The 56,582-nt window shown below is 68.8% G+C and carries 47 protein-coding genes (1 of these 47 running past the window's edge); 20 read left to right on the forward strand and 27 right to left on the reverse strand.

Going from position 1 to position 56,582, the window contains the following annotated elements; all coding sequences use genetic code 11:
• Positions 1 to 306 precede the first annotated feature (306 nt).
• Positions 307 to 657 (forward strand): hypothetical protein, encoded by a 351-nt coding sequence (locus ACTIF2_RS22935; RefSeq protein WP_439499443.1) that lies wholly within the window; start codon positions 307 to 309, stop codon positions 655 to 657.
• 233 nt (positions 658 to 890) lie between these two features.
• On the opposite strand, the gene ACTIF2_RS22940 is transcribed toward ACTIF2_RS22935, so the two are convergent.
• Complete coding sequence (locus ACTIF2_RS22940) at positions 891 to 1,154, reverse strand: hypothetical protein (RefSeq protein WP_439499444.1); 264 nt, start codon at positions 1,152 to 1,154, stop codon at positions 891 to 893.
• Positions 1,155 to 1,322: 168 nt separating this feature from the next.
• Here ACTIF2_RS22940 and ACTIF2_RS22945 point away from each other — a divergent pair, with 168 nt between their 5' ends.
• Both ACTIF2_RS22945 and ACTIF2_RS22950 read left to right on the forward strand, forming a co-directional pair.
• Positions 1,323 to 1,586, forward strand: a complete 264-nt coding sequence (locus ACTIF2_RS22945; RefSeq protein ID WP_439499445.1) for a hypothetical protein — start codon at positions 1,323 to 1,325, stop codon at positions 1,584 to 1,586.
• Positions 1,587 to 1,702: 116 nt separating this feature from the next.
• Complete coding sequence (locus ACTIF2_RS22950) at positions 1,703 to 2,818, forward strand: helix-turn-helix transcriptional regulator (protein WP_439499446.1); 1,116 nt, start codon at positions 1,703 to 1,705, stop codon at positions 2,816 to 2,818.
• Between the two features lie 30 nt (positions 2,819 to 2,848).
• Here ACTIF2_RS22950 and ACTIF2_RS22955 read toward each other — a convergent pair whose 3' ends face one another.
• Together ACTIF2_RS22955 and ACTIF2_RS22960 are read right to left on the reverse strand one after the other, a co-directional pair.
• Positions 2,849 to 3,358: a hypothetical protein gene (locus tag ACTIF2_RS22955; RefSeq protein WP_439499447.1), complete on the reverse strand. Its 510-nt coding sequence runs from the start codon at positions 3,356 to 3,358 to the stop codon at positions 2,849 to 2,851.
• Between the two features lie 123 nt (positions 3,359 to 3,481).
• Positions 3,482 to 4,108, reverse strand: a complete 627-nt coding sequence (locus tag ACTIF2_RS22960; protein ID WP_439499507.1) for a transferase hexapeptide repeat family protein — start codon at positions 4,106 to 4,108, stop codon at positions 3,482 to 3,484.
• 13 nt (positions 4,109 to 4,121) lie between these two features.
• Here ACTIF2_RS22960 and phnN point away from each other — a divergent pair, with 13 nt between their 5' ends.
• On the forward strand, positions 4,122 to 4,727 hold the full coding sequence (gene phnN, locus ACTIF2_RS22965) for a phosphonate metabolism protein/1,5-bisphosphokinase (PRPP-forming) PhnN (protein WP_439499448.1): 606 nt from the start codon (positions 4,122 to 4,124) through the stop codon (positions 4,725 to 4,727).
• Between the two features lie 160 nt (positions 4,728 to 4,887).
• Here phnN and ACTIF2_RS22970 read toward each other — a convergent pair whose 3' ends face one another.
• From ACTIF2_RS22970 to phnG, 8 genes are read right to left on the reverse strand one after another with little or no spacing between them, the layout of a single operon-like run.
• Positions 4,888 to 5,592 (reverse strand): DUF1045 domain-containing protein, encoded by a 705-nt coding sequence (locus ACTIF2_RS22970; protein WP_439499449.1) that lies wholly within the window; start codon positions 5,590 to 5,592, stop codon positions 4,888 to 4,890.
• Positions 5,589 to 6,728 (reverse strand): alpha-D-ribose 1-methylphosphonate 5-triphosphate diphosphatase, encoded by a 1,140-nt coding sequence (locus ACTIF2_RS22975; protein ID WP_439499450.1) that lies wholly within the window; start codon positions 6,726 to 6,728, stop codon positions 5,589 to 5,591. The genes ACTIF2_RS22970 and ACTIF2_RS22975 overlap by 4 nt, the downstream gene beginning before the upstream one ends.
• Positions 6,728 to 7,426 (reverse strand): phosphonate C-P lyase system protein PhnL, encoded by a 699-nt coding sequence (gene phnL / locus ACTIF2_RS22980; RefSeq protein WP_439499451.1) that lies wholly within the window; start codon positions 7,424 to 7,426, stop codon positions 6,728 to 6,730. Before phnL ends, ACTIF2_RS22975 begins: the two co-directional genes overlap by 1 nt.
• A gap of 59 nt (positions 7,427 to 7,485) precedes the next feature.
• Complete coding sequence (gene phnK / locus ACTIF2_RS22985) at positions 7,486 to 8,259, reverse strand: phosphonate C-P lyase system protein PhnK (RefSeq protein ID WP_439499508.1); 774 nt, start codon at positions 8,257 to 8,259, stop codon at positions 7,486 to 7,488.
• Between the two features lie 29 nt (positions 8,260 to 8,288).
• Positions 8,289 to 9,239, reverse strand: coding sequence for an alpha-D-ribose 1-methylphosphonate 5-phosphate C-P-lyase PhnJ (locus ACTIF2_RS22990; protein ID WP_439499452.1), 951 nt, complete (start codon positions 9,237 to 9,239; stop codon positions 8,289 to 8,291).
• Positions 9,236 to 10,423, reverse strand: a complete 1,188-nt coding sequence (locus ACTIF2_RS22995; RefSeq protein ID WP_439499453.1) for a carbon-phosphorus lyase complex subunit — start codon at positions 10,421 to 10,423, stop codon at positions 9,236 to 9,238. Before ACTIF2_RS22995 ends, ACTIF2_RS22990 begins: the two co-directional genes overlap by 4 nt.
• A gap of 22 nt (positions 10,424 to 10,445) precedes the next feature.
• Positions 10,446 to 11,048 carry a phosphonate C-P lyase system protein PhnH gene (phnH, locus tag ACTIF2_RS23000; protein WP_439499454.1) on the reverse strand — a complete coding sequence of 201 codons (603 nt, stop codon included), beginning with the start codon at positions 11,046 to 11,048 and terminating at the stop codon, positions 10,446 to 10,448.
• Positions 11,048 to 11,497, reverse strand: a complete 450-nt coding sequence (gene phnG / locus ACTIF2_RS23005) for a phosphonate C-P lyase system protein PhnG (RefSeq protein WP_439499455.1) — start codon at positions 11,495 to 11,497, stop codon at positions 11,048 to 11,050. The genes phnH and phnG overlap by 1 nt, the downstream gene beginning before the upstream one ends.
• Before the next feature lie 89 nt (positions 11,498 to 11,586).
• Between phnG and phnF the strand changes: the two genes are divergently transcribed.
• On the forward strand, positions 11,587 to 12,336 hold the full coding sequence (gene phnF, locus ACTIF2_RS23010; RefSeq protein ID WP_439499456.1) for a phosphonate metabolism transcriptional regulator PhnF: 750 nt from the start codon (positions 11,587 to 11,589) through the stop codon (positions 12,334 to 12,336).
• A 105-nt stretch (positions 12,337 to 12,441) separates the two neighbouring features.
• Here phnF and phnE (ACTIF2_RS23015) read toward each other — a convergent pair whose 3' ends face one another.
• From phnE (ACTIF2_RS23015) to phnC, 4 genes are all read right to left on the reverse strand, one after another.
• Entirely contained in the window at positions 12,442 to 13,296 is an 855-nt protein-coding gene (gene phnE / locus ACTIF2_RS23015) for a phosphonate ABC transporter, permease protein PhnE (RefSeq protein WP_439499457.1), read from the reverse strand.
• Entirely contained in the window at positions 13,293 to 14,174 is an 882-nt protein-coding gene (gene phnE / locus ACTIF2_RS23020; RefSeq protein ID WP_439499458.1) for a phosphonate ABC transporter, permease protein PhnE, read from the reverse strand. The genes phnE (ACTIF2_RS23015) and phnE (ACTIF2_RS23020) overlap by 4 nt, the downstream gene beginning before the upstream one ends.
• Before the next feature lie 145 nt (positions 14,175 to 14,319).
• Entirely contained in the window at positions 14,320 to 15,237 is a 918-nt protein-coding gene (gene phnD / locus ACTIF2_RS23025) for a phosphonate ABC transporter substrate-binding protein (protein WP_439499459.1), read from the reverse strand.
• A gap of 71 nt (positions 15,238 to 15,308) precedes the next feature.
• Positions 15,309 to 16,127, reverse strand: a complete 819-nt coding sequence (gene phnC, locus ACTIF2_RS23030) for a phosphonate ABC transporter ATP-binding protein (protein ID WP_439499460.1) — start codon at positions 16,125 to 16,127, stop codon at positions 15,309 to 15,311.
• A gap of 313 nt (positions 16,128 to 16,440) precedes the next feature.
• Between phnC and ACTIF2_RS23035 the strand changes: the two genes are divergently transcribed.
• The 3 genes from ACTIF2_RS23035 to ACTIF2_RS23045 are packed head-to-tail and all read left to right on the forward strand — an operon-like array spanning position 16,441 to position 22,071.
• Positions 16,441 to 17,268, forward strand: a complete 828-nt coding sequence (locus ACTIF2_RS23035) for an ImuA family protein (protein WP_439499461.1) — start codon at positions 16,441 to 16,443, stop codon at positions 17,266 to 17,268.
• A 16-nt stretch (positions 17,269 to 17,284) separates the two neighbouring features.
• Positions 17,285 to 18,760, forward strand: coding sequence for a Y-family DNA polymerase (locus ACTIF2_RS23040; protein WP_439499462.1), 1,476 nt, complete (start codon positions 17,285 to 17,287; stop codon positions 18,758 to 18,760).
• Complete coding sequence (locus tag ACTIF2_RS23045; protein WP_439499463.1) at positions 18,757 to 22,071, forward strand: error-prone DNA polymerase; 3,315 nt, start codon at positions 18,757 to 18,759, stop codon at positions 22,069 to 22,071. The genes ACTIF2_RS23040 and ACTIF2_RS23045 overlap by 4 nt, the downstream gene beginning before the upstream one ends.
• A gap of 157 nt (positions 22,072 to 22,228) precedes the next feature.
• On the opposite strand, the gene ACTIF2_RS23050 is transcribed toward ACTIF2_RS23045, so the two are convergent.
• On the reverse strand, positions 22,229 to 22,948 hold the full coding sequence (locus ACTIF2_RS23050) for a TetR/AcrR family transcriptional regulator (protein ID WP_439499464.1): 720 nt from the start codon (positions 22,946 to 22,948) through the stop codon (positions 22,229 to 22,231).
• A 34-nt stretch (positions 22,949 to 22,982) separates the two neighbouring features.
• Between ACTIF2_RS23050 and ACTIF2_RS23055 the strand changes: the two genes are divergently transcribed.
• The 3 genes from ACTIF2_RS23055 (at position 22,983) to ACTIF2_RS23065 (ending at position 28,292) form a co-directional block, all read left to right on the forward strand.
• Positions 22,983 to 24,077 (forward strand): efflux RND transporter periplasmic adaptor subunit, encoded by a 1,095-nt coding sequence (locus tag ACTIF2_RS23055; protein WP_439499465.1) that lies wholly within the window; start codon positions 22,983 to 22,985, stop codon positions 24,075 to 24,077.
• Positions 24,074 to 27,148 (forward strand): efflux RND transporter permease subunit, encoded by a 3,075-nt coding sequence (locus ACTIF2_RS23060; protein ID WP_439499466.1) that lies wholly within the window; start codon positions 24,074 to 24,076, stop codon positions 27,146 to 27,148. Before ACTIF2_RS23055 ends, ACTIF2_RS23060 begins: the two co-directional genes overlap by 4 nt.
• Before the next feature lie 151 nt (positions 27,149 to 27,299).
• Complete coding sequence (locus tag ACTIF2_RS23065; RefSeq protein ID WP_439499467.1) at positions 27,300 to 28,292, forward strand: tripartite tricarboxylate transporter substrate-binding protein; 993 nt, start codon at positions 27,300 to 27,302, stop codon at positions 28,290 to 28,292.
• Between the two features lie 12 nt (positions 28,293 to 28,304).
• Here the strand turns inward: ACTIF2_RS23065 and pbpC are convergent, their stop codons facing one another.
• The gene (gene pbpC / locus ACTIF2_RS23070; RefSeq protein WP_439499509.1) at positions 28,305 to 30,365 is read right to left on the reverse strand and encodes a penicillin-binding protein 1C; all 2,061 of its coding nucleotides are present in this window, start codon (positions 30,363 to 30,365) and stop codon (positions 28,305 to 28,307) included.
• A gap of 290 nt (positions 30,366 to 30,655) precedes the next feature.
• Positions 30,656 to 35,911: an alpha-2-macroglobulin family protein gene (locus ACTIF2_RS23075; protein WP_439499468.1), complete on the reverse strand. Its 5,256-nt coding sequence runs from the start codon at positions 35,909 to 35,911 to the stop codon at positions 30,656 to 30,658.
• Positions 35,912 to 36,144: 233 nt separating this feature from the next.
• Between ACTIF2_RS23075 and ACTIF2_RS23080 the strand changes: the two genes are divergently transcribed.
• The 5 genes from ACTIF2_RS23080 to ACTIF2_RS23100 all read left to right on the forward strand — a co-directional run bounded on the left by ACTIF2_RS23080 (position 36,145) and on the right by ACTIF2_RS23100 (position 41,909).
• Positions 36,145 to 37,176 carry an LLM class flavin-dependent oxidoreductase gene (locus ACTIF2_RS23080; protein ID WP_439499469.1) on the forward strand — a complete coding sequence of 344 codons (1,032 nt, stop codon included), beginning with the start codon at positions 36,145 to 36,147 and terminating at the stop codon, positions 37,174 to 37,176.
• A 64-nt stretch (positions 37,177 to 37,240) separates the two neighbouring features.
• Positions 37,241 to 38,656 carry a S1 family peptidase gene (locus ACTIF2_RS23085; RefSeq protein WP_439499470.1) on the forward strand — a complete coding sequence of 472 codons (1,416 nt, stop codon included), beginning with the start codon at positions 37,241 to 37,243 and terminating at the stop codon, positions 38,654 to 38,656.
• A gap of 127 nt (positions 38,657 to 38,783) precedes the next feature.
• Positions 38,784 to 39,779 (forward strand): tripartite tricarboxylate transporter substrate binding protein, encoded by a 996-nt coding sequence (locus ACTIF2_RS23090; RefSeq protein WP_439499471.1) that lies wholly within the window; start codon positions 38,784 to 38,786, stop codon positions 39,777 to 39,779.
• A gap of 128 nt (positions 39,780 to 39,907) precedes the next feature.
• A complete protein-coding gene (locus ACTIF2_RS23095; protein WP_439499472.1) occupies positions 39,908 to 40,399 on the forward strand; it encodes a tripartite tricarboxylate transporter TctB family protein in 492 nt (163 codons plus the stop codon).
• Positions 40,400 to 40,403: 4 nt separating this feature from the next.
• Positions 40,404 to 41,909: a tripartite tricarboxylate transporter permease gene (locus ACTIF2_RS23100; RefSeq protein WP_439499473.1), complete on the forward strand. Its 1,506-nt coding sequence runs from the start codon at positions 40,404 to 40,406 to the stop codon at positions 41,907 to 41,909.
• A 12-nt stretch (positions 41,910 to 41,921) separates the two neighbouring features.
• On the opposite strand, the gene ACTIF2_RS23105 is transcribed toward ACTIF2_RS23100, so the two are convergent.
• The 9 genes from ACTIF2_RS23105 to ACTIF2_RS23145 form a co-directional block, all read right to left on the reverse strand.
• Positions 41,922 to 43,124, reverse strand: a complete 1,203-nt coding sequence (locus ACTIF2_RS23105) for a CaiB/BaiF CoA transferase family protein (RefSeq protein WP_439499474.1) — start codon at positions 43,122 to 43,124, stop codon at positions 41,922 to 41,924.
• On the reverse strand, positions 43,121 to 43,951 hold the full coding sequence (locus ACTIF2_RS23110; protein WP_439499475.1) for an IclR family transcriptional regulator: 831 nt from the start codon (positions 43,949 to 43,951) through the stop codon (positions 43,121 to 43,123). Before ACTIF2_RS23110 ends, ACTIF2_RS23105 begins: the two co-directional genes overlap by 4 nt.
• A gap of 2 nt (positions 43,952 to 43,953) precedes the next feature.
• Entirely contained in the window at positions 43,954 to 44,697 is a 744-nt protein-coding gene (locus tag ACTIF2_RS23115; RefSeq protein WP_439499476.1) for an enoyl-CoA hydratase-related protein, read from the reverse strand.
• 46 nt (positions 44,698 to 44,743) lie between these two features.
• Positions 44,744 to 45,700, reverse strand: a complete 957-nt coding sequence (locus ACTIF2_RS23120) for an NAD(P)H-dependent flavin oxidoreductase (RefSeq protein WP_439499477.1) — start codon at positions 45,698 to 45,700, stop codon at positions 44,744 to 44,746.
• A 12-nt stretch (positions 45,701 to 45,712) separates the two neighbouring features.
• Positions 45,713 to 46,429 (reverse strand): ABC transporter ATP-binding protein, encoded by a 717-nt coding sequence (locus ACTIF2_RS23125; RefSeq protein ID WP_439499478.1) that lies wholly within the window; start codon positions 46,427 to 46,429, stop codon positions 45,713 to 45,715.
• Positions 46,422 to 47,135 carry an ABC transporter ATP-binding protein gene (locus tag ACTIF2_RS23130; RefSeq protein WP_439499479.1) on the reverse strand — a complete coding sequence of 238 codons (714 nt, stop codon included), beginning with the start codon at positions 47,133 to 47,135 and terminating at the stop codon, positions 46,422 to 46,424. The genes ACTIF2_RS23125 and ACTIF2_RS23130 overlap by 8 nt, the downstream gene beginning before the upstream one ends.
• Positions 47,122 to 48,102, reverse strand: coding sequence for a branched-chain amino acid ABC transporter permease (locus ACTIF2_RS23135; protein ID WP_439499480.1), 981 nt, complete (start codon positions 48,100 to 48,102; stop codon positions 47,122 to 47,124). Before ACTIF2_RS23135 ends, ACTIF2_RS23130 begins: the two co-directional genes overlap by 14 nt.
• An 8-nt stretch (positions 48,103 to 48,110) precedes the next feature.
• Positions 48,111 to 48,983, reverse strand: coding sequence for a branched-chain amino acid ABC transporter permease (locus ACTIF2_RS23140; protein WP_439499481.1), 873 nt, complete (start codon positions 48,981 to 48,983; stop codon positions 48,111 to 48,113).
• Between the two features lie 162 nt (positions 48,984 to 49,145).
• Positions 49,146 to 50,312 (reverse strand): ABC transporter substrate-binding protein, encoded by a 1,167-nt coding sequence (locus ACTIF2_RS23145; protein ID WP_439499482.1) that lies wholly within the window; start codon positions 50,310 to 50,312, stop codon positions 49,146 to 49,148.
• A gap of 235 nt (positions 50,313 to 50,547) precedes the next feature.
• Here ACTIF2_RS23145 and ACTIF2_RS23150 point away from each other — a divergent pair, with 235 nt between their 5' ends.
• The 4 genes in view from ACTIF2_RS23150 to pimC are tightly spaced (at most 9 nt apart) and all read left to right on the forward strand, a layout consistent with a single transcriptional unit that may run on beyond the window.
• Positions 50,548 to 52,644 (forward strand): 3-hydroxyacyl-CoA dehydrogenase NAD-binding domain-containing protein, encoded by a 2,097-nt coding sequence (locus ACTIF2_RS23150; RefSeq protein ID WP_439499483.1) that lies wholly within the window; start codon positions 50,548 to 50,550, stop codon positions 52,642 to 52,644.
• On the forward strand, positions 52,641 to 54,338 hold the full coding sequence (locus ACTIF2_RS23155; RefSeq protein WP_439499484.1) for an AMP-binding protein: 1,698 nt from the start codon (positions 52,641 to 52,643) through the stop codon (positions 54,336 to 54,338). Before ACTIF2_RS23150 ends, ACTIF2_RS23155 begins: the two co-directional genes overlap by 4 nt.
• Before the next feature lie 9 nt (positions 54,339 to 54,347).
• Positions 54,348 to 55,535, forward strand: a complete 1,188-nt coding sequence (locus ACTIF2_RS23160) for an acetyl-CoA C-acyltransferase (protein WP_439499485.1) — start codon at positions 54,348 to 54,350, stop codon at positions 55,533 to 55,535.
• Between the two features lie 5 nt (positions 55,536 to 55,540).
• Positions 55,541 to 56,582 carry the 5' portion of a pimeloyl-CoA dehydrogenase large subunit gene (gene pimC / locus ACTIF2_RS23165; protein ID WP_439499486.1) on the forward strand. It continues 158 nt past the right edge of the window, so 1,042 of the gene's 1,200 nt are visible here — the first part of the coding sequence; its start codon is at positions 55,541 to 55,543; the stop codon falls past the right edge of the window.

Consider the following 56,582-nt stretch of genomic DNA (forward strand, 5'->3'; position numbering starts at 1 on the left):
TGGCGGAGCGCCACGGGGCGTGCGGATGGTGGCTCAATCCATCCGCGCCGCGTCCTGGCTCAATGGACGCGGACCGATACCCACGCGCCTCGCGGCGCTCCGCTGCCCCTCACTTGTGACAACGCCCGCGTGCAGGCACGCGGGCGGGGACGACGCTTGGCGCGATCCCTTCTCCCCTCGGGGGAGAAGGTGGCAGCGCGAAGCGCTGACGGATGAGGGAAGGACGGCTCACCCAGTCACGCCACCCTCATCCCCTACCGGACCTTCTCCCCCGAGGGGAGAAGGAGGCAAACTGGAGGACCCCCCATGCCCCGTAATCCCGACCATAGAGGCGCGACCCGCGAGGAGTTCGAGCGCTATCAGCGCGAGCGGCCGATCATGCTGCGCCGGTTCGCGACGATCCTGCAGGTCTGGCGCTGGTGCGATCGCAAGGAGTGCCGGCGGGCCAAGGCCTGCACCGGGCCGGCGGATTTCGCCTGCACCACCCATTTCATACAGGACATCCTCAGCGAGGAGGAGCGGGCGACCTTCCACGAATGGATGAAGCTGCGCCTCTCCGGCCTCGGCGTCGAGGAGGCCTGGGCGGAGGCCACGCGGCGGATCACCCGGCACAAGGCGCAGATGGATGCGATCGACGAGATGCGGCCGGGCGGCTAGGGCGTGCTGATCTTACGCGAAACCAGTTCGTCATTCCGGGGCGGCCCGCAGGGGCGAGCCCGGAACCCAGAACCGCCGACTCTGGCAAACAATGCGCGCGCGTTGCGCTCCATGCGATGCTCGGCAGCGGTTCTGGGTTCCGGGCTCATTGCTGCGCAATGCCCCGGAATGACGCCGCGATCCTGTCCAAAGACAGCGGGCTCCAGCGCGGCGAGCGCGGTCGGCGGCTCCCCTCAATCCCCCATCACCGTCATTTCCGCGTCCATCGCCTTCATCCTCGGGTTGGCGGCGCAGAAGGATTTCAGCCTGGCCTCGGCCTGGGCGGCCTCCCGGTTCGGGGCGGTCCTCGGCTTGTGAGCGCCGGAGGCGGGGCTCCTGAGATAGGCGGCGTAGGTCATCTCCGGGTCGGTGATCGCCGCCGAGGCCGGGGAGGCGGCCTGAAGGCTGGCGAGCAGCAGGGCGAGGGCGGCGACGAGCGCGCGGGAGGGCAGGGGCATGGTGGTCGTCCTGAACGGGGCGCGAGGGGGCGGCCCGCTCCTGCACCGCGCCGCGGCCGCGCGCAACGGCGATGCCGGTGGATCGGCCTTGCAGACAGGGCATTGCCGGCGGGGATTTTGGCGCGAGCCGTGATAGGAGGGCTGAAATCGACCCAAACGGAGACCGTCATGGCGAAGAAGACCCCCGAGCAGCTCGCCCGCGAATTCGAGGGCCGCAAGGCCAAGGGGCTGGCCAAGGGCGGCGCGGCGCTCTGGCCCAATCTCCTGTCGAACGCGGTGCTGAAGCTGGTGGCGGGCGGCAGCGAGGTCACCGTCGCGGCGCTGATCGCCCGCATCGAGGCCGAGGCCGCGACGCAGGACATCGCGCTGAAGGCGGCCGCCGAGGAGGCCGTCGCCCGGCTGCGTCAGGCGGTGGCGAAAGGGGCGGAGTAGGGATACCTGCCGCTGCGGCATTCCAAGCGGCGGCGACATATGGTTAACATGTCCCTCCGATCCGCCCGGAGCGATGACCGAGCCCGCCATGCGACGCCCAGATCACGAGGCCGCGCTTGGACACTGATTTCCTGGCCCGCGCCGAGACGATGTTCCTCGATGCGGCGACGGAGCCCGATGCCTGGGTCGCGGCGCTCGACATGCTGGCGAAAGGCTCCGGCGCGCGCGGGGCGGCGCTGCTGACGGTCGAGGGGCGCGGGCCCTTCATCCTGCCGACACAGGAGATGGGCGAGCTCGCCGAGCGTTACGTCAAGGAGGGCTGGTACCAGCAGGATTTCCGCTATGCCGGCATCCCGCTGATGAAGCAGCGCGGCATCTTCGTCGACCAGGACATCGTGACGCCCGAGGCGATGGGGCGCATGCCTTACTACGCCGAGCTGCTGCAGCCGATGGGCTTTGGCTGGTTCGCCGGGCTGAAGGTCGGCTCCGAGGACGACCTCTGGTGCCTGACCCTGCAGCGCAGCATGACGACGGGGCCGTTCCTGGCCGAGGAGCAGGAGCGGCTGAACCGGATCGGCGCCATCGCCTCGCGCGCCGCGGCGCTGGCGCGGCGGCTCGACTATATGCGGCTCGACGGCGCGATGGAGGCGGCCGAGGCGCTGTCGGGCGCCTGCCTGTTCATCGACCGCTTCGGGCGGGTGGTGAAGCTCAATCGCGGCGCCGAGGCGATGGTCGGGCGCGCCTTCCAGCTCCGGCAGGGCCGCATCCGCTTCGCCCATGCCGCGAGCGAGCCGCTGCAGCGCCATATCGATGCGGCGATCTGGCCGGACCTGACGCCGGACGCCGCCGCGCACCGGCCCGTCATCGTGCCGCAGCCGGGCGCCCTGCCGCTGCTGTTCAGGGCGGTGCGCCTGCGCGGCGGCGCGCTCGGCGCCTTCGCCCCGGCCTATGCGATGCTGCTGGTCAGCGATCTCAACGACCGGGCCGTGCCGGCTGTCGAGCATCTGCAGGCGGCCTTCCAGCTCACGCTATCCGAGGCGCGGCTGGCCAATGCCCTGATGGAGCGCTTCAACTTGGTCGATGTCGCCGCCGCGCTGAACTGCACGCATGAGACGGTGCGCACGCAGATCAAGCTGGTCTTCGCCAAGACCGGCACGCGCAACCAGGCGCAGCTCGTCGATCTGCTCGGGCGGCTCAGGCTCTGGCAAGGGTCGCCGCTGCCCGAACCCTGAGGCCGGGAGCGACGCCGGGACTTGGCGCGATCAGGCGCCCTTCAGCTTGGCGTTGCACTGGCTGTAATAGCCGCCGCCCTTCTGGATCCATTTCAGCTCGCCATTGCCGCCATTGGCCTTGTTGACGTTGTACTGGTCGTTGCAGGTCTTGAAGCGCTGCTTGCCGGCGGTCTCCGAGGCGTATTTCGGGTCGATCCTGCTCGGGAAGACGACATTGCCGGCGCGGGCCGGCGCGGTCGCCGGGGCAGTGGCGGTGGTGCGGGCCGGGGCCGCGGGCGCCGCGGTCGCAGGCTTGGGCTGAGCGGCCGGGGCGGCTGCCGCGGCCGGGGCCGGGGTCGCGCCCTCGCCGCACTGGGCCTTGCGGAAGTCGTTCCAGGACTGGCCGCCGAGCGAGTTCGCGGTCTTGGCGGCGTTATATTTCGTGCTGCATTCCTGCATCGTCAGCGCCTGGGCCGGCGTCGTGACGGGGAGGAGGAAACCGCCGGCGAGCGCGAAGACGCTGGCGGCGAGAGCAAGCTTTGTCTTGGTCATGGTGGTCATCTCCTACGGGATGGAGCCCGCTGGTAGAGCCGCGCGCCGGACGGGTCATTCCGCCCGGTTCGCGCATCCGGGGCGAAGGTTATCGCCGTGGACATGAACCGTCGATGACGGAAATTGGTTCCGTCACGCCGCCTGTTCGTGGCGCTCCAGGAAAGCCTCGACCGGGAGGGTGCGGAAGTCGTCCAGGGCCGCGCGCAAGGCCGCATGCTCCCAGTCCCACCAGGCGAGCGCGATCAGCCGCTCGGAGATATCCTCCGGGAAGCGCCGGCGGATCGGCCTGGCCGGGTTGCCGGCGACGATGGTGTAGGCCGGCACGTCCTTGGTGACGACGGCGCCGCCCGCGATCACCGCGCCGGTGCCGATCGAGCGGCCGGGCAGGATGATCGCACCATGGCCGATCCAGACGTCATGGCCGATGGTGACCGGCGTCGAGCGGCGCCAGGCGAAGAACTCGGCATCGTCCTGCGCATCCTCGAAATAGGCGCTGGCGCGGTAGGTGAAATGCGACTGGCTGGCGCGCTGCATCGGGTGGTTGCCCGGGTTGATCCGGGTCATCGCCGCGATCGAGCAGAACTTGCCGATTGTCGTGTAAATGACATTCGAGTCGTTCACGACATAGGAATAGTCGCCCATGCTCGACTCGACGAAGGATGTGCGCGCGCCGATCTCGGTGTAGCGTCCGAGCGTGGCCTGTCGCACATGCGCGGTCGGGTCGATCAGGGGTTCAGGTCCGAGTTTCTTGCCCGCCAAAGTTTTGCCCGCCATGTCGTTATCCTCACAGATTGAAATCGAAGCGCCGGGCGAGACGCGAGGCGCGCTCGTGCTCGTGGTGGGGCCGTCCGGAGCCGGAAAAGACACGTTGATGGATGCGGCCCGCGCCGCGCTCGCCGGCGACGGGCGCTTCGCCTTCGCACGCCGCCTGATCACGCGTGCCGCGATGGCCGGCGCCGAGGACCATGACAGTTGCGACGAGGCCGCTTTCGACGCGGCGAAGGCGCGCGGCGAACTGGCGCTGAGCTGGCGCGCGCATGGGCTCTGTTACGGCATTCCGGCGGCGGCCTTGATCGGCATCGCCGGCGGCCAGGTGGTGATCGCCAATATCTCGCGCGGCACGATCCCGGAGGCCGAGCGGCTGGTCGGGCGTGCGGTGGTGGTCAACATCACCGCGCCGAACGCGGTGCTCGCCAGGCGGCTGGCGGCGCGCGGGCGCGAGAGCGAGGCGGATATCGCGGCCCGTCTCGCCCGCGAGGCGCCGCTGGCGACGGAGCGCGCCGCGCTGGTCTCGATCCAGAACGATCGCAGCGTGGCCGAGGCGGCGGGCGAATTCATCGCGCTGCTGACCGGCCTGAGCCCGCTCGAGCGGAGCTGAGCCGTCGTCCTTGCGCCGGGCCGCAGGTCGCGCGCTGACCGTCATTGCGAGCGCAGCGAAGCAATCCAGAGGGTCTCGCGCAGTCTCTCTGGATTGCTTCGTCGCTTCGCTCCTCGCAATGACGGTGAGGGCTGAAGACGAACGGGGCCGCATCTCTGCTTCAAGCCAGCGGGAAACTGTCGAGCAGGCGGAAGTGGCTGTCGCGGCTCTCCTGCCGGAACAGCGCGATGCGGTCGATCGCGACCGGCCCAGCCGGTCCGGCTGGTACTGCCTGCGCATAGGCATCGGCCAGCGCGTTGCGGGTGGATGGGCCGTGTTCGATCGGCAGCGAACCGGTCAGGGTCATGTGGAAGCGGAAGGCGTCGCCGACATAGGGATAGCCATAGGCTTCGAGATAGGCGCGCTGCGCCGGCGTCAGCGGGTGCTTGAGGCGACGCGCCATGTCGGCCTCGGAGAGCGGCGCGCGGAAGGGCTCGAAGGCCTGGACGAGGGCGAAGGCGAAGCGCTGCAGCGCCGGGCTTTCGGTCGACGGCGTCAGCGCCACGAAGGAGCCCAGCGCCGTGACCGAGAGCCCGGTGAGCTCGACACGCTCGAGCCCGGCGGCGTAGTTATGGGTGAAGGCGCGGAGCTGGCCCTCGCTGCGGCCGGTCGCCAGCTCGAAGGGGGCCTTCAGCGTGGCGTGGAACCCGTAGCGGCGCGGTTCCTCGGTGAGGTCAGGCCAGCGATCGGTATCGCAGCCGGGCGGAACCAGCGCAGGCACCTCCGCGCCGGTGACGGCGTCATAGCCCAGCACGGCGCTGCCGAAGCGCCAGAGCGCGCTGTCGGCGGCGGGAGTGTAATAGATGGCGTAGCGCGGCGTGCTCAAAATGCGCGCTCGCCCTTCGACCAGACGGCATTGACCACCGGCGTCGCGCCGAGCGTCCTGAAGCGGATCAGGTCGGCGCGCAGGCCCGGCTTGAGATGGCCGCGATCCTTCAGGCCGAGGATGTCGGCGACCTTCCAGGTCACCATGCCCATGGCCTCGGGCAGGGCGACGCCATGGGCGGCGTTGAGCTTGAGCACGGCCTGCAGCAGGCTCGCCGGGACATAGTCGGAGGAGAGCCCATCGAGCAGGCCCTTCTCGGCAAGCTCGGAGACCGAGACGCCGCCGGAATGCGAGCCGCCGCGCACCACGTTCGGCGCGCCGGCGATGGTGGCGAGGCCGCGCTGCTTGGCGGCTGCCGCCGCCTCGATCGTAGTCGGGAATTCCGAGATCACGGCGCCGGACGCGATGCCGGCCTCGACATGGTCGATCGTGGTGTCGTCATGGGTCGCGATCGGGATGCCGCGCGTCCGGAACATCTCGACCACGGCGCTCCAGTTGCGCGGCACATTGGCCTGGCCCTCCGACTGGCGGACGGCGACGTCCTCCTCGAACTCGGACTCGGTCTTGCCGTTGCCCATGGCGTAGGTCTTGAGATGCTGGATGTCGCGCCACTGGCGCTGGCCGGGCGTGTGATCCATCAGCGAGACGAGCTGGACGAGATCGTCGTCCTGGTAGGGCTCGATATCGCGCATCAGGTCCGGGCTGGTCAGCTCGCAGCGCATGTGGATGCGGTGGTCGATGCGGAAGACGCCTTCGCGGCGGCCCTCGCGCAGCGCCTTCATCACGTCGGCGAAGATGTCCTTGCGGTAGTCCTTGGCCGAGAAGGGCGTGCCGGCACAGACGGCGTCATAGACGGTGGTGACGCCGGCGGCGGCCATCTGGGCGTCATGGACCAGCGCTGCAGCGAGCCCGTTCGGCCAGAAGACCTTGGGCCGCGGCATGAAGTGCTTTTCCATGTTGTCGGTATGCATCTCGACGAGGCCCGGCGCGACATGGTCGCCGCCGACATCGATCGCGCCGGGAAGCTGCGAGCGGCCCTGGTCGAGCGCGGTGATGCCGGTCTCGTCGAAGGCGATGGTGCCGGTGACGACCTCGTTCTCCAGGATCAGCCGGGCATTGGTGAGGACGGTCTGCATCAGGCGGCCTTCCGGAAAGCGGTGATGTCGAGATAGCGGGTGGCGACGGCCTCGCGCACCGCCTCGTCATGGAAGATCCCGACGATGGCAGAGCCGTTTGCGCGCGCTTCGGCGATCAGGTCAACCACGACGTCGCGATTGGCGGCGTCGAGCGAGGCGGTCGGCTCGTCGATCAGCAGGATCGGCGCCGGATCGACGAAGGACCGGGCGATGTTGACGCGCTGCTGCTCGCCGCCGGAAAAGGTGGCGGGCGCGAGATGCCAGAGCCGCTCCGGCAGGTTGAGCCTGGCCAGGATCGCGCTGGCGCGCTCGCTCGCCTCATCGGCCGAGACGCCCCGCGCCAGCAGCGGGTCGCGCACGATGTCGAGCGCCGTGACGCGCGGGATCACGCGCAGGAACTGCGAGACGAAGCCCAGCGTGCGCCGGCGGATGTCGAGCACCGTGCGCGGCACGGCCGCGACGATGTCGATGGCGCGCCCGGCATGGGTGATGCGGATATGGCCGGAGGTCGGCCGGTAATTGCCGTAGAGGATGCGCAGCAGGCTCGACTTGCCGGCGCCGGAAGCGCCCGCCAGGACGAGCGCCTCGCCGGCTTCGACGCTGAAATTGACATTGTCGAAGACGGGCAGCCGGACACCGCCCTGATTGTGCAGGGTGAAGGTCTTGGCGACGTTCTCGACGTGAATCATCGTGGTCATGGTGTCAGTGCCTTGCCGGCTCGGGGTGACGCGAGTGTGACGGGGGAACTGTCGGTCTCTCACACACTGAGCACCGCCGAGGTGAGCAGTTGCGTATAGGCGTGGTGCGGGTCGTCCAGGACCTGGTCGGTCAGGCCCTGCTCGACGACGCGGCCGTCCTTCATCACCATCAGCCGGTCGGTGAGCAGGCGCGCGACGGCGAGATCATGCGTGACGATGATCGCGGCGAGGCCGAGATCGCGGACCAGCACGCGCAGCAGATCGAGCAGGCGCGCCTGGACCGAGACGTCGAGGCCGCCGGTCGGCTCGTCCATGAAGACGAGCTTCGGCTCCGAGACCAGCACGCGGGCGATCTGCAGGCGCTGCTGCATGCCGCCGGAGAACTGGCGCGGGCGGTCGTCGATGCGCTCCCTGGCGATCTCGACGCGGGTCAGCCAGTCGAGCGCGCGCTCGCGGATCTTGCCGTAATGCCGGTCGCCGCGGTCCATCAGGCGCTCGCCGACATTGCCGCCGGCCGAGACGTCCATGCGCAGGCCGTCGCGCGGGTTCTGGTGGACGATGCCCCAGGCCGTGCGCATCAGGCGGCGGCGCTCCTGCTCGGCGACCGAATAGATGTCGAGCGGCTGGCCCGAACCGCGGAACAGCACCTCGCCCTCGTCGGGCTGGTCGATGCCGGCGAGGCAGCGCAGCAGGGTCGACTTGCCCGAGCCGGATTCGCCGACGATGCCGAGCACCTCGCCCGGCCAGAGATCGAAGGAGACCTCGGTGCAGCCGATGCGCTCGCCATAGAAGCGGCTGACGCCGGCGACGGAGAGCAGCGGATCCGGATCGATCCCGAGGCTTTGCGGGGAGACATGCTGGGTCATGACTTCGAAACCTCGTCCTTGGCAGCCTGCTTGTCGTCGACGAGATGGAGGGCGGATGCATCGGCCAGCATGGCGCCGCGATGGCCCTCAGTGCGCCGGGTCTCGCAATGGTGGCTATCGGAGCAGACGAACATGCGCCCGCCCTGGTCGTCGGTGACGACTTCGTCGAGATAGGAATCCGTCGCGCCGCAGAGCCCGCAGGGCTCGCTCCAGCTCTGGATGCGGAAGGGATGGTCCTCGAAATCGAGGCTGCGCACGCTGGTATGGGGCGGCACCGCATAGATGCGCTTCTCGCGGCCGGCGCCGAAGAGCTGGAGGGCCGGCGACATGTGCATCTTCGGATTGTCGAATTTCGGGATGGGCGAGGGCGCCATGACGTAGCGGCCGTTGACATCGACCGGATAGTCATAGGTCGTCGTCACCTCGCCGAAGCGGGCGATGTTCTCGTAGAGCTTGACCTGCATCAGCCCGTATTCGGCCCAGGCGTGCATCTTGCGCGTCTCGGCCTCGCGCGGTTCGAGCTTCCGCAGCGGCTCGGGCTGCGGCACCTGGTAGACCATGACCTGCCCGGCCCTGAGCGGAGCCTCGGGGATGCGGTGGCGGGTCTGGATGATGGTGGCCTCGTGCGTCGCCTCAGTGGTCGTGGCGTCGGCGGTGCGCTCGAAGAAGCGGCGGATCGAAACGGCGTTGGTGGTGTCGTCGGCGCCCTGGTCGATGACCTTGAGCACATCCTCGGGGCCGATGATCGCGGCGGTGATCTGGATGCCGCCGGTGCCCCAGCCTCGGGCCAGCGGCATCTCGCGCGAGCCGAACGGCACCTGATAGCCCGGCACCGCGACCGCCTTGAGCAGGGCGCGGCGGATCATCCGCTTGGTCTGCTCGTCGAGATAAGCATAGTTGTAAGCCGGCTTTGCGTCGTCGCCGGGGAACGTCTGGTGCAGGGTCATTCCGCGGCCTCCGGCAGCTCTTCGTTCTGTTCGCGGGCCAGGCGCTGCTCCCGCTCCTTGCGGATGCGGCGGATCAGTTCGAGCTCGCCCTGGAAATCGACATAATGCGGCAGCTTGAGATGCTCGACGAAGCCGGCCGCCTCGACATTGTCGGAGTGGTAGAGCACGAACTCGTCCTGCTGCGCCGGATAGGTGACGGCCTCGCCGAATTCGCGGGCCTTCAGGGCGCGGTCGACCAGCGACATCGACATCGCCTTGCGCTCGCTATGGCCGAAGGAGAGGCCGTAGCCGCGGGTGAATTGCGGCGGCACATCCTTCGAGCCGGCGAACTGGTTGACCATCTGGCATTCGGTCAGGGTGATCTCGCCGAGATCGACCGCGAAGCCGAGCTCCTCGGGCACGAACTCGACCGAGACCTCGCCGACGCGGACCTCGCCGACGAAGGGATGGGTGTTGCCGTAGCCGCGCTGCACGGAATAGCCGAGGCCGAGCATGAAGCCCTCGTCGCCGCGCGCCATCGCCTGGAGCCGGACGTCGCGGTCGGCCGGAAAGGAGACCGGCTCGCGGGTGAGGTCGAAGGGGCGCGGATCGCCCTGCGGCGGGCTTTCCTCTTCCATCAGCCCTTCGGCGCCAAGGATGTCGGGCACGCGCGGCATGGTGGCGTCGAGCGGCTTCACGTCATGCCCGGGCTTGATCCGGGCATCTCCTGCCGCGTTCGCGATGGCGGCGCCTTCTTGTCCCGAGATGGTCGGGTCAAGCCCGACCATGACCTCAGGGGTATCCATCAGCGCGAAATCGAACAGCCTATGCGTGTAGTCATAGGTCGGGCCGAGCACCTGGCCGCCCGGCAGGTCCTTGTAGGTCGCCGAGACGCGGCGGCGGATCGCCATCCTTGCCGTATCGACCGGTTCGGAGGAGCCGAAGCGCGGCAGGGTGGTGCGATAGGCGCGCATCAGGAAGGCGGCCTCGATCGCGTCGCCCTGCGCCTGTTTCAGCGCCAGCGCCGCGAGATCGGGGTCGTAGAGCGAGCCTTCGTTCATGACGCGGGAACAGGCGAGCCCCATCTGCTCGCGGATCTGCGCGACGGACAGTTCCGGCACGGCCTCGTTGCCGCGCCGCGCCTCGGCGACGAGGTCGTGCGTAGCGAGGATGGCGGCCTCGCCGCCCTTGACCGCGACATACATTAGTTGGTTCCCCGGATTTGCATCAGCGGGCCTCCCGGATCTGCGTCGAGCGCGGCAGGCCGATGACGGCCTCGCCATGGCTGAGGATGAGGTCGATACCGAGCGGGTAGAGCGCGGCATTGGCCGCGATCTCGGCCCAGAAGCCGGGGCGCAGGCCCTGCGGCGTGATCTCGCGGTGACCCGCGATGCCGGGGCCGGTCAGGGTGAGCGCAGCGCCGCCGTCGAGGCCGGCGCATTGCACGATCACCGTGGTCGAGCGGTCGGGGAACTGGTCGCTGCCGGGGCTGAAGGCGGAAAGCGCCGGGGCGTCCGCGGTGCCGGCCAGTACGGCGAAGGCGGCGTCCGCCGGGCTGTCGACCAGCGCCGCGCCGCAATGGAAGCGCAGCCAGGCGCCGGCCGGGCCGTTACGCAGGTCAGTCGGCAGCCAGATCGGCGTCTCGTAATCGGCCAGCGTCAGCAGGGCGATGGCGGTCGCGGGCTCGAGCCCGGCGGGGGCGACGAAGCCGGCCGCGACCTCCCGGACGAGGCCAGGTTCCGACAGGGCCGCGAGCAGGCCGCGAAAGGCCGCCTGCGACTGGAAGACCGGGTCGGCGAAGCCGGCCCCGATGAGCGTATCGTTCCGCATCACGCGCCCCTGACCAGAGTGAAGAAATCGACCTTGGTGGCGGCGGCTTTCCGCGAGGCGAGTTCGCGCGCCGCCTGCTGGCGTGAAGCGAGCGCGGCGACGCCGTTGCGCAGCGGCCCGGCTTCGCCCTGCAAAAGCCCGTCGATCACGGCGGCGAGGCGCGCCTTGCGGCCGTCACGGCCGAGCGCATAGGAAAAGCCCATGGTGCCGTCCTCGAGACGCACGACACAGCGCGTCACGGTGGCCTCGCCGAGATTGAAGCGGCGGCCGGCGCCGCCGGCGCGGCCCTCGACCATCACGGTCCCGGTCTCGGGCGCCTTGAGCACGTCGTGCTCCGGCAAGGCCGCAAGGCTGCCGGCCAGGCTCTCGATCTCGGCGCGCGAAGCCCGGGCCAGGGTCGCCAGCCATTGCTGTCGTGGGCTTGGCTGTTTTGGTGTCGAGCCGCTCATCACATCATCGCTCTCTGGTCAGCATCTAATGTCTAGACTATATTAGGCTGGTCACGGCGAAAGGTCTATACATTTTGGATGAAACTTTGATGACGCGGACCCAGGCAGCCACGCAGGCCGGCGAAGCCGCCACGGCATGGCGGCGCATCGCCGACGAGATCGAGGCGGCGATCGGGCGTGGCGACTATGAGGAGGGGGCGACATTGCCCTCCTCGCTGGCGCTGGCGGAGCGTTACGGAGTGCATCGGCACACGGTGCGCCAGGCCTTCCGGCATCTCGCCGAGCGCGGGCTGGTCAGCGTCTCGCGCGGGCGCGGCACGCAGGTGACGACGCCGCGCTTCCCCTACCGCATCGGCCGGCGCGTCAGCATGCGCGCCAATTTCGGCAAGCTCGGCGTCGTCGGATCAAGCGAGACGCTGTCGACGGCGCAGATCGTGGGGGATGGCGAGACCTGCGAGGCGCTCGGCCTGCAGGAAGGCGCGGCGCTGTGGCGGGTCGAGGGCCTGAGCCGCGGTGATGGTACGCCGATGGGGACGGGCATCCATTGGCTCTCGGTCGCCAGGTTTCCCGGCTTCGACACGGCGTTCCGCGCAGCCGGCGCTTCGATGACGGCGGCGTTCAAGGCCTATGGCATTGACGATTACGTGCGCCTCTCGACGCGGCTCACGGCGCGGCTGGCGAGCGAGCGCGAGGCTGACTTGCTGCGGATCGAGCCGGGGGCGGCGGTGATGGTCTCGCTGGCGATCGATGCCTTGCCCGACCTGACGCCGATCCATCTGGTCAGCAGCGTCTTCGCCGGCGAGCGCATGGAGATGGTGGTGGAGCCCTTCGCGGAGTGAGGGAACGGCCTGGCGTCTTGGCCGGGCTTGACCCGGCCATCTCTCGGGAGGCTCTCGCTGGTCATGAGATGCTCGGGTCAAGCCCGAGCATGACGAGCTTGCCTCTCACACCGCCCGCTTGCCGATGATGGCGAAGCGCAGCTTGCTCGACAGGAAATCGATCGCGGTGACGGCGGCCAGCACCAGCAGGATCAGGAAGGAGACCTGCTGCCATTCCAGCGTGCGGATGGTCTCGGCGAGATAGAGCCCGATGCCGCCGGCGCCGACGATGCCGATGATGGTCGAGGAACGGGTGTTCGATTCGATGTAGTACAGCACCTGGCTGGCGATGACCGGCAGCACCTGCGGGATCAGGCCGAAGCGGATCTCGTGGAACTTGCCGCCGCCCGAGGAGGTGACGCCCTCGACCGGCTTGCGGTCGGCGGCTTCGATCGCCTCCGAATAGAGCTTGCCGAAAGCGCCGAGATCGCTGGTCATGATCGCCAGCATGCCGGCGAAGGGGCCAAGCCCCACGACATTGACCCAGATCAGCGCCCAGATCAGCGCATCGACGCCGCGCACCGTGTCGAGCGAGCGCCGCGCGAAGAAATGCACGACGCGGTTGGCGACGACGTTCCTGGCGGCAATGAAACCGAGCGGAAAGGCGAGGATCGCCGCGAGGATCGTGCCAAGGAAGGCGATTGCAATCGTCTCGAACAGCGCCTTGACGAAGATCAGGGCGCGGGCGGCGGAGCCGGGATCGGGCGGCAGCATCAGCACCACGAAGGTGCCGAGATTGCCGAGGCCTGTGATGATCTTCCAGAACGAGACCTCGAGCGTCGTCAGCCCGTAGAGGAAGAGGCCCAGAAGCCCGGCGATGACGGCGATGGTGATGAGGCGCGTCTTCAGCGAGCCGTCGATGGCGGCCTGGTGGCGGGCGACGAGATCGGCGCGCTCGGTGGCGGACAAGGCGAGGCTCATGGGCGCTGCTCCAGGCTGAGCAGGGCATGGCGCAGGCGCTCGGTGCCGTAATCGATCAGCATGACGGTGACGATGATCAGCAGCAGGATGGCGCTGACATCGGTGAAATAGAACTTGCGGATGGCTTCGATCAGGTCCTGGCCGATGCCGCCGGCGCCGACGAAGCCCATGATCGAGGCGCCGCGGACATTGATCTCGAAGCGCAGCAGCGCATAGCTGGCAAAATTGGAGAGCACCTGGGGCACGACGGCGAAGCGCACCATCTGCCACCAGCCGGCGCCGACGGCCGTCATGCCGTCGACCGGCTTCATGTCGATGTTCTCGACAACTTCCGAGAAGAGCTTGCCCATCGCGCCCATGGTGTGGATGGCGATGGCGAGCACGCCGGGCAGCGGGCCGAGCCCGAAGGCGATGACGAAGATCAGCGCGAAGACGATCTCGGGAACGGTGCGGCAGAATTCGAGGAAGCGGCGGGTGCCCCAGCGCAGCCAACTCGACTTGCCCAGGTTCGCGGCCGCGACGAAGCAGAGCAGGAAGCCGCCGATGGCGCCGAGCACGGTGCCGATATAAGCGATCAGCAGGGTCTGCCAGAGCAATTTCAGCCAGCCGTTCAGGCCCCAGTACCATTCCTTGAGATCGGCACCGAGCGAGCCGAGGCGCAAGGTCGGCAGGGTCTCGAGGATGTATTTCGGGAAGCGCCAGGCGTTCTGCGCGAATTTCGCGGGATCGACCTCTGAGCCGATCGCGGCGAGGACGACGCAGGCGATGAAGATCGCGGCGCCGAGCAAGGTGCGCAGCCGCTTCGCGCCCATCTCGCGCCGATAGAGATCGGCATGGGCGCGAATGGCGGGGTCGTTGCGGTCTATGGCGAGGGTCATGGGAATGGCGCTTGCGTGAAGTCACCGGATCGGCGGCGGCCGATCCGGGACAAGGGCGTCATTCTCGGGCGGAGCGAAGCGCAGACCCGAGAATCTCGATCAGGAGATGCTCGGGTCAAGCCCGAGCATGACGGCTGTCAGAAGCTTACGACGACTTCTTCTTGCGCAGGGCGTCGACGAACTTGTTCAGCTCGATGATCGGGTCATAGGCGGCGTTGTCGACGGCGACGAGCGGGCCCTGCTTGCCTTCATAGATCTTGTCGAAGGCAACCTTGTCCTTGGTGGCGAGGTTGAGGACGGCGTCGCGGATCTTGGCCTTGAGCTCGTCCGGTAGGTCGGTGAGATAGGCCATCGGCGAGTTCACGATCTGCTCGGACTTGTAGATGATCCGGAAATCCTCGGCCTTGACCATGTTCTTGCGGGCCATGCGCAGCAGGTTCGATTCCTGCTCGTCGTTCCACCAGTTGGCGGCGATGTCGACGGTGCCCTGGCCGAGCGCGATCACCGCGTTCTCGTGGCTGCCGGTATAGACGACCTTGCCGAAGAAGGTCTCGGGCTCGATCTTCATGCCGTCGAGCACGAAGCGCGGCACGTTGTTGCCGGAGGTCGAGTTCGGATCGACCAGGCCGAGATTCTTGCCCTTCAGGTCCTCGACCTTCTGGTAGGGCGAATCCTTCTTCACATAGAAGACCGAGTGATAGCCCTTGGTGCCGTCGAGATTGGTCTCGATGGCGAAGGCGTCGACCTTGGCGCCGGTCATGCGGGCGCGGGCGAAGGAGGCCGGGCCGTACATGCCGATATGGATGTTGCCGGCGCGCTGGCCCTCGATGATCGCGGCATAGTCATTGGCGATGCGCAGGGTGACCTTGGTGCCGAGTTCCTTCGCCAGATAATTGACGAAGGGGGTGTAGCGCTCGACGACGCCCGACGCGTTCTCGGACGGGATGATGGCGAAGATCAGCTCGGGATATTTGGCCTTCCAGTCCTGCGCGAAGGCGGGCGTGGCGAGCGCGGCGGCGAGGCCGGCGGCGGCGAGCGTGAGGGTATGACGACGGGTCAGCATGGTGGCTCCTGTTGGTCTCTGCTGATTGTTGCTTGCAGGCGTATGCGTTCCCGCCCCGGCGTCCTGCCGGTTCAGGCGACGTTCTGTCTGGCGCGCTTGGACTCGGCGAGGGCGATGGCGTCGAGCGCATCGAGCGCCTCGGCGCCGGCGTCCTTGGCCTCGATGCCGTAGAGCTCGGCCGCGACCTCGCGGGTGAGCGCCTGCGGCACGTCGTCGAAGACGACCTTGCCGCCGGTCATCCCGATCAGCCGGTCGCAATATTTCGCCGCGATATCGAGATCGTGCAGGTTGCAGATCACGGTGATCCCGTCTTCGCGATTGATGCGGAACAGCGCATCCATCACGACCTGGGTGTTGCGCGGATCGAGCGAGGCGATCGGCTCGTCGGCGAGGATCACTTTCGGCTCCTGCACCAGGGCGCGGGCGATGGCGACGCGCTGCTGCTGGCCGCCCGAGAGCGTCTCGGCGCGCTGGGCCAAGAGATGGCCCATATCGAGGCGCTCGAGCGCGGCGATGGCGCGGATCTTGTCGTCCTGCGAGAAATTCTTGACCAGCGTCAGGACGGCCGAGCGGTGGTTGAGCCGGCCGAGCAGGACATTGGTCAGCACGTCGAGGCGGCCGACCAGGTTGAACTGCTGGAAGATCATCGCGGTGTCGCGGCGCCAGGCGCGGAGATCGGCGCCCTTCAGCGCGGTGACGTCGCGCTCCTCGCAGACGATGCGGCCGTCGCTCGGTTCGGCCAGGCGATTGAGCATGCGCAGCAGGGTCGACTTGCCGGCGCCGGAGCGGCCGATGACGCCGACCATCTCGCCCTTCGGGATCGACAGCGAGACATTGTCCACGGCGGCCTTGCCGCTGAAGCGCTTGGTCAGGCCTTCGATACGCAGCATGAATGTCTTTCCATCACGGAGCGGGCATGGTGATGCCCGGACATCGCAGAGCGCCGTCCGGAGCTGTGGCTCTCTTGCTGGGCCAAACCGGTATCGGCGCCAGATGACAGGGCCGTGACAGCAGTGTCGCCGGCTGTGGACGGGCCTGCCCCGTCATTGCGAGGAGCGTGAGCTCCGAAGCAATCCAGGCCGTCGCGCGAGCCCTCCTGGATTGCTTCGCTGTGCTCGCAATGACGCGGAAGCGGAGGCTGTTGACTCGTTTCGGCAAGCGGAGTCATAAAGAACAAAATAGGAACATTTGGAGTGCCAAGACGTGAGCGATCATGCCATCGCCGCGCTGCGGCGGAGCATTGCCGGACTGGACAGCGCCGCTTCGTCGCTTGGCGGGGAGGCAAGCTTCAGCCTCGGCCACGCGGCGGCCGATGCGGCGCTGGGCCCGCTGCGCCGTCACGCCCTGCACGAGGTCGTGGCGGCTTCGCATCAGAGCCCGGCCGCGACCGGATTCGTCGCCGGGCTGGTCGCCCGGCTCGGGCGCCGGCCGCTCGTCTGGCTGCGGCAGGATTCCGCCGGGGCCGAGGGCGGGGAACTCCATGCGCCGGGGCTGGCCGCGTTCGGGCTCGATCCCGGCCGGGTGCTGTCGGTGCGAGGGCGCGATGCGCTTTCGGTGCTGAAGGCGGCCGGCGACGCCTTTCCGCGCGGCAACGACCGCCGCTCGGGCATCGGCGCGGTGGTGATCGAGATCGCGGGCCAGCCGTCCTGCCTCGACCTCACCGCCAGCCGGCGGCTGGTCCTGGCGGCGCGGGAGGCCGGAGCGACGGCTTTCCTGCTGCGGCTGGGGAGCGGTTTCGCGCCGAGCGCGGCGACGATCCGCTGGGCGGTTTCGGCGGCGCCCTCGGCGGGGCGGATGCGGGCGCATGGGCCGGGCCGGCCGAGCTTTTCGGTCAGCGTCCTGCGCAACCGGCACGGGGCGACGGGGCAGTGGGTGATGGAGTGGGATCCTCATGCGTATAGTTTCATCGAGCCGCTTCCTGTCGCTCTGGTTCCCGCGCCTGCCCGTCGATCGGATCAGGCGGCGCCAGGACGCATCCGCTCCGGGAACGTCGCCGAGGCCTGGCCCGCAGCAAGGCGGGCAAGCGGATGATGCTGGTCCTCTTGTTGTGGTGGGCAAGGAGAAGGGCGCGTTCCGGCTGACCTCTCTCGATGGGCAGGCCGAGCGCCTCGGCCTGCATGCGAGCATGGCGCTGACCGATGCGCGGGCGATGATCCCGCATCTCGTCGTGATCGAGGAAGAGCCCGCCGCCGACGCCGCGCTGCTTTGCGCCATCGCCGACTGGTGCGACCGCTATACGCCGCTGGTCGCGCTCGACGGCGAGGACGGCCTGCTGCTCGACATCTCCGGCTGCGCCCATCTCTTCGGCGGCGAGGCCGCGCTCGGCCGCGATTGCCTGACCCGGCTGAAGCGCCAGGGTTTTACGCTGCGCGCCGCGATCGCCGGAACCCCGCGGGCTGCCTGGGGCGTGGCGCGCTACGGGGCGGGCGGCATCGTGTCCCCGGGCGAGGAGACTGAGGCCCTGCGGCCCTTGCCCGTCGCCGCGCTCGGGATCGAGGCGGCGCGCCAGCACGGGCTCGCGCGCATGGGCCTCACCCATGTCGTCGATATCGAGACGCGACCGCGCGCGCCGCTGGCCGTCCGTTTCGGCCGCGACCTGCTCGACCGGCTCGACCAGGCGCTCGGCCGATTGCCGGAGGCGCTGACGCCGCGCCGGCCGCTGCCGGATTGCATGGCTGAGCGGCGCTTCGCCGAGCCCCTGGCGCATGAGGCCGGCATCCGGCTGGCCCTGCAAGGGCTGGAAGCCAGCCTGTCCGAGATGCTGGAAGCGCGCGGCGAGGGCGCGAAACTGTTCGAGGCGAGCTTCTTCCGCAGTGACGGCGCGGTGCGCCGCCTCGGCATCGAGGCCGGCATGCCCTTGCGCGATCCGAAGGTGATCGACCGGCTCTTCTCCCTCAAGCTCGAAGCGCTGGCCGACCCGCTCGACCCCGGCTTCGGCTTCGACCTGATCCGGCTCTCGGCCGGCGCGACGGAGCGGCTGGCGCTCGACCAGAGGGCCCTTGCGACCGGGGCCGGGGACGAGGTTCCGGACGAGGCGCTGGCCGAACGGGCGCTGGCGGAGGTGGCCGATGCGCTGGCGGCCCGGCTCGGGCCCGGCCGGGTGCGGCGCTTCCTGTCGCAGGACACGCATGTCCCCGAGCGCGCGGCGCTGGCGGTTCCCGCGCTACGCCATGGCGAGATGGCCCGGCTCGGATTGTCGCCGCCCTGGCCCGGGCCGAGCGCCGTGCCGGAGCGGCCGCTGCGCCTGCTGGCGCGACCCGAGCCGATCGAGGTCATCGCCGAGATCCCGGACGGGCCGCCGACGCGCTTCCGCTGGCGGCGCGCGGTCCATGACGTGGCCAAGGCGGAGGGGCCGGAGCGGATCGCCGCCGAATGGTGGGCGACGACCGGCAGCCTCGCCCCGACGCGCGACTATTTCCGGGTCGAGCAGCCGGACGGGCGGCGCTTCTGGCTCTATCGCGACGGGCTCTATGGCGGCGGGATCGCGCATCCGCCCTGGTTCATGCACGGGCTGTTCGCATGAGCGCGGTCAACGACAACCGGTCGGTGGCGTCGCTGCCGGAGCCGCAGGTTCCGCGCTATGCCGAGCTCGCCGTGACCTCGAATTTCTCCTTCCTGCGCGGCGCGTCGAGCCCCGAGGAACTGGTCGCGCAGGCGGCAGAGCTCGGCCTTGCCGGGATCGGCATCGCCGACCGCAATTCGCTGGCCGGGGTGGTGCGCGCCCATGCCGCGATGCGTGAGCAGGGCATCACCGGGACGGGGCTGAGATTCGTGGTCGGCACCCGGCTCGTCTTCACTGATGCCACGCCGGACCTGCTCGCCTATCCGCAGGACAAACCCGCCTATGGCCGGCTCTGCCGGCTGCTGACCCGAGGCAAGATGAAGGTCGAGAAGAAGGGCGAATGCATCCTCACGCTGGAGGACCTGCGCGAATTCGCGGAAGGGCTGCTGCTGATCCTGCTGCCGGAACGGCGGCCGGATGCGGAGGTCGTGGCGGCGCTCGCCCGCCTCGCGGAATTCGCGCACGGCCGGCTCTGGCTCGGCATCGACATGCCGCATCGCGGCGACGACCGGCGGCGTGCGGACCGGCTCGCCGATTTGGCGGGCAGGGCGGGCGTGCTCTGCCTCGCCATCAACGACGTGCTCTATCATCTGCCGGAGCGCCGGGTGCTGCAGGATGTCGTCACCTGCATCCGCGAGCATGTCCCGGTCGAGCGGGCCGGGCGCATGCTGGAGGCCCATGCCGAGCGCCATCTCAAGCCGGCCGAGGAGATGGCGCGGCTGTTCCGGCACGCGCCGGAGATGGTGGCCGAGACGACCCGCTTCCTCACGCGCTGCCGCTTCTCGCTCGACGAGTTCCGCTACGAATATCCCGACGAGCCGGTGCCGCCGGGCAGCACGCCGCAGGGGCATCTCGGCCATCTCACCTGGGAGGGCGCCTGGCGGCGCTATCCCGGCGGCATCCCGCGCAAGGTGCAGGATTTGATCCGCAAGGAGCTCGCGATGATCGCGCGGCTCGGCTATGCGCGCTATTTCCTGACGGTCCACGACATCGTGCGCTTCGCCCGCGCGCAGGAGCCGCCGATCCTGTGCCAGGGGCGCGGCTCGGCCGCGAATTCTGCGGTCTGCTACTGTCTCTGGGTCACGTCGGTCGATCCGCTGGAAAGCGACCTGCTCTTCGCCCGCTTCCTCTCCGAGGAGCGCAAGGAGCCGCCCGACATCGATGTCGATTTCGAGCACGAGCGGCGCGAGGAGGTGATGCAGTACATCTATAAGCGCTACACCCGCGACCGGGCCGGCATCTGCGCCACCGTGATCTGCTATCGGCCGCGCAGCGCCATCCGCGAGGTCGGCAAGGCGCTGGGACTGAGCGAGGATATCACTGCCGCGCTCGCCAACACGGTCTGGGGCAGCTGGGGCGACGGCCTGCCCGAGAACCATGTCCGGCAGGCGGGGCTCGACCCGGCCAACCCGATGATCGCGCGGGCGGTCGCGCTGGCGACGCAGCTGATCGGCTTCCCGCGCCATCTCTCGCAGCATGTCGGCGGCTTCGTGCTGACGCGCGGCCGGCTCGACGACTGCGTGCCGATCGGCTGGGGCGGGATGAAGGACCGCAGCTTCATCGAATGGGACAAGGACGACATCGACGCGCTCGGCATGATGAAGGTCGACGTGCTGGCGCTCGGCATGCTGACCTGCATCAGGAAAGCCTTCGACCTGATCGCGCTCCATGGCGGGAAACGCGAGGAGCTGGCGACGATCGAGCAGGGCGACCAGGAAGTTTACGACATGCTCTGCGAGGCCAAGGCGATCGGCGTCTTCCAGGTCGAGAGCCGGGCGCAGATGAACATGCTGCCGCGGCTGAGGCCGCGAAAGCTCTACGATCTGGTCATCGAGGTCGCGATCGTCCGGCCGGGCCCGATCCAGGGCGACATGGTCCATCCCTATCTGCGGCGGCGGAATGGCGAGCCGGTGGAATATCCGTCGCCTTCTCCCGAGCATGGTGACAAGGACGAGCTCAAGAAGGTGCTCGAAAAGACGCTCGGCATTCCGCTCTTCCAGGAACAGGCGATGAGCATCGCCATGAAGGCGGCGAAATTCACCGATGACGAGGCCAATGGCCTGCGCCGCGCCATGGCGACCTTCCGCAATGTCGGCACGATCCACACCTTCGAGGAGAAGATGGTCGGGCGCATGGTGGCGCGCGGTTATGATCCCGCTTTCGCCAAATCATGCTTCAACCAGATCAAGGGTTTTGGCGAATACGGCTTCCCGGAGAGCCATGCCGCCTCCTTCGCGCTGCTGGTCTATGCCTCGGCCTGGCTGAAATGCCACCACCCGGCCGCCTTCAACGCCGCCCTGCTGAATTCTCAGCCGATGGGGTTCTATGCGCCGGCGCAGATCATCCGCTCGGCGCAGGAGGCCGGGGTCGAGATCAGGCCCGCCGACATCAATCTCAGCGACCATGACAACACTCTGGAGCGGCGCGCGGACGGCGCGCTCGCGATCAGGCTCGGCCTGCGCCAGATCGAGGGCCTGTCCGAGGCGCTGGGCGAAAAGCTGATGCTGAAGCGCGAGCAGGATTACGAGAGCGTCGAGGCCCTGGCCCAGCGCGCCAAGCTGCCGACGCGGGCACTGGTCGCGCTCGCCGATGCCGACGCCTTCGGCTCGCTCGGTCTGTCGCGGCGCGAGGCGCTATGGGCGGTGCGCCGGCTGCCGGACGACGCGGCTCTGCCGCTGTTCGAGGCGAATGGCGATCCAGAGCTCGGCGAGGAGCCGCAGGCCCGGCTGCCGCTGATGCGCGAGTCCGAGCAGGTCGTGGCCGATTACCAGCATCTGCGCCTGTCGCTGAAGGGTCATCCGATGCAGTTCCTGCGAACGCTCTTCCGCGGCGAGGGGGCGGCGAGCGCCACCGAGTTCGCCCGGCTGGCCGACGGCGCGCATTGCCGCTTCGCCGGCATCATCACGGTGCGCCAGCGGCCCGGCAGCGCCAAGGGCGTGATGTTCATGACGATCGAGGACGAGACCGGCGTCGTCAACGCGGTGGTCTGGCCCAAGACCTTCGAGCGCTACCGGCGCGAGGCGATGGGCGCGCGGCTCGTGCTGGTCTCGGGGCGCATCCAGCGCAGCGCGGAAGGCATCGCCCATCTCGTCGCGAACCGGATCGCGGATCGCACGGGCGAACTGGCGCAGCTGTCCGGCGGGCTGCTGCAGCGGACGCTGGCGCGGGCGGACGAGGTCGGCAAGCCTTCGCCGGAAGGGCGCCTTCCGGCGCATAAGCAGGCCCATCCGCGCAATGTCAGGGTGCTGCCGCGCTCGCGGGATTTCCATTAGGGCCGGCTGTTTCAGATTGGAACGCCAGCGTCATTCCGGAACGTCTGGCACTGGGCCGCTACCGTCATTGCGAGGAGGCTTCAGCCGACGAAGCAATCCAGCGGGATGGAGTGCGCCGGCCTGGATTCGTCGCTTCGCTCACAATGACGGCTTGTCTTCAAACCCCGTTCAGCAGCCTGTCGACGCAGGAGCGGACATAGGCTTTTCGCTCGGTGGCGGAGAGGGCGGCGACGCCGAGCAGGGCACGGACCTGATGGAAGCCGCGCAGCATGCCGACGAATTGCTCCGCCATGGTCCGCGCCTCGTCCGGGGTGATCTCGCTGGCGAGGCCATCACCGGATCGTGAACGCTGCAGGAGCAGCTCCGAAAGATCCGTGATCATGCCATGGGCGCCGGCTTCGTAGGCCGCCTTGCCCAGTTCCGGAAAGCGCACGGCGGCGCTCATGATGAGGCGGTGCAGGTCCAGCGTCGCCGGATGGAGCATCATGGCGAGCGCGTCGTCGCCGAGACGGGTCAGGACGGTCCTGAGATCGCCGCCCTTCTCCGGAGGGCTGCGCAGCGGAATCGTCAGTTTCTCGGTCAGTTCGGCGCAGATCGCCTTGAACAGCGATTCCTTGTCGGCGAAATGGCTGTATATGGTCTGCTTCGAGACGCCGGCCCTGTGCGCGATCTGGTCCACGCTGGCCCGGTCGAAGCCTTCGGCCAGGAAGGTCTCGGCCGCGGCCCTGGCGATGGCGGAGTGCTTGTCGGGCCGCGCGCGTTCAGTTGGCGCTGCATTTGCAAGGGCAGGGGCGGGGGTAGGCTGATCGAGGCCTGTCGACATCGTCACAATACCACACTTACGGTTTTGTAATTTGAACTGGACCGTCCAGTCCAATATATAGTGAGACGATACGGGAGCGTCCAGTCACATGAAGCGGTTCGTCCTTCTCCTCTTGATCGCCGGTCTGGCCGGCGGTGGCTATTACGGCTACCGCAGCTTCAAGGCCGGGGCGCAGCCTGCGCAGGCGCACGCGGTCGCGAACCCGCGCGCGGCAGGCGTGCCGGTCGAGGTCGGCAAGATTGAGATCGCCACGGTCGACGAGGAGGTTCAGGCGCTGGGCACGCTCGCCGCCGATGAATCGGTGGTGATCGCGCCCGAGATCGCGGGCCGGGTCGTGGCGCTCGGCTTCAAGGAAGGCGATCGCGTCAGCAAGGGCCAGGAGCTGGTCAAGCTCGACACCGCCATTCTCGACGCGGAGCTGAAGCAGGCCGAGGCCGATCTGCGGCTGGCCCGCGACACCTATGACCGCAACCGCTCGCTTGTCAGCCGCGGCGCCGGCACCCAGGTCGCGCTCGAGCAGGCGACGGCGCAACTGGCTTCCAGCGAGGCGCGCGTGCAGCTGGCGACGTCCCGGCGCGCGCTGGCCACCATCGCATCCCCCTTCAACGGCGTGGTCGGCCTGCGTTCGGTCGGCGTCGGCGACTATGTCTCGGTCGGCAAGGAGCTGATCACGCTCACCGCGATCGATCCGATCAAGGTCGATTTCCGCGTGCCGGAAATCTTCCTGACGCGTGTCAAGGTCGGCCAGACCATCCAGGTCAAGGTCGATGCCCTGCCCGACAGCGCCTTCACCGGCGAGATCTTCGCGATCGATCCGGTGGTCGACATCAACGGCCGCGCCATCCGCCTGCGGGCGCGCATCCCGAATGGCGACCTCGTGCTGAAGCCCGGCCTGTTCGCGCGCATCAGCATCATCGTCGACCAGCGCGAGGGCGCGATGATCGTGCCGGAGACGGCCGTTGTCCCCGACGGCACCGGCAAGATGGTCTTCATCGTCGAGGACGGGAAGGCCAAGCGCATGCCGGTCGAGCTCGGCAAGCGCCTGCCGGGCAAGGTCGAGATCACCAAGGGCCTCAAGCCCGCGATGCAGATCGTCACCACCGGCCAGATGCGGCTGCGTGACGGGGCGGTCGTCGCCATCAAGGATTCAGTGAAACCCGTGCAGACGAGCGAAGCGCGATGAGCCTGTTCGAGCTCTTCGTTCGCCGCCCGGTCCTTTCCACCGTCCTCAGCCTGCTCGTCGTCCTCATCGGCATCGTCTCCTACGGACGCCTGACCGTCCGGGAATATCCGAATATCGACGAGCCGATCGTCTCGGTCCGCACGGATTACCGCGGGGCCAGCGCCGAGATCATCGAGACGCAGGTCACGCAGATCCTGGAGAACTCCATCGCCGGCATCGAGGGCATCGAGACGATCACCTCGACCAGCCGGCAGGAGCGCAGCTTCATCTCGGTGCGATTCCGGCCGGATGTCGACCCCGATGTCGCGGCCTCGGATGTGCGCGACCGCGTCAGCCGCGTGCGCGGCCGCATCCCGGACGAGATCGACGAGCCGGTCATCGCCAAGGTCGAGGCCGACGCGCAGCCGATCATGTATCTGTCGCTGACCAGCTCCCGGCACGGCCCGCTGGAGCTGACCGATTTCGCCGACCGCTTCATCGCCGACCGCGTCCAGAACATCACCGGCGTCGCCGAGGTCCGCATCCTCGGGCAGCGTCAATATGCGATGCGCATCTGGCTCGATCGCGCGCGCATGGCCGCCTATAACGTCACCGTCCAGGAGATCGAGGCGGCGCTGGCGGCGCAGAATGTCGAGATCCCGTCGGGCCGCATCGAGAGCAACAACCGCGAGTTCACGGTTCTCTCGCAGACCAGCCTGTCCACGCCCGAGCAGTTCCAGCAGATCGCCATCAAGGACGTCAACGGCTTCCAGGTCCGGATGCGCGATGTCGGGCGCGTCGAGCTCGGCGCGCGCGAGGAGCGCAACGCCGCCTGGTTCGCCGGCCGTCCCTCGGTGACGATCGGCATCGTCAAGCAGGCGACCGCGAACCCGCTCGACGTCTCGTCCGGCGTCCGCGCCGCGCTGCCGGAGATCACCGACGACCTGCCGGACGGCATGCAGATCGCGACCTCCTACGACACCTCGATCTTCATCGACCGCTCGATCCAGGCGGTCTACACGACGATCGGCGAGGCGGTCGTGCTCGTCGTGCTGATCATCTTCCTGTTCCTGCGCTCGCTGCGCGCGACGCTGATCCCGCTGGTGACGATCCCGGTCTCGCTGATCGGGTCCTTTGCGCTGATGTATGCGCTCGGCTTCACCGTCAACACGCTGACATTGCTCTCGATGGTGCTCGCCATCGGCCTGGTCGTCGACGACGCCATCGTCGTGCTGGAGAACGTCCACCGCCATGTCGAGGACGGCATGGAGCCGAAGAAGGCGGCGGTGCGCGGCATCAACGAGATCGCCTTCGCCGTCGTCGCGATGACGCTGACGCTCGTCGCGGTCTATGCGCCGATGGCGTTCTCGACCGGCCGTACGGGCAAGCTCTTCATCGAGTTCGCCCTGACGCTGGCCGGCGCCGTGCTCGTCTCGGGCTTCGTCGCGCTGACTTTGACGCCGATGATGTGCGCCAAGCTGCTGAAGCCGCACCAGTCGCATGGGCGCCTCTACAACCTGCTGGAAGGCGGCTTCGAGGCGATGGCGAGCGGATATCGCCGCTCGCTGCGCGCCGCGTTGTCGATGCGCCCGGTCATCGTGCTGCTGGCGCTCTGCGTCGCCGGCGGCAGCTATTTCTTCTTCACCAACCTGCGCTCGGAGCTGGCGCCGGTCGAGGACCGTGGCACGATCAGCGGCATCGGCGTCTCGCCCGAGGGTGCTACGCTCAGCTTCACGGCCGACTATGCCAGGCAGGTCGAGGACTATCTCAAGAAGATTCCAGAGGTCGAGACCTATCTGGTCATCGTCGGCTTTCCCGACGTGACGCGCGCCATCGCCTTCGCCCGGCTGAAGCCCTGGGAGGAGCGCACGCGCAAGCAGCAGGATCTCGTCGCCGAGATCAATCAGGGCCTGTCGCAGATTCCCGGCATCCGCCTGTTCGCGACCAATCCGCCCTCGCTCGGCGGCGGCGGCGCCAACAGCAAGCCGGTCGAATTCGTGCTGCGCTCGTCGGATTCCTATGCGGAGATCAAGGAACATGTCGACGCCGTGATCGCCGAGGCCTCGAACTCGCCGGCGCTGACCAATCTCGAGACCAACCTCATCCTCGACAAGCCGCAGATCAAGGTCACGATCGATCGTCAGCGCGCGGCCGATCTCGGCGTCGGGGTCGATATCATCGGGCGCACGATGGAGACGCTGCTCGGCGGGCGCCAGGTCACGCGCTTCAACATGAACGGCGAGCAATATGACGTCGTGCTCCAGGTCGCCAGCCAGGACCGCAACACGCCGGAGGCCCTGCAGTCGATCTATCTGAGGGGCCGCAACGGCACGGTCGTACAGCTCTCCAGCCTCGTCACCGTCGAGGAGAACGTCGCGCCGAAGGAGCTCATCCGCTTCAACCAGCTGCGCTCGGCGACGATTACCGCCGTGCCGGCGCCCGGCTATTCGCTCGGCGACGGGCTCGCCGTGCTGGAGCAGGCGGCGGCGAAGGTGCTGCCGCGGACGGTCCAGGTCGACTACAACGGCCAGAGCCGCGAGTTCAAGCAGGCCGGCTCCTCGATCGCGCTGGTCTTCCTGCTGGCGCTCGGCTTCATCTACCTGGTGCTGGCGGCGCAGTTCGAGAGCTTCGTCGACCCGGTGGTGATCATGGTCTCGGTGCCGCTTTCGATCACGGGCGCGCTCGGCGCCCTGTATTTCACCGGCGGAACCCTCAACGTCTACAGTCAGATCGGCCTGATCACATTGGTCGGCCTGATCACCAAGCACGGCATCCTGATCCTCGAATTCACCAACCAGCTGCGTGAAGAGGGCAAGGAGATGGTCGAGGCGCTGGTCGAGGCGGCCGAGCTGCGGCTGCGGCCGATCCTGATGACGACGGGCGCGATGGTGCTCGGCGCCGTGCCGCTGGCGCTGGCCCATGGCGCCGGCGCCGAAAGCCGCTCGCAGATCGGCTGGGTCATCGTCGGCGGCATGAGCTTCGGCACCTTGCTGACGCTCTATGTGGTGCCCGTCGCCTACAGCTACCTCTCGCGCGCGCAGCGAGAGGCGCATGGCGCGCCGGAGGCCGCGCAGGCGCAGCCGGCGGAGTGAGGGCGCGTCCGCCGCCGGGTAGAGGATATCAGGATAGCCCTTAGCGGATTCGTCTATTCGCTTTCGCCGCCGCCCGACGCTAACCGTTCTGGCGGCGGCGCCACCCAAAGCAAGAAATCAGGCCGCTGCCCGCGAAATGTGGAGGAGCGGCATGAGGATGGGAAACGGTTTCTGGATCAAGGCGGCTGTGCTCGCCGCCTGCATGATGCCCTGGGGTCTCGCGGCCGGGGCGCAAGGCTTCCCGAGTAAGCAGATCACCATGCTGATCCCCTTCGCGGCAGGCGGCCCGACCGATGTCGTCGGGCGCCTCGTCGGCGAACATATGAGCCGCAGCCTCGGCCAGCCGGTGATCATCGAGAACGCGGTCGGCGCCGCCGGCACGCTGGCCGGGCAGCGGCTGATGGGCTCGACCCCGGACGGGCATGTCATCCTGATCGGCCACACCGGCACGCATGCGGCGGCGGTCTCGCTCAACCCGAACCTGAAATACCGGCCGGTTGAGGATTTCGCGCCTGTCGGGCTGGTCAACACCAATCCGATCTTCCTGACCGTGCGCAAGACGCATCCGAGCAGCACCTTGTCGGAGTTCGTGAGCTGGTTGAAAGCCAATGAAAAGACGGCGAGCAACGCCCATGCCGGTATCGGCTCGGTCAGCCATACCACCTGCCTGCTGTTCAACACGGTTGTCGCGGCCAAGCCGAACGGCGTGCCCTATCGTGGCACCGGCCCGGCGATGAACGATCTCGTCGCCGGACAGGTCGATTATCTCTGCGACCAGGCCGTCAACGTCGCGCCGCAGCATCGCGGCGGCACGATCAAGACGCTGGCGGTCGCCTCGACCAGCCGGGCGGCGGCGCTGCCGGACGTTCCGACCAGCGCGGAAGGCGGCGTGCCGGGCTTCAAGGTCGAGGTCTGGAACGCAATGTTCGCGCCGAAGGACACGCCTGCGCCGGTCGTTGCGAAGCTCAACCAGGCGCTCAAGGCGGCGCTCGCCGATGCAACGGTCAAGGCAAAGCTCAACGAGCTCGGGGCCGAGATCCCGGCAGCCGAGCTGCAGGAGCCGGCCGGCCTGCAAGCCTTCGTCGCGGCCGAGATCGAGCGCTGGGCGCCAATCATCAAGGCGAGCGGCGTCAAGATCGAGTGATGCCGGCGAGGCTTATTGCAGCCTGACGGAGACGCTTTCGCTCGCGCCGGAGCCGTCGATCACCGAGATCCGCACGAAGCCCTTGCCGTCCGGCCGCCACTGCGTCTCGCGCCTGCGTGTCGGCGGCGTCACGGGCGCGCCGTCGACCAGCCAGGTATAGGGCGGCGCGCCGCCGGCGACCTTGAGATTGAGCAGGGCCCGCCCATCGATCGCCGAGGCGGCGAGGTCGATGCGCGCTCCCTCGGGCGGGAAGGCGAGGCTCAGGCCGGGCTTGGCCAGGGCGGCCAGCGTCTTGGGCACGTCCTGCCTGAGATGGCGCAAGGGCGGCGGCAGGTTCGAGGTGGTCGAGACGATCGCGTTGGGTGGCTGCGGGAAGGGTCGTGGGTCGTGGCCCAGCCGGGAGAAGGCGTCGAACAGGATCGGGGCGGCGACGACGCGACCGACCAAGCCCGGCACGGCGCCGTTATCGGCGCGCCCGACCCAGACACCGATCGTGTGCTTGCGGTCGAAGCCGACCGCCCAGGCGTCGCGATAGCCGTATGAGGTGCCGGTCTTGTAGGCGATGCGGCCGGGCGCGGCGTTGAGCGGCGGCGGCGCGCCGAGGAGCGTGTCGGCGACATACCAGGCGGCGACGGGATCGACGAGGCGGGGCGGGTTGCCGTTCGCCTGGGCCGCAGCCTTCACCGTCAGCGGCAGCATCTCGCCGCCGCGCGCGAGGCCGACATAAAGCCGCGTCAGGTCGAAGAGCGTGATGCCGAGCCCGCCGAGGCCGACGGCGAGGCCAGGCGCGCCGCCCTCCTTCGGCATGGCGATGGCGGCGCCGGAATCGCGCAGCCGCGAAAGGAAGCGCTGCGGACCCAAAGCCGAGAGCAATTCGATGGTCGGGACGTTGAGCGAGAGCTGCAGGGCCTTGCGGGCGCTGATCATGCCCTGGAAGCCGAGATCGAAATTCTCCGGCACATAGAGCCCGTATCGGGCCGGCCGATCCTCCAGCATCGTCTCGGGATGGGCGATGCCGTTGTCGAAGGCGAGCGCGTAGATGAACGGTTTCAGCGCCGAGCCTGGCGAGCGCAGCGCGCGGGTGAGATCGAGCGAGCCGGCGCGCTCGGCGGCGAAATAGTCGACGCCGCCGACGGAGGCGCGGATCTCGCCGGTCTCGTTGTCGACGGCGAGGATCGCGATCGAGACCTGGGGCGCGAGGCCGAGGCTGCGCTCGCGGGCGAGCTGCTCGAAATTGGCCTGCAGACGGGCATCGATGGTCAGGCGCTGGCGCCGCTCGTCCGGTGCCTCGGCCACGACCTGCTCGGCGACATGCGGCGCCAGATTGGGAAAGGGTTTTCGCGCGGTGGGAACGGGCTCGTCCCGGGCAAGCGCGACCTCTGCCGCCGTCGCCAGGCCGGCCGCCTCGACGCGGGCGAGCACCCGTTCGCGGGCCTTGCGGGCGGCTTCGGGAAAGCGGTCCGGCCGGCGGGTTTCGGGCGATTGCGGCAGCGCCACGAGCAGCGCGGCCTCGGCGGTCGAGAGGCGTTTCGGCTCGCGGCCGAAATAGGCGAAGCTCGCGGCCCTGACCCCTTCGAGATTGCCGCCGAAGGGGGCGAGCGTCAGGTAGAGGTCGAGGATCTGATCCTTATTGAGCCGGCGTTCGAGCTCGACCGCGCGCACGGCCTGGCGCAGCTTGGCGGCGAGCGAGCGCTCCTCGCGCGGTTCGAGCAGGCGGGCGACCTGCATGGTCAGCGTCGAGCCGCCGGAGACGATGCGGCCGTTCCGGAGCATCTGGCCGGCGGCGCGCAGCAGGGCGACCGGGTCGAGCCCGGAATGGCTGTCGAAGCGTCGGTCCTCGAAGGCCTTCAGCATGGCGAGATAGCGCGGGTCGACATCGGCCACACCGACCGGGAGCTTCCAGCGGCCGTCGGCGGTGAGGAAGGGCCGCAGCAGCCTGTCCTCGCGATCGAGCACCACGGCCGAGCGGTCGCGGGCGGCGGTGAAATCGAGCGGGGGCAAGGTGGAGGCGTACCAAGCGAGGGAGGCTGCCGTCGCTGCGATCGTGAGGGTCGCGGCGCCCACCCCACGCAGCGCCCATTTGCGGAAAGGCGCGCGCTTCCCTTCTCCCACCCATCTCGGGCTTGCCCGAGATGGGCAGATGTCGACGCCAAAGTCGGGAACACCCGACTTTGGTGCGGGAGAAGGTGGCTCCGCGGAGCGGAGACGGATGAGGGGTCGCGCGATGCTTCCGAGAACAGAGACCGCGGCAGGGAGCAGGCCGGCAAGGGTGGCGCGACCCCTCACCCCAACCCTCTCCCGCAAGGGGAGAGGGGGTTCCGTCGCGGCCCGCCGTTCCGTTGGCGTTTCCACGGTCCTGCCGCTCACCGCGCCGAGGCGATATCGACCGTGCCAAAGGCGGTGCGGCCGAAGCGGTCGGGCCGGTACATGTCCTCGATCGCCGCCGCGGGCGCGACATAGCGGCCGGGCGAGACGGCCCGCGCGATATAGGCGACGGTGAAGGAGAGCGGCTGGTTGCTGGAGCCGGCCCGCTCGAAGGCCGCGACATAGCGGTCGTCGCGCGCTTCGGTATGAACTGGCGTGACCTCCTGCTTCAGCCAGGTCAGGCCCTGGGTAGTGGCGCCCTCGGTCAGGTTGGCGTTCTCGATCTCGAGCCCCGCCGGAACGGGGTCGACCAGCAGCAGCCTGCCATAGCGGACGGAGGGCTCGGTGACGGTCAGGGCGACGACATAGCGCTCGTTCTGGCGCAGGCGCGCCGGATCGGCCTTCTCGCCCTTCATCGTGTAATAGGTCCGCTCCAGCGCAAAACCCTGGTTCAGGGCGGGCTCCGGCGTCGTCGGGATGCCGGAGACGGTGATCACCGCCTGGGCCGAGGCGGCGCCGGGATTGGCGATCACCAGGGGCTTCGCCTCCAGCGCCTCCTCCGAGAGCGTGCGGTAGAAGGCGCCCTTGCGCTCGGCGCCGTCGATGGTGAGCGCCATGCCCTCGGCCTCCTTGGCCATGGCCTGCGCCGCCAGCACCATCCACATGTTCTCCTGGGTCGAGGTGTAGCGGGCGGCGTTGCGGGCGTTGTCGACGATGGCGGAGGCGCGGGCGATATCGGCGCGCTCGCCATTGGTCTCGGCGATCAGGGTCAGGACCGCCGTGCCGTCGCGCAGGCGCGAGCCGTAATCGGGGCGCGACAGCCCGTCGTCGCGTGCATCCTGCAAGCCGGCAAGCGCGCTGGTGAAGGCGGCGCGGCCGCGGCCGCGATCGCCGAGCAAAGCGAGTGCCGCGCCGATCTGCGCACGCGCCAGCGGCGAGGCGAAGTCGGCGAGCTTGTTGTCGGCGAGGTAGCGCAGGTCGCCCATCACCGGGCGGCCGTTGCGGGCGAGGACATAGAGCGCATAGGCGATGCCGGCCGCTTCCTCCCTGTTGATCTCGCTGGTGTTGACGACCTGGTTGCGCAGCCGGTCGAGCGCCAGGTTGAAGGCGATCTGCGGGACGGCGAACTGGCGCTCGCGGGCCCGCGTCAGGAAGTCGGTGACGAAGGCGTCGAGCCAGAGATCGTCGCCGCCGACGCCCCAGAGGCCGAAGGAGCCGTTGCCGCCCTGGCGGGCGAGCACGCGCTCGATCGCGGCGGTGACGCGCTCGTCGGCATTGGTGTCGAGCGCGAGATGCTCGAGGCTCGCCAGCCGGTTGACATGGAGCAGCGGCAGGGCGCGGCTGACCGTCTGCTCGGTGCAGCCATAGGGGTAGCGGTCGAGCGCCTTCAGGATCGCGGGCACGTTCAGCGCGGCGAGCGGCGAGACCGAGACGGAGACCTGGCCGGAACGCGGCACGAGATCGGCCAGCAGGTCCGACGAGACGGTGACGGAGCCGCCATTGCCCGGGATCGGCCTGACGACGCGGCGCGCGATGGTGTTGGCCGAGGGCTGCACCCGCACGGCGAGGTTCTGCACCGTGCCGATGCCGTTAGGCCCGCTGATGCGGACGTCGAACTCGGCGCGCCCGAGCCCTGCGGCGGTGACCGGGATCGTCATCTGGCTCTTGGCGCCGGTCGTGAGCTGGACGGTGCGGCGAGTCGCGTCGGCCGCGACTAGCACCGGGCCCTTGACGTCGAGATCGACGGTATAGGCGCCGGGCGGGCCCTCGACATTGTCGATCTGGAGATGGAAGCGCGATTGGTCGCCAATCGCCAGGAAGCGCGGCAAGGTCGCTTGCGCGACGACCTGGTCGCGGACGATGACATCGGTGCTGGCCTGGCCGGTGCGGCCTTGCGACCAGGCGACCGCCATGACGCGGACGGAGCCATTGAAGGCCGGCAGCTCGAAATCGATCTTCGCCGTGCCGTCGGGGCCGAGCTTGACCACGCCGGAATAGCGCGCCAGCGGCTCCTGCGTCGGCGCTTCGCCCTGGAGCGCGGGTGCCGCGTCGCCGCCGGAGCGGATGGTGCCGCGCACGCCCTGCATGCCGTCGATCAGGTATCCGTAGAGATCGCGCAGCTCATGGCCGATCTGGCGCTGGCCGAAGAAGAACCTGCTGGCGTCCGGGCTCTCGAAACGGGTCAGGTTGAGGATGCCGACATCGACCGCGGCGACGGTGATGAAGGCGTCCTCGCCGGCGCGGGCGCCAGCGACCTTGACCGGCAGCGACAGCGTCGAGAGGGGCCGCACCAGATTGGGCGCGCCGAGATCGACCTGGAGCGTGCGCTGCTCCTTGCCGATCGCGAACCAGGACAGGCCGATGGCGCGGCCGGGCAGGCGCTGCGCGGCGGCGTCCATCGGGCGATGGGCGAGCGCGACGAGATAGGCGCTGGCGCCCCATTCCGCCTTGACCGGGATCGAGGCGGTGCTGCCGCCCGGCGCGATGTCGATGGTCTGGATCTCGTTCAGCTTGTCGCCGACGATCGCAAGCGTCGCCTTGCCGGCGAAGCGCGGCGAGAGCCTGACCTGCATGGTCTCGCCGATGGCGTAAGACGGCTTGTCGAGGGCGACGTCGAGCACGTCCGGCGTGTCGGCGGTCTTGTCGCTCTCGTAGCCGACGCTGAAGGAGACGCTGGACTCGGTCGCATCCGCGCCGTCGGAGACGACATCGAGCCGGTAATTGCCCCATTGCACCGGGGCGGCGACACGGGCGGCGGCCGCCTCAGTGACGGCGATCTCGCCATCGGCGACACGGCGCGTGGTCTTGACGCCCTCGTAGTTCCAACGGCCGTCCTGGAAGAACCACTGATAGTTGCGCGTGACCTTGGAGAGCGTCCATTTCACGCCCGGTTTGGCGAGACGGCGGCCGTCGCCATTGGCCATGATCACGTCGAAACTCGCGGTCTGGCCATTGCCGAGCTCGCCGTCCTTGAACAGCGGCTTCACGCCGATGGCGGCGCCCTTCGGCACGATCGGCAAGGTCACCGACCGGGCGATGGCGCGCCCGCCCGCCTCGCCGACGCGCAAGGTGATCTCGACCTCGAGCGGGCGGTTGGTCTCGGGCTGCTGGATCGCGGCCGAGATCGCGGCCTTGCCGGCCGTGTCGGTGGTGGCGCTTTCCTCGAGATCGGCCTGGATGGCCTCGAAGGCCTCGTCGGTGAGGCCGACCTGATAATCGGCGAAGCCGGGAATGGCGGATTTCGCGGCGGCGCGGATCGTGGTCGAGCCGTTGACCTCGAGCTCGGAACCCGGCGCGCCATAGAGATAGCGCGCATCGACATCGATCTCGGCCGGCTCGCCGGCCTGGAGCACGGGCGATTTCGGCGCCAGCGTCAGCTCGAGGCGCTCGGGCACATAGTCCTCGACCAGGAAGGAGACCTCGCCGATGGCGGCGCCCTTCGGATCGGCATAGGCCTGGACGCGCCAGGTTCCGGTCTGGGCGCCGGCGATCAGCGGGATGGAATGGGCGCGTCCGCCGGCGCCCTGGTCCTCGACCTGGCGACGGCGATACTCGACGCCGTCGGGACGCTTGACGACCAGGGTCAGCGGCAGGCCGGCGACGGCCGCGCCGGCGGAATCGCGCAGCAGGCTGGTGAGATAGACAGTCTCGCCGGAGCGGTAGACGCCGCGCTCGGTGTAGAGATAGGCGTCGAGCCCGGCCGGGGCGACGCGGCCCTTCACACCGCGGTCGGAGAGATCGAAGGCGGTCTGCTTCAGGTCGAGGAAGCCGTAATCCTCGCCGAGCAGCACCGTGACGAGGCCGGGCGCATTGCCGCCCTGACCCTTGGCGAGACCGGCATCGAAGCGGGCATAGCCCTTGGCGTCGCTGCGGGCGGTGGCGAGAACCTCGTTGTTGCGGGCAATCAGGCGGAGTTCCGCATTGGCGACCGGCGCCGCATCGGCGAGCGAGCGGACCAGCACATGCACGCCGTCCGGGCCGGAGAAGGAGGTCAGGCCGAGATCGGAGACGACGAACCATTGTGTCGCGCGGGTCGTGCCGTCGTCATAGCTGTCGCCGTCGCCATCCGTGGAGGCCTGGGTCGCCGGGCCGCCCGAGGGCTTGGCGAACATCACGTAGACGCCGGGCTGCAGGCCGCCGACGGCCTCCAGCACCGGGAAGGCGGTGATGACGTCCTTGTTGAGCTCGGACTTCACATCCATCGCGCCGGTCCAGACGCGCTGGCCCTTGTCGGCGGCGATCTGGCCCGCGCTGTAGCTGCCGAGCTGGCTGAGGAAGTCGTCGGAATGGACCGAGTTGATCAGGTTGCGGTCGCCGATGCGCATGACCTCGAGATCGAGCTTGTCAGCATTGACCGAGACGACGGGCACGCCCTGCTGGCCGGTGCGCGGCAGCACGTAGTTCTTGCCGGTGAAGCGCACCGACGGCGTGCGGTCGCGGACATAGATCTCGTAATCGGCCGATTTCAGCAGGCTCTCGTCGGGTAGCGCCGAAGGCACGCCCTGGCGGATGACGAAGGCGTAGCGCTCGCCATGGCGCAGGCCGTCGACGCAGATCTGGCGGTCCTCGGCGCTGACGGCGAAATCACCCCTGCCGCCCGAGATCGCGACATAGGGCGCGAAATCGACGCGGCCGCGCGCGAGCGGCTCGGAGAAGACGAAACAGGCGCGGGGGCTCGCGGCATCGGCATCGACCTTATTGGAGACGAGGCGGAAACCGCGCTTCTCGCGCAAGCTCTCATAGGAGGTGCGAAGCGAGGCATTGTCCTGGAGATCGAGGCTGAGCCGGTAGGTGGTCAGCGCCGGGCGCCAGAGCTCGTTCCGCTCGAAGGTGCGGGCGAGGACTGCGAGCGAGGCCGCTTCGTCATTGCGCGACGTCGCGCGCTGATAGGCGAGATAGGCGGCGCTGATCGCCCGCTCGCGCAGGTCCCAGCGCTCGCGATAGTCGCGCGGCTCGATCGCGTTGGCGGCGCGCGCCATCAGCCGCCAGCCGGCGGAATTCGCGGGATCGGCGACGACGGCGGCATTGGCCTGGGGCAGGGCGGCGCGGGCGTCGCCGCGCGCGAGCGCCGCCTCGCCGTCACGCAGGGAGGCCGCAGCCGGGCGGGAACTGGCCGAGACATCGCGCTTCAGCCGCTCCTCGAGCCGCTGACCGTCGGCGAGGAGGTCGTTGCGGATATAGGCCTTCTGGGCGAGGGCGGGCGTCGCGGCGAGGACAAGACCGAGAAGGAGGGCAAGCCGTGCGAGCAAGGTCATGGTGGTTCCCCCTTCGGTCGATCAGGCCGGTCTTCGCGAAGGCTATCACCCGTGTTCGCCGGTGCAACGTGAAAGCGCATCGCGGCGGCTCCACCGAGGCTGTGCGGCTCGCGGCCGGGCGCATGCAGGCTCCTTGAAAGCCGGAGTTCCGCTCATCAGATGGTGCGCAGGCATTCCGCCGGGCAGTCCTCGGCACGACCCCTCCGACAATAGCAACGCGAACGGACAGATGCATGACACTGCCCCTTGAACTGGGCCTGGACACCTTTGGCGACGTCACCGCCGGGCCGGACGGCCAGCCGCTGCCGCAGGCCCAGGTCATCCGCAACCTCATCGACGAGGCCGTGCTGGCCGATCAGGCGGGGGTCGATTTCTTCGGCGTCGGCGAGCATCACCGCGCCGATTTCGCGATCTCGTCGCCGGAGGTCGTGCTTGCGGCGATTGCCGGGCGGACGGAGAGAATCCGCCTCGGCTCGGCCGTCACGGTGCTGAGCTCGGACGATCCGATCCGGGTGTTCCAGCGCTTCTCGACGCTGGATGCGGCGTCGGGCGGACGGGCCGAGGTCATCCTGGGTCGCGGCTCCTTCACCGAGTCCTTCCCGCTCTTCGGCTATGAGCTGCGCGACTACGAGACCCTGTTCGAGGAAAAGCTCGAGATCTTTGCGGCGCTGATCAGCCGGGAGACGGTCACCTGGTCGGGCACGACACGGCCGCCGCTCAAAGACCAGCGCGTCTTCCCGACGCTGGAGGCCGGGACGCTGAAGACCTGGATCGGCGTCGGCGGCAGCCCTGAATCGGTCATTCGCGCGGCCCGCTACGGCCTGCCGCTGATGCTCGCGATCATCGGCGGCGACCCGAAGCGTTTCCGGCCCTATGTCGATCTCTATCACCGCGCCTTCGCGCAGACGGGCAAGCCCGTGCCACCGATCGGCGTGCATTCGCCGGGCTATGTGGCGCAGAGCGACGAGCAGGCGCGCGAGGAGTTCTTCGCCGACTACAAGCGGATGCGCGACCGGATCGGCGGCGAGCGCGGCTGGCCGCCGATGAACCGCGCCGAGTTCGACCAGGAGATCGAATCCGGCTCGCTCTATGTCGGCTCGGTCGAGACTGTCGCGCGCAAGATCGCCGCGACGGTGAAGGCCCTCGATGCCGCGCGTTTCCAGATGAAATACAGCGCCGGGCCCCTCGCGCATGAAAAGCTCATGGCCTGCATCGAGCTCTACGGGCGGCGCGTCATGCCGCTCGTGCGCGACATGCTTTCCTGACGAGGCCAGTTGCGGAGGTGTCGGCAATGACGCTTCAATGCGGCTGGTTTCAGGGGGACGTATCATGGCGGCGGGATCGGGCTTTTCGCGCAAGGCAAGAAGACTGCTCCTTGCCGGGCCGGTGGCGGGGCTGCTGCTCGCCCCGGGTTTCGCGCTGGCCCAGCCTGCCCCGAGCCCGCAAATGGTCGCGGCGCAGACGGCGTTCGAGGCCCTGCCCGAGGCCGAGCGCAAGGCGATCCAGACCGACCTGATCTGGGCGGGGCTCTTCAACGGCGCGGTCAGCGGTTCCTTCGGCCCGCTGACCTTCCGCGCCATCAACGGCGTCAAGGTCGGGTCGCGCGGCGCGCCGGACGGAATCCTGGCGCCGACCGAGCGCCGCGCCCTGGCGCAGCGGGCGGCCGCGGCGCGCGAGGCGGCGGGCTTCCGGATCGTGACCGACGAGCGCACTGGGGTCCGCATCGGCATCCCGACGCGGCTGCTGCCGCGCCGGGACGCGGCGCCTTCGGGCGGCCGCTGGCAGAGCGAGGACGGGCGGGTGACGCTCGACACCAGCACGAGCTCGGGCGGCGATACGCTGGAGGGCCTGTTCGAGCGGGCGACCAGCGCCACGGTTGCCGGCCGCAAGATCACCTACAAGCTGCTGCGGCCGGATTTCTTCGTCGTCACCGGCGAAACGCCGACCGGCCGGTTCTACCGGCGCCTCTCCGCGGGTCCCGGTGGCCTGCGCGGCTTCTCGATCGGCTATGACAAGGCGCTGGCCCCGAGCGTCGACAAGCTCGTCATCGCCATCGCCGCCAGTTTCGAGCCGTTCCCGAGCGGGCCTGCGCCGGCGGGCACTGCGGTCGCGAGCGCCGCGACGCCGGCTGCGGCCGCCCCGCCACCGGTCGTGCGGCCGACGGAACGTTATGGCGTCGGGCTTGCGGTCTCCGGCCGGCTCGTGCTGACGGCAGCGGCGGCGATCGACCCGTGCAAATGGCTGAAGGTCTCGGGCCGGGCGGCGACGCTGCGCCTCAAGGACGATGCCAGTGGCCTCGCCTTGCTCGACGTCGAGGGCGCTCCGGCAGGCGGGACGCCGAGCCTGAGGAGCGATGCGCCGGGCGCGGGTGAGAGCGTGGTGCTGGTGGCTTATGGCGATACCGGCGGGGCGCGGGCGGCGATGGCGCTGCCGGGCCAGGCCCTGCGCATCGGCACTGGCGACGCGGTCTTCGCGCCACTCCAGCCCGGGCAGGCCGGCAGCCCGGTCTTCGATCGGCAGGGCCGGCTCGCCGGCCTGGTCACGGCCAACCCAGCCGACAAGGTCCTGATCGCCGGGGTCGCGCCGCAGCGTGCCTATGCGACGGCGGGGCCGGCCGCGATCAAGGCCATGCTCGGCAAGGCGAATGTGACGCCCGCCGCCGATTCGTCCGCGGAACAGCTCAGCACCGGAGCCGTGGTCGAGAAGGTCGCCAAGAGCGTTCTGCCGATCGCCTGCGGGCTGTGACCTTGCATACAAAGAGGTGTTGTCTCCTCGCCGACAATCGGCTCAGATAGCGCCGGACCGACAAGGGCGCCCCGCGTAGACGGAGAAGCTCCCGCTGCTAAATCGATTAAACGGAGGGAACGCAGCAATGACCGATTTCATCAGCAGACGTAATATTCTGAAGGGCGCGGCCGCCGCAGGCGCGGCCGGATTGATCGCAAAGCCCGCGATCGCCCAGGCGCAGTGGCCGACCCGGCCCCTGACGATGATCTGCCCGTGGGGCGCAGGCGGCGGCACGGATGCGACGGCGCGCATCGTCGCCTCGCTCCTCGAAAAGGACCTCGGCCAGCCGGTCAATGTGGTGAACCGGACGGGCGGCTCGGGCGTCGTCGGCCACTCGGCGATCGCGACCGCGGCGCCCGACGGCTACAATATCGGCATGCTCACGGTCGAGATCTCGATGATGCACCATCAGGGTCTGACCGAGCTGACCCCGGCGAGCTACGTGCCGCTGGCGCTGCTGAACGAGGATCCCCCGGGCGTGCAGGTCAGCGCGTCGAGCCCGCACAAGGACATCAAGGCGCTGGCCGAGGCGATCAAGGCGGCGGCCCCCGGCAAGCTCAAGGCCTCGGGAACCGGGCAGGGCGGCATCTGGCATCTGGCGCTGGTCGGCTGGCTGGTCGCCATGGGGCTGAAGCCCGATCATGTCGCCTGGGTGCCTTCGAACGGCGCAGCGCCCGGCATGCAGGACCTGGCGGCCGGCGGCGTCGACATCGTCACCTGCTCGGTGCCGGAGGCGCGCGCCATGATCGACGCCGGCAAGGCGAAGTCGCTGGCGATCATGGCGACCGAACGCAACCCGCAGTTCAAGGACGTGCCGACCCTGAACGAGACGCTGGGGATCAACTATTCGGTCGGCGCCTGGCGCGGTATCGCCGGGCCCAAGGGCCTGCCCGCCGATCTCCAGGCCAAGCTCGCCGCTTCGCTGAAGAAGGTCTACGATTCCAAGGAATACAAGGACTTCATGAATTCCCGCGGCTTCGGGATGAAGTTCGCGGACCCGGCCGCCTTCGGCAAGTTCATGGAAGAGGGCGACAAGGCCATGGCCGCCGCGATGAAGGCGGCAGGGCTCGCCAAGGCCTGATCGCTTCGCTGCAGGGCGGAGGGGATACCTCCTCCGCCTGTCCTGCCATGCCTGCGCAATGGCCGCAGCACCTGTTTCGGCACCGGCCGCGAGGCCGGCGCCGCCTTCGGCCCACGGATCGACAAGCAATGCTCCTCTCCGACAAGATCACCGGCGGCACCTTGGCCGCGCTCGGCGCCGCGGCGTTTCTCTACGGATCGAAACTTCCGCCCGTCCCGGGGCAGCAGGTCGGCCCCTCCGCCTTTCCGATGGTGGTGGGGGCGGGGCTGGTGCTCTGCGGCTCGCTCGTCATCTTCGGCATCGGCCGGCATTTCGAGGAGGTGGCCGAGGCCGATGTCGCCAGTCACATCGAGCCGGAGGCGCTCGCGCCGCTGCCGGCCTGGCGGGCCTGGCTCGCCCTGCTGCCGCCGGCGCTGCTTGGCTTCTATGCCCTCGCGTCGGAGACGCTCGGCTTCCTGCCGACCACGATGATCATGGTCCTGACCGCGAGCCTCGCCTTCGGCGCCAAGCTCAAGCTGGCCGTGCCGCTCGCGCTGATCGCGCCCTTCGTGATCAACTTGATCTTCCTCAAGCTGCTGCGGGTGCCGCTGCCGGGCGGCCTGCTGCCCTTCCCGTGGTGAGCCGATGAACACCGTCATCCAGGCCTTCGGGCTCGTCTTCCAGACCGACGTCATGATCGCCATCGTCGCCTCGGCCTTCTACGGGCTGACGGTCGGCGCGCTGCCCGGCCTCTCCGCGACGATGGCGACGGCGCTGCTCGTGCCGATCACCTTCTACCTCTCGCCGATCGCGGCGATCGCGACGATCATCACCGCCTCGGCGATGGCGATCTTCTCGGGCGACATTCCGGGCTGCCTGCTGCGCATCCCCGGCACGCCGGCCTCGGCGGCCTATACCGACGAAGCCTATGCGATGACGCGCAAGGGGCAGGCCGAGACCGCGCTCGGCATCTGCCTGTGGTTCTCGGCGCTGGGCGGCATCGCCGGCACGCTCTCGCTGATGCTGATCGCGCCGCTGCTCGCCGAGTTCGCGCTGTCCTTCTCGACCTACGAGAATTTCTGGCTCGCCATGCTCGGCCTGATGTGCTCGACGCTGGTGGCGCGCTCCTCGCCGATCAAGGCGATCGCGGCGATGCTGCTCGGGCTCTTGATCACCTGCATCGGCATCGACAATCCCGGCGGCGTGCCGCGTTTCACCTTCGGCTCGACCGACCTGCTCGGCGGCATCGAGCCGATCCCGGCGCTGGTCGGCGTCTTCGCGCTGGCGGAGGTGATGCGGGCGCTGACCGAGCGCGAGCCGCCGAAACTGGAGCACCGACGCCTCGGCTCGATCCTCAAGGGCCAGATCGCGCTCACCAAGAAATATCCGAAGCAGCAGGCGCGCGGGAACATCGTCGGCATCATCATCGGCGTGCTGCCGGGCGCCGGCGCCGACATGGCGGCCTGGGTCAGCTACGCCATGGCCAAGCGCTTCTCGAAGACGCCGGAGAAGTTCGGCACCGGCCATCCGGAAGGCCTGATCGAGGCCGGCGCCAGCAACAACGCCTCGCTCGCCTCGGGCTGGGTGCCGGCGCTGCTCTTCGGCATCCCCGGCGACACGATCACCGCGATCGCGATCGGCGTGCTCTACATGAAGGGGCTCAACCCCGGCCCGACCCTGTTCACCGAGCAGGCGTCGAGCATGTACGCGCTCTACATCATCTTCCTGCTCGGCAACATCATCATGATCCCCTTCGGCATCATCATGATCCGGCTGGCGAGCCGGGTCGTCGGCGCGCCGCGCTCGGCGGTGATGCCGGTGATCATGATCTTCTGCGCCGTCGGCGCCTTCGCCACGGCCGGCAACAACCTGTTCGCGGTCTGGTGCGTCGCCGCCTTCGGACTGCTCGGCTTCGTGATGGAGAAGAACGGCTATCCGGTCGCGGCGATGGTGCTCGGCATCGTCATGGGCACAATGGTGGAGCAGAGCTTCGTCACCTCGCTGATCAAGTCCGACGGCTCGGTCCTGCCCTTCTTCAACCGGCCGGTCTCGATCGTGCTGTCCTCGATGACGATCGCGGCGCTGCTCTGGCCGGTGCTGATGTGGGCGCTGCAATGGCGGCGGTCGCGGCGGCGGGCGGTTGCCGCCTGAGGCGCAGGCCCATCAGGCGATGATGCCGGCGCTCCGCAGGGCCTGCAGCCGCTCGCCCGTCAGGCCGAGATCGGCTCCGAGCACGGTATCGGTATCGCGCCCCAGTCCCGGCGGGCGATGGCGCACAGGCGCCCGCTCTCCGTCGAGGCGATAGGGCGGGGCGAGCACGGCCGGCGCCGCCGCATCGTCGGCGGCTTCCACCACCATGCCGGCCTGTGTGGCGCGCTGCGAGCGCAGCGCCCGGTTGAGGCCGAGCACTTCGCCGCAGGGGATGCCGTTGGCGGCGAGCTTCGCCAGGAGCTCGCCGCGCGGGCGGGCGCGCAGCTCCGCCTCGATCAGCGGCAGCAGCTGCGAGCGCTGGACGGTGCGCTGGAGATTGGTGGCGTAGCGCGGGTCGTCGGCGAGGTCCGGCCGGTCGATCACCGCGCGGCAGAAGCGCTCGAACTGCGCGTTGTTGCCGACGGTGAGGACGAGCGCGCCGTCTGCCGCGTCGAAGACGCCATAGGGCACTATCGAGGGATGGGCGTTGCCGTAGCGCGGCGGATCCTCGCCGAGCGCCAGCGCCTCCAGCCCGTAATAGGAGGTGACCGAGAGGCCGCAATCGAACAGCGCCATCTCGACATGACGGCCCTTGCCGGTGCGGCCGCGCTGGACGAGCGCGGCGAGCACGGCCTGGGCGGCATATTGCCCGGTGAAGAGATCGACGATGGCGACGCCGAATTTCAGCGGCGGCTGGTCGTCATTGCCGTTCATGCCCATCAGGCCCGACTCGCCCTGGATGACGAGATCGTAGCCCGGCCGCGCCGCCTCCGGCCCGTCCGAGCCGTAGCCGGCGATCGAGCAGTAGATCAGGCCGGGGTTCCCGGCGCTGAGCGCCTCATAGCCGAGGCCGAGCTTGTCGGCGCCGCCGGTCTTGAAGTTCTGGATCAGGACGTCGCTCCGGCGCGCCAGGTCGCGGATGATGGCGAGCCCCTCCGGCCGGCCGAGATCGACGCCGATCGAGCGCTTGTTGCGGTTGACCGCGTTGAAATAGCAGGTGTTGCGCTCGCCGAGCCGCATGCCCCAGTCGCGCGTGTCGTCGCCGCGGGCCGGATGCTCGACCTTGATCACCTCGGCGCCGAGATCGGCCAGGACCTGGCCGCACCAGGGGCCGGCGAGGATGCGCGAGAGATCGAGGACGCGGATGCCGGAGAGGGGAAGATCGAGGTCGGTCATGAGCCCATTACGCCTTCGAGACGGGCGGCGAGCGCGATCAGGCGCGGCCGGACCTGGTCGAGCAGGAAATCGGGATCGAGGATCACGGTCGGCGCGCCGCAATTGATCGACATCGGCGGCAGGCCGCCGCCCGGACGGAAGCCGACGGCGATGGCGCTGACCGTCGGCTGCCAGTCGCCGAAGGAGCGGGCGCAGCCATAGGCGCGGTAATCGTCCAGGGCGCGCTCGATGCCGTCGCGCAAAGCCGGCCAGGCGGCGTCGTCGACCGAGCGGACATCCTCCATGATGGCGCGGCGTTCGGCCTCGTCGCAGACCGCGAGATAGGCCCGGCCCATGGCGCTTCGCGCCATCGAGATGCGCGAGCCGGCATCCATGTTGAGCGCGATCGCCGCCTCGCCGCGGCAGCATTCGATATAGCGCATGCTGAGCCGGTCGCGCACGCCGAGGCCCACCGAGGCATTGGCGAAGACGGCGAGGTCGCGCATGCCCGGCCGGGCGAGATGGCGGACGTCGAGGCCGGCCAGCGCCGTCGAGCCGAGCGCGATCAGCGCCGTGCCGAGCCGGTAGGCGCCGCTTTGCGGGACATGGTGGAGATAGCCGAGCCTGGTCAGGGTATGGGTCAGGCGCGAGACGGTGGAGCGGGCGAGGCCGCAGCGCTCGGCGATCTCGGAATTGGCCAGCGCCGCCTCGCCGCGCTTGAAACAGGCGAGCACGTCGAGCCCGCGCGCCAGCGCCGTGACGAAATGCCGATCCTCCTTCGGACCGGCCAGCTCGTCGCGCTCGGGCGTCTTCCGCGTGCCGGGGTCGTCGGGCAGGGTCAGCTCCATGGTCAGCGCTTGAGGAAGGCGGCGAAGGCGGCCTGGGCTTCATCCGACATACGGCGCTCGGCGAAATGCTTCGCCTCGACCGCGATCGTCTCGGCGACGGTCGCGGCATGGCCGCGCTTGAGCAGCATCTTGGTCAGCGCGACCGATTGCGGCGGCAGGGCAGCGAGCGCCTTCGCCCGCTCCAGTGCGCGCTCGAGCGCCGCGCCATCCTCGGTGACGGCGTTGACGATGCCGGCCTCGGCCGCCTGCTCGGAGCTGAAGGCCTCGCCGAGCAGGAGCAGTTCGGCGGCGCGCTTGGTGCCGGCGACGAGCGGCAGCAGGTAGCTGGAGGCGCCCTCGGGGCAGAGGCCAAGCGCGACGAAAGGAACGCGGAAGGTAGCGCCCTTGCCCGTGAAGGCGAGGTCGCAATGCAGCAGCATGGTAGTGCCGATGCCGACGGCGTAGCCCTCGACGGCGGCGACGATCGGCTTGGTCGCGGTCGAGATCGCGGTCAGGAACTGGATGGCGATACTCGGCCCGTCTCCGGCCGAGGCCTGGAAGCCCTTGATGTCGCTGCCGCTGGTGAAGCAGCCGGCCGCGCCGGTCAGCACGATGGCGCGCACGGACGCGTCGGCCTCGGCGGCCTTGAGCGCCTCGATCAACCCGGCATAGGTCGCGCCGTCGAGCGCATTGCGCCGCTCGGGCCGGTTGATGGTGATCTGCGTCACGCCGGGCGCGGCGGTCTCGGTCAGCACGGTCTCGGTCATTCGTCGGTCTTTCCTGCCTGAAAACGTATCGTCCTGATCCTGCGGATCAGCTTTGGCACAGCCGGGCTTTGGCTTCGTCATATTCGCGCCTGAGCCGGGCGACCACCGCTGCCACGGCCGGCGCGTCCTCGATCAGGCCGACACCCTGGCCCGAGCCCCAGATGTCGCGCCAGGCCTTGACGCTGCCGGAGCCGAAATTCATCCGGCTCTTGTCGGCCTGCGGCAGGGCGTCGGGGTCGAGGCCCTGCGCGGCGATGCTCGGCTTGAGGTAATTGCCCGGCACGCCGGTGAAGAACGGCGTGTAGACGATGTCGGCGGCGGCAGCCTCGACGATCATCTCCTTGTAGCCGGGCGCGGCATTGGCCTCCTCGGTCGCGATGAAGCGCGAGCCGATATAGGCGAGGTCGGCGCCCATCGCCTGCGCCGCCAGGATGGCGGAGCCGGTCGCGATGGCGCCGGACAGGATGATCGGCCCGTCATAGAAGCGCCGGACCTCGCCGACCAGCGCGAAAGGCGAGAGCGTGCCGGCATGGCCGCCGGCGCCGGCACAGACCAGGATCAGCCCGTCGACGCCGGCCTCCAGCGCCTTTTGCGCGTGGCGGATGGTGGTGACGTCGTGGAAGACGAGCCCGCCATAGGAATGCGCGGCGCTGACCACCTCGTCGGGCGCGCGCAGCGAGGTGATGATGATCGGCACCTGATGGCGGACGCAGACCTCCATGTCATGGGCCAGGCGGTCATTGGAGGCATGGACGATCTGGTTGACCGCGAAAGGCGCGATGACGTGGGTGGGGTCGGCTGCCTTCGCGGCCGCAAGCTCGGCCTTGATGCGGGCGATCCAGAGATCGAGCTGGTCGGCCGGGCGGGCGTTCAACGCCGGGAAGGAGCCGACGACGCCGTTGAGGCATTGCGCGATCACCAGCTCGGGGCCGGAGACGATGAACATCGGCGAGCCAATGACGGGCAAGGCGAGGGCGTCGGCGAGGGAGGCGGGCAGGGCCATGGCGTGCTCAGGTCAGGATGCGGGTGGCGCGGCTTCGCGGGCGAGATAGAGGTCGTGCAGGTGATCGAGGTCTATCGTGTCCGCCGGCCGGCTCAACAGCAATTTGCCTGAACGCATGAGGTGGATGTGATCGGCGACGGACAGCGCGATATGCGTGTTCTGCTCGATCAGCCCGATGGTGACGCCTTCGCTCTTCAGGCGGCGGATGATGCCGAAGACCTCCTTGACGATCACCGGCGCGAGGCCGAGCGAGGGCTCGTCGATCAGCAGGATGGCCGGCTCGCTCATCAAGCCGCGGCCCATCGCCAGCATCTGCGCCTCGCCGCCCGACAGCGAGCCGGCGAGCTGGGCGCGCCGTTCCTTCAGGCGGGGAAAGAGATCGTAGACGCGCCCGAGATTGCGGGCGCGGTCGGCCCGGCAGCGGCGCGGATAGGCGCCGAGCGCGAGGTTCTCCTCGACGCTCATGTCCTTGAAGACCATGCGGCCTTCCGGAACCATGACGAGGCCGGCCTCGATCAGGTCCCAGGTGCGGCCCTTCAGCGGCTTGCCGTCGAGCAGGATCTCGCCCTGATGCGGGATCAGGCCCATCAGGGCACGGAACAGGGTGGTCTTGCCGGCGCCGTTGGGGCCGATGATGGCGGTCAGCTCGCCTTTGGGGAAGGCGAGCGAGATGTCCCAGAGCACGTTGATGCGGCCATAGCCGGCGCGGAGCGAGCGCAGCTCAAGCATCGGCCGCTCCCGTATAGCTCTCGACCACGGCGGGGTCGCGAAAAACCTCGGCCGGGGTGCCGTCGGCGATCATCTCGCCGAAATTCAGCACGATGGCGCGCGAGCACAGCGTCGAGATCGTCTCGATGTCGTGCTCGACGATGATGATGGCGAGCTTGTAGCGCTCGTGCAGCTCGCACAGCTTGGCGATGAAGCGGCGCTTGGCCTGACTCTCCAGCCCGGCCAGGACCTCGTCGAGCAGGAGCAGTTCCGGGTCGGTCGCCAATGCCTTGGCGATCTCGAGGCGCTTCAGCTCCTGCAAAGCGAGCTCGGTTGCGGCGTCGCGCTCGGCATGGTCGGCGAGCTCCATGACCTCGAGGATCTCGTCGATCCGGGCCGGATCGGCAATGCGCGCGCCGAAGACCTGCGCGACGGTCAGGTTCTCGCGCACGGTGAGATGGTGCATGGGCTGTGGGATCTGGAAGGTGCGGCCGAGCCCGAGCCGAGCGCGGGCATGCAGGGGCAGCCGGCCGATCTCGCTTTCCCGGAACAGGATGCGCCCGGAGCGCGGCCGGACCAGGCCCGAGATCGTGTTGAACAACGTCGTCTTGCCGGCGCCGTTGGGGCCGACGAGACCGAGGATCTCGCCGGGGCCGACGTCGAAGCCGACATCCTTCAGCGCGACGAGCCCGCCGAAGCGGACGGTGACGCCCTCAAGCCGCAGCATCGGCTGCCTCCCGGGACTTGGCGTGGCGCGGTTTGGCGTGGCGCGATTTGCCGCCGAACAGGCCGAACAGGCCGTTGGGCGCGACCAGGATCATGCCGGCGAGCAGGATGCCGAGGATGATCTGGTGGCCGACGGGCAGAAGCTCCTTCGCGACGACCTGATCGAAGAGATAGATCAGCACCGCGCCGGCCACCGGCCCGAGGATGGTGCGGTAGCCGCCGAAGATCGCGGCGATGATCGGCAGGATGCTCCAGTTCCCGGAAAAGGCGTAGTCCGGCTCGAGGAAGTTGATGATATGGGCGTTCATCGCGCCGAAGAGCCCGGTGATGAAGGCCGAGAGCAGGAGCATCCAGGCCTTGAGCAGCGTGGCGTTGACGCCGACGACGCGGGTCGCGTCCTCGCTCTCGGCCATGGCCCGCAGCGCCGTGCCGACATGGCTGCGCTTGACCGCGAGATAGACCAGCGCGCAGGCGGCGACGAGGGCGACGAGCAGGCAATAGCTGCCGATGCGGCTGGAGAAATCGATGCCGGCGATGGTCGGCAGCACGGGGAAGCGCGAGAACCCGGCCGAGCCGCCAGTGATCGAGGTCGCCTCCGTCGCGAGGATCTTGAAGATATGGGCATAGGCCAGGATCGCGAGAGCGAAATAGGGGCCGGACAGCCGGAGCGCCGGCAGCATCACGATGGAGCACAAAGCCGCCCCGGCCGCACCGGCCAGGATCGAGAGCGGCACCGGCAGGCCGGCCTTGGCCGAGAGCAGCGCCGAGGTATAGGCCCCGACCCCGAAGAAGGCGGCGTGGCCGAAGGAGACCATGCCGCCAAGATTGCCGAGCAGGGCCCAGGCGAGGGCGACCCCGGCGACGATCAGGCCGGAGACCATCAGGCCCATGACATAGGAGTTGTCGCCGAAGACGAAGGGGATCGCGACGGCGATGGCGAGCATGGCGAAGGCGGGAAGATTGCGCATAACCGCCCTCAGCCTCGCCGCGCCCGGGCGCCGAAAAGCCCGTTTGGCATGAAGAAGAGCACGAGCAGGAAGAGCACCATCCCGGCGAGCTCCTGCAGGGCCGAGCTCGCCAGGGTCACCGTCAGAGCCTCGGTGACGCCGAGCAGCAGCGCGGCGCAAAAGACGCCGGGGATCGAGCCGACGCCGGCGAGCACGGTGACGATGAAGGCCTTGATGGTCAGCGCCGGGCCGAGCGCCGGCTGAACCACGCTCATGGTGTAGAGCGCGATGCCGGCGATGCTCGCCAGGATGCCGGCGACGACGAAGGCGGCGAGCTCGACGCGGCGCGGGTCGATGCCCATCAGCATCGAGGCGTCGCGGTTGGAGGAGACGGCGCGCACGGCGCGGCCATACCAGCTCATCTTCAGCCACCACCACAGCCCCGCCATCAGCACGAGGCCGACGACGAAGGCCGTGATCTCGCCCTTCATCGCGTAGACATTCTGGAACGAGATCGCGTCCTGCAGGAAGGGCGAGCCGGTCGAGCGGACGTCGCTGGCGAAGCCGAGCAGGATCGCATTGGTCAGGATGATGCCGATGGCGAAGGTCAGGATCAGCGAATTGAGCTCGCGATGCTCGCGGATGCGGTCGATCAGGAGGTAAATGATCACGCTGACCGCGCCGGTGACGGCGAAGGCGAGCGGAATGGCCGCATAGGGGTTCCAGGCGGTCCTGCTCTCGATGAAATAGGCGGAATAGGCGGCGAGCAGCACGAGCTCGCCATGGGCGAGGTTGATGATCTTCATCGCCCCGAAGGTCAGCGCGATGCCGAGCGCCACGAGCGCATAGACGCTGCCGACGAGGAGCCCTGAGAACAACGCCTGCTGGATGAGTTCGGACATTGCGGGAAGGGGGCCCTTTCGTCAGTCCAGTTTACGCCGTCATCCCGGGCGACCACAGGGCGCCCCGGGATCCATCGTAGGACACTGCGCCTTACGATGGATCCCTGCGCTTCGCTTCGCTGCGGCCGGGATGACGTCGAGGGTTCTGTCGCGCTGGTCCCCTCACCACGGCACGGCGGGATAGGCGATCTTGCCGGTCGCCTGCTCGCCGGGCGAGACCAGCGCGATCTTGCCCTTGTCGTGCTGGCCCATGCTGAGTGCGAAATTCGGGTTGTCGCCGACCTCGTTGAAGGTGATGCGGCCGAGCGGCGAGGGCCGGCTGGTCTTCTTCATCTCGTCGCGCAGCCCGCCGGCAGCTTTCAGCGTGCCGGCATCGGCGGCGCGCGTCAGCGCCTCGCTCAGCACCATCGTCTCGACGAAGGCGAGCGTCGAGGCATATTCGATCTCCTTGCCGAACATCTCCTTGTAGACGGCGGCGAATTTCTTGCCCTCCTCGTCCTTCACCTCGACCGGGAAGGGCAGGAAGGTGGTGCCGATGACGTTCTGCATCAGGTCGGGGAAGTCGGAATACATTTTCGGCGTCGCCAGCGACCAGGCGCCGGCAATGGCCTTGACCGGCGGCTTGAGGACCTTGGCGGCGCGAATGATGCCGACATAGTCGTTCTCATAGGCCGACATGAAGATGATCTCGGATTTGTCCTGCAGCTTCACCTTGTTGATGATCGGCTTGAAGTCGGTGATCGCCGGATCGAAGGGGTGCAGCGTGACCTTGAAGCCCTTCTTGGTCAGCGATTCCTCCAGCCCTTTGGCCAGAAGCATCGGCGCCTCCTTGGTCGAGGCGACGATCGAAACGCCATTCGGCTTCAATTCGTCCATCAGGCCCTCGACGCCGCGCTGGTAGCCGGCGTTGTTGTTGATCCTGAAAAAGTTCTTGTTGCCGCGCGCAACGAGCTCGTCGGACACGGCGCCGCCGGTGATGTAGACCTTGTCGAGACGGTTGGAGGTGTCCGAGGCCGGGCCGACGATATTGGAGCCATAGCCGCCGATGATCGCCGCCGCGCCGTCGGAGGCGAGCTTCTCCACCGCCGTCACGGCCTTGGCGGGCTGGCTCTCGTCATCGATCACCGTGACCTTGATCTTGTGCTTGCTCTGGGAGTCGTTGAACACCTTGATCGCGACCTGCATGCCCTCGTTGAAGGCCTGTCCCGAACGGGCGAGCGAACCGGTCAGCGGCATATGCGCGCCGATCACGATGTCCTCCGCGACGGCCGGCGCCGCGATGGCCAGCGTTGCGCCGATCAGGCTTGCGAGAATGAATCCGCGGTTCATGATGTCCTCCCTTGGTGACCTCGCGCTGCCTCTTGGCGGGCTTGCTGCGACATCGAAAAGGCATGGCATGGGCTTTCGCGACGGGTCAAGGCGCAAACACGCGTTCTGCATTGCAGAACGGCGTGCGCGACGATTCCCGGACGACCGGAAGCTGCTGCCTTGACAATTATCGGCCGGCACATTTCCTAGCCGGGCGAATGCAGGCAATCGTTCTGCGATGCAGAATACGTGAAGGATGAGGGACAGGCTTATGGAGACGGTTCGGCTCGCGCATCGCGGCTCGGTTGCGATCGCGACCATCGACAACCCGCCGGTCAACGCGCTCAGCGCGAAGCTGCGCGCCGATCTGGCTGAGGCCGTCGCGACGATCGCGGCCGATCCGGCCGTCGAGGCCCTGGTCATCGCGGCCGCGGGACGCGCCTTCATCGCCGGCGCCGATATCAGCGAGTTCGGCAAGCCGCTGGTCGAGCCGATCCTGCCGGATGTGCTGAACGCGATCGAGAGCTGTCCCAAGCCGGTCGTCGCCGCGATCCAGGGCGTGGCGCTGGGTGGCGGCCTGGAAGTCGCGCTCGCCTGCCATGGCCGGGTCGCAGCACCTGCTGCAAAGCTCGGCCTGCCCGAGATCAAGCTCGGCATCATCCCCGGCGCCGGCGGCACGCAGCGCCTGCCGCGACTGGTCGGTGCGGCGAAAGCCTTCCCGATGATGCTGAGCGGCGAGCCCGTCTCCGCCGAGAAGGCGGCGGCGCTCGGCCTCGTCGACAAGGTCGTGATCGGCGATCTCGTCGATGCGGCCGTGACCTTCGCCGCGGAACTCGCCGCCAAGGGCGCGCCGCCGCGCACCGGCGAGCGCTCGCAGGCGCTTGACGACGCTGATCGCGAGGCGTTCGAGGGGCTGGCGAAGGAGGCGACGGCGAAATCGGGCGACATGCCGAACGCGATGGCGCTGATCGAGGCGGTGCGTGGCGTCTTCACGCTGCCCTTCAGCGAGGGGCTCGCGGCCGAGCGCGCGCTGTTCCGCAAGCTGGTCGCAGACGACCGCTCCAAGGCGCTGCGCTATGCCTTCTTCGCCGAGCGCGAGGCGGCCAAGGTGCCGGGCCTCGACGAGAACGCGAAGCCGAGGCCGATCGCGCGCGCGGCGGTGATCGGCGCAGGCACCATGGGCGGCGGCATCGCGATGTGCTTCGCCAATGCCGGCATCCCGGTGACGCTGATCGAGACGACGCAGGATCTGGTCGACAAGGGGCTGGAGCGGGTACGGGGAACCTATGGGTTCTCGGTGAAGCGCGGCTCGCTGAGCGAGGCGGCGCGCGACGAGCGCATGGCGCTGATCACGCCGCATGTCGGCCTCGACGGCGTGGCACAGGCCGATATCGTCATCGAGGCGGCGTTCGAGGAGATGGGCGTCAAGCAGCAGATCTTCGGCGAGCTCGACCGGCTGGCGAAGCCGGGCGCGATCCTGGCCAGCAACACCTCCTATCTCGACGTCGCGACGATCGCGGCGGCGACGAAGCGGCCGCAGGACGTGATCGGGCTGCATTTCTTCAGCCCGGCCAATGTGATGAAGCTGCTTGAGATCGTGCGGCCGGCCGGGACGGCGGCGGACGTCGTCGCGACCGCGCTCTGGCTCGGGCGCAAGCTCGGCAAGGTGCCGGTCGTGGTCGGCAACTGCTTCGGCTTTGTCGGCAACCGCATGCTGGCGCAGCGCACCCGCGCCGCCGAGCGGCTGCTGATCGCCGGCGCCCTGCCGCATGAGGTCGATGCGGCGCTGACCGGGTTCGGCTTCAAGATGGGTCCCTTCGCGATGTCCGATCTCGCCGGCAACGATATCGGCTGGCGCACGCGCAAGTCGCTCGGCAAGACGGCGGCCGTGGCGGACGCGCTCTGCGAAGCCGGGCGCTTCGGCCAGAAGACCGGCAGGGGCTATTATCTCTATCCGGAGGGCGCCCGCGCCGGGGAGCGCGACCCCGAGGTCGAGGCGCTGATCGCGCGGATCTCGCAGGAGAAGGGCGTTACCCGCCGCTCCTTCACGGCCGACGAGATCGTGGCGCAACTGATGGACCCGATGGTCAACGAGGGGGCGCGCATCCTCAAGGAGGGCATCGCAGCGCGGCCTGGCGACATCGATATCGTCTGGCTCAACGGCTATAACTGGCCGGCCTGGCGCGGCGGGCCGATGCATTGGGCCGATTCCGTCGGGCTCGACGTCATCGTCAAGCGGCTCGAGGCGCAGGCGGCCGAGAGCGGCGACGCCTCGCTCGAACCCTCTCCGCTGCTGCGCCGCCTCGCGGCCGAGGGCAGGGGCTTCTCCGAACTCAAGGCCAGGGCCGCATGAGCCTCGCGCCGCGGCCGATCTGGCAGGAGCGCTTCCCGCAGGCCTGCGACTGGGATGCCGAGATCGAGACCGGGACCATTCCCGGTCTGCTCGCGCCGGTCGTCGCCGCGCGGCCGGAAGCGTCGGCGATCGAGTTCCGCGAAAGGCTGATCAGCTATGGCGCGCTGCACGAGCTGATCGAGCGCCTCGCCGCCGGGCTGATCGTGGATGGCGTGCGGCCCGGCGACAGGGTGGCGTTGCTATTGCCGAACACGCCCTGGCACCCGGTCGCCTTCTTCGCGGTGGCGCGCTGCGGGGCGACGGTCGTCCATCTCTCGGCGCTCGATGCCCCGCGCGAGCTCGAGCACAAGCTCAAGGCGACACGGCCGGGCTGGCTGATCACCACCAACCTGCCGGGCTTCCTGCCGAACGCGCTGACGCTGCTGGAGGCCGGGCTGGTGCCCCGGCTCCTGATCGGCGCCGACGAGCGCTGGGGGCAGGAGGGCGAGGTACTGGCGCTGCCTGATCAGCCCGGTGCCGTAGCGCTCGACAGCTTGCTTGACGCGCCGCCACCGGCGCAGTGGCCGCAGGTCTTGCCTGACGATCTCATGCTGCTGCAATTCACCGGCGGCACCACCGGCCTGCCCAAGGCGGCGATGCTGACGCATGGCAATCTCGTCGCGGCCGTGAATATCTACCGGCTCTGGACCGATGGCGAGCCGCTCGCGCCCGGCGAGAACCGGGTCGTCGCCGTGCTGCCGCTATTCCATATCTACGCGCTGACGGCGGCGCTGCTGCGCCATCTGCGCGACGGCAACCTGATCCTCCTGCGCCAGCGCTTCGATGTCGAGGTGCTGATCCGCGACATCGCCGAGAAACGCGCGACCGTCTTCACCGGCGTGCCGACGATGTGGTTCGCCCTGCTCAACCGGCCGGGCGTCGAGCAGGTCGATTTCTCGTCGCTGCGCTCCTGCGTCTCCGGCGGCGCGCCGCTGCCCTTCGAGGTGCAGACCCGGCTGGAGGGCATTTTGGGCACCAGGCTCAACAATGGCTGGGGCATGACCGAGACGGCGCCGGCCGGAGCGCGGGTGCCGAAGATGGCGCGGCTCAGGCCAGGCCTGATCGGCGTGCCGTTGCCGGGCCTCGCGATGAAGATCGTCGCGCTCGGTCCGCCGCGCGCCGAGCTTGCGCCGGGCGAGGTCGGCGAGATCGCCATTCGCGGGCCCAATGTCTTCAAGGGCTATCTCGACGACGAGGACGCGACGCGCGAGGCTTTCGACGAGGGCTGGTTCCTGACCGGCGATCTCGGGCGGATGGACGAGGACGGGCTGTTCGAGATCGTCGATCGCCGCAAGAACATGATCATCTCCGGCGGCTTCAACGTCTATCCCGTCGCGATCGAAGGCGCGATCTACGAGCATCCGGCCGTGCGCGAGGTGATCGTGATCGGCATCGACGATGCCTATCGCGGCCAGGCGGCCAAGGCCTTCGTCACGCTCAAGGCCGGCGCGGCAGCCTTCACGCTCGACGAGCTGCAGGCCTTCCTGAAGGACCGCCTCGGCCGCCACGAGATGCCGCGCGCGCTCGAATTCCGCGACAGCCTGCCGCGCAGCGCTGCCGGCAAGCTGCTCGCCAAGGTGCTGATTGCCGAAGAACGTGAGAAACAAGCCGGGCTCGCCTCGGCAGGCCCTGCTTCCATAGACCCCGCCGCATAGGAACTCCCCATGACCGACGCCGTCATCGTCTCCACTGCCCGCACGCCGATCGGCAAGGCCCATCGCGGCGCCTTCAACCAGGTCCGGGGCGCCGACATGGCCGCCCACGCGATCCGCCACGCCATGGCGCGGGCGAAGCTCGAACCCGAGGCGGTGGAGGAGATCGTGATCGGCTGCGGCTATCCCGAGGCGGCGACCGGCGGCAATGTCGCGCGCCATGGCGCGCTGGTGGCCGGCATCCCGGTGCAGTCGGCCGGCGTCACGGTCAGCCGCTTCTGCGCCTCCGGGCTGGAGGCGATCGCCCATGCGGCGCGGCGCGTAGTGATGGACGGCGTGCCGGTCGCGATCGGTGGCGGCGTCGAATCGATCAGCCTCGTGCAGCCGGTCGTGCGGCGCGAGCTGACCCAGAACGACTGGCTGATGAAGCACAAGCCCGAGATCTACACCTCGATGATCGAGACCGCCGACAATGTTGCCGAGCGCTACGGCATCTCGCGCGAGGCGCAGGACGCCTTCTCGCTGGAGAGCCAGCGCCGCACGGCGAGCGCCCAGCAGCGCCGGCTCTTCGACGACGAGATCGTGCCGATGAGCGCGGTGATGGCGGTGACCGACAAGGCCAGCGGCGAGACCCGCCAGGAAGAGGTGACGCTGGCCAAGGACGAGGGCAACCGCCCCGAGACGACGCTGGAGGGCCTCGCCAAGCTCAAGCCGGTGCGCGGCGAGGACAAGTTCATCACCGCCGGCAATGCCAGCCAGCTCTCTGACGGCGCCGCGGCCAGCGTGGTGATGTCGGCTGAGGAGGCGGCCAGGCGCGGGCTGTCACCGCTCGGCATCTTCCGCGGCTTCGCCTCGGCCGGCTGCGAGCCCGACGAGATGGGCATCGGCCCGGTCTTCGCCGTGCCGCGCCTGCTGGAGCGCAACGGCCTCACGGTCGCCGATATCGATCTCTGGGAGCTGAACGAGGCTTTTGCCTCGCAGTCGCTCTATTGCCGCGATCAGCTCGGGATCGATCCCGAGAAGGTCAACGTCAATGGCGGCGCGATCGCGATCGGCCACCCCTTCGGCATGAGCGGCGCGCGGCTCGTCGGCCATGCCTTGCTGGAGGGGCGCCGGCGCAAGGCGCGCTATGCCGTCGTCACCATGTGCGTCGCCGGCGGCATGGGCTGCGCCGGACTGTTCGAGATCAATCAGGGATAGTCGCCATGGACCTGCGCTTCACGCCCGACGAGATCGCCTTCCGCGACGAGGTGCGGGCCTTTTTCCGCAGCGAGATCCCGGCGGAGATCCGCAGGAAGGTCTCGGAAGGGCGCGGGTTGACGCGCGAGGATTACATCACCTCGCAGCGCATCCTCAACGCGCGCGGCTGGGCCGTGCCGCACTGGCCGAAGGACTGGGGCGGGCAGGACTGGACGCCGATCCAGCGCTACATTTTCACCGAGGAGCTGCTGCTCGCCGCCGTGCCACTGCCGCAGCAGTTCAACTGCTACATGGTCGGGCCGGTGATCGCGGCCTTCGGCTCGCAGGCCCAGAAGGAGCGGTATCTCGCCAAGATCGCCAATCTCGACGAATGGTGGTGCCAGGGCTTCTCCGAGCCCGGCGCGGGCTCCGACCTCGCCTCGCTCAAGACCAGGGCGGTGCGCGATGGCGACCATTATGTCGTCAACGGCCAGAAGACCTGGACGACGCTCGGCCAATATGCCGACTGGATCTTCTGCCTGGTGCGGACCGATCCGGCGGCGAAGAAGCAGGCCGGCATTTCCTTCATCCTGATCGACATGAAGACACCGGGCATCACTGTCCGGCCGATCATCACGCTGGAGGGCCGCCACGAGGTCAACGAGGTCTTCTTCGACGATGTCAGGGTGCCGGTCGAGAACCTGGTCGGCGAGGAGAACAAGGGCTGGGACTATGCCAAGTTCCTGCTCGCCAACGAGCGCACCGGCATCGCCCGCATCGGCCTTTCCAAGGAGCGGATCGCCCGGATCAAGTGGCTGGCGCGCGAGATGCCGGCCGGCGAGGGGACGATGTGGGACGACCGCGATTTCCGCGAGCGTCTCGCCGATGTCGAGATCGAGCTCAAGGCGCTGGAGATCACCCAGATGCGGGTGGTGGCGGCGCAAGGCAAGGGCGGCTCGAACAAGCCCGACCCCGCCTCCTCGATCCTGAAGATCAAGGGCTCGCAATTGCAGCAGGCGACGACCGAGCTCCTGCTGGAGGTAGCCGGACCCTTCGCCCTCGCAGCCC

This window comes from Allobosea sp. (genome assembly GCF_051860145.1).
Classification (GTDB): domain Bacteria; phylum Pseudomonadota; class Alphaproteobacteria; order Rhizobiales; family Beijerinckiaceae; genus Allobosea.

Excerpts from the sequence above, each read along its gene's own strand:
- phnE (WP_439499458.1), bottom strand. The coding sequence starts at position 14,174 with ATGACCCTCGCCATAGACCGCAACGACCCCGCCATTCGCGCCCATGCC.
- ACTIF2_RS23060 (WP_439499466.1), top strand. The coding sequence starts at position 24,074 with ATGAGCCTGTTCGAGCTCTTCGTTCGCCGCCCGGTCCTTTCCACCGTC.
- ACTIF2_RS23080 (WP_439499469.1), top strand. The coding sequence starts at position 36,145 with ATGACACTGCCCCTTGAACTGGGCCTGGACACCTTTGGCGACGTCACC.
- phnD (WP_439499459.1), bottom strand. The coding sequence starts at position 15,237 with ATGCTGACCCGTCGTCATACCCTCACGCTCGCCGCCGCCGGCCTCGCC.
- ACTIF2_RS22995 (WP_439499453.1), bottom strand. The coding sequence starts at position 10,423 with ATGTATGTCGCGGTCAAGGGCGGCGAGGCCGCCATCCTCGCTACGCAC.
- ACTIF2_RS23095 (WP_439499472.1), top strand. The coding sequence starts at position 39,908 with ATGCTCCTCTCCGACAAGATCACCGGCGGCACCTTGGCCGCGCTCGGC.
- phnF (WP_439499456.1), top strand. The coding sequence starts at position 11,587 with ATGACGCGGACCCAGGCAGCCACGCAGGCCGGCGAAGCCGCCACGGCA.
- ACTIF2_RS23150 (WP_439499483.1), top strand. The coding sequence starts at position 50,548 with ATGAGGGACAGGCTTATGGAGACGGTTCGGCTCGCGCATCGCGGCTCG.
- ACTIF2_RS23115 (WP_439499476.1), bottom strand. The coding sequence starts at position 44,697 with ATGACCGAGACCGTGCTGACCGAGACCGCCGCGCCCGGCGTGACGCAG.
- phnC (WP_439499460.1), bottom strand. The coding sequence starts at position 16,127 with ATGCTGCGTATCGAAGGCCTGACCAAGCGCTTCAGCGGCAAGGCCGCC.
- ACTIF2_RS23135 (WP_439499480.1), bottom strand. The coding sequence starts at position 48,102 with ATGCGCAATCTTCCCGCCTTCGCCATGCTCGCCATCGCCGTCGCGATC.
- ACTIF2_RS23120 (WP_439499477.1), bottom strand. The coding sequence starts at position 45,700 with ATGGCCCTGCCCGCCTCCCTCGCCGACGCCCTCGCCTTGCCCGTCATT.
- ACTIF2_RS23155 (WP_439499484.1), top strand. The coding sequence starts at position 52,641 with ATGAGCCTCGCGCCGCGGCCGATCTGGCAGGAGCGCTTCCCGCAGGCC.
- ACTIF2_RS23085 (WP_439499470.1), top strand. The coding sequence starts at position 37,241 with ATGGCGGCGGGATCGGGCTTTTCGCGCAAGGCAAGAAGACTGCTCCTT.
- ACTIF2_RS23130 (WP_439499479.1), bottom strand. The coding sequence starts at position 47,135 with ATGCTGCGGCTTGAGGGCGTCACCGTCCGCTTCGGCGGGCTCGTCGCG.
- ACTIF2_RS22940 (WP_439499444.1), bottom strand. The coding sequence starts at position 1,154 with ATGCCCCTGCCCTCCCGCGCGCTCGTCGCCGCCCTCGCCCTGCTGCTC.
- ACTIF2_RS23100 (WP_439499473.1), top strand. The coding sequence starts at position 40,404 with ATGAACACCGTCATCCAGGCCTTCGGGCTCGTCTTCCAGACCGACGTC.
- phnN (WP_439499448.1), top strand. The coding sequence starts at position 4,122 with ATGTCGTTATCCTCACAGATTGAAATCGAAGCGCCGGGCGAGACGCGA.
- phnE (WP_439499457.1), bottom strand. The coding sequence starts at position 13,296 with ATGAGCCTCGCCTTGTCCGCCACCGAGCGCGCCGATCTCGTCGCCCGC.
- ACTIF2_RS23125 (WP_439499478.1), bottom strand. The coding sequence starts at position 46,429 with ATGCTTGAGCTGCGCTCGCTCCGCGCCGGCTATGGCCGCATCAACGTG.
- ACTIF2_RS22990 (WP_439499452.1), bottom strand. The coding sequence starts at position 9,239 with ATGACCCTGCACCAGACGTTCCCCGGCGACGACGCAAAGCCGGCTTAC.
- ACTIF2_RS23090 (WP_439499471.1), top strand. The coding sequence starts at position 38,784 with ATGACCGATTTCATCAGCAGACGTAATATTCTGAAGGGCGCGGCCGCC.
- ACTIF2_RS23105 (WP_439499474.1), bottom strand. The coding sequence starts at position 43,124 with ATGACCGACCTCGATCTTCCCCTCTCCGGCATCCGCGTCCTCGATCTC.
- ACTIF2_RS23145 (WP_439499482.1), bottom strand. The coding sequence starts at position 50,312 with ATGAACCGCGGATTCATTCTCGCAAGCCTGATCGGCGCAACGCTGGCC.
- ACTIF2_RS22945 (WP_439499445.1), top strand. The coding sequence starts at position 1,323 with ATGGCGAAGAAGACCCCCGAGCAGCTCGCCCGCGAATTCGAGGGCCGC.
- ACTIF2_RS23045 (WP_439499463.1), top strand. The coding sequence starts at position 18,757 with ATGAGCGCGGTCAACGACAACCGGTCGGTGGCGTCGCTGCCGGAGCCG.
- phnL (WP_439499451.1), bottom strand. The coding sequence starts at position 7,426 with ATGACCACGATGATTCACGTCGAGAACGTCGCCAAGACCTTCACCCTG.
- ACTIF2_RS22955 (WP_439499447.1), bottom strand. The coding sequence starts at position 3,358 with ATGACCACCATGACCAAGACAAAGCTTGCTCTCGCCGCCAGCGTCTTC.
- ACTIF2_RS23110 (WP_439499475.1), bottom strand. The coding sequence starts at position 43,951 with ATGGAGCTGACCCTGCCCGACGACCCCGGCACGCGGAAGACGCCCGAG.
- ACTIF2_RS23160 (WP_439499485.1), top strand. The coding sequence starts at position 54,348 with ATGACCGACGCCGTCATCGTCTCCACTGCCCGCACGCCGATCGGCAAG.
- ACTIF2_RS23065 (WP_439499467.1), top strand. The coding sequence starts at position 27,300 with ATGAGGATGGGAAACGGTTTCTGGATCAAGGCGGCTGTGCTCGCCGCC.
- ACTIF2_RS22975 (WP_439499450.1), bottom strand. The coding sequence starts at position 6,728 with ATGCAGACCGTCCTCACCAATGCCCGGCTGATCCTGGAGAACGAGGTC.
- ACTIF2_RS22935 (WP_439499443.1), top strand. The coding sequence starts at position 307 with ATGCCCCGTAATCCCGACCATAGAGGCGCGACCCGCGAGGAGTTCGAG.
- ACTIF2_RS23055 (WP_439499465.1), top strand. The coding sequence starts at position 22,983 with ATGAAGCGGTTCGTCCTTCTCCTCTTGATCGCCGGTCTGGCCGGCGGT.
- ACTIF2_RS23075 (WP_439499468.1), bottom strand. The coding sequence starts at position 35,911 with ATGACCTTGCTCGCACGGCTTGCCCTCCTTCTCGGTCTTGTCCTCGCC.
- ACTIF2_RS23140 (WP_439499481.1), bottom strand. The coding sequence starts at position 48,983 with ATGTCCGAACTCATCCAGCAGGCGTTGTTCTCAGGGCTCCTCGTCGGC.
- phnH (WP_439499454.1), bottom strand. The coding sequence starts at position 11,048 with ATGCGGAACGATACGCTCATCGGGGCCGGCTTCGCCGACCCGGTCTTC.
- phnG (WP_439499455.1), bottom strand. The coding sequence starts at position 11,497 with ATGAGCGGCTCGACACCAAAACAGCCAAGCCCACGACAGCAATGGCTG.